General features: G+C 46.0%; 53 protein-coding genes and 1 pseudogene (2 of these 54 cut by a window edge). 12 read left to right on the forward strand and 42 right to left on the reverse strand.

Translation table 11 applies throughout. The annotated features are described in order from the left end of the window. From phoU to citZ, 11 genes are all read right to left on the reverse strand, one after another. Nucleotides 1–403 carry the 5' portion of a phosphate signaling complex protein PhoU gene (phoU, locus tag BN1546_RS03060; RefSeq protein WP_016819636.1) on the reverse strand. The gene continues 257 nt to the left of window position 1, outside the view, so only the first 403 of its 660 coding nucleotides appear in the window; its start codon is at nt 401–403; its stop codon lies beyond the left edge, outside the window. Nucleotides 404–442: 39 nt separating this feature from the next. Next, on the reverse strand, nt 443–1201 hold the full coding sequence (pstB, locus tag BN1546_RS03065) for a phosphate ABC transporter ATP-binding protein PstB (protein WP_013370358.1): 759 nt from the start codon (nt 1199–1201) through the stop codon (nt 443–445). A gap of 127 nt (nt 1202–1328) precedes the next feature. Further along, complete coding sequence (locus tag BN1546_RS03070; protein WP_090735914.1) at nt 1329–2453, reverse strand: methyl-accepting chemotaxis protein; 1125 nt, start codon at nt 2451–2453, stop codon at nt 1329–1331. A gap of 157 nt (nt 2454–2610) precedes the next feature. Further along, nucleotides 2611–3342: a response regulator transcription factor gene (locus BN1546_RS03075; protein ID WP_013370356.1), complete on the reverse strand. Its 732-nt coding sequence runs from the start codon at nt 3340–3342 to the stop codon at nt 2611–2613. A 128-nt stretch (nt 3343–3470) separates the two neighbouring features. Next, nucleotides 3471–5273: a two-component system histidine kinase PnpS gene (gene pnpS, locus BN1546_RS03080; protein WP_013370355.1), complete on the reverse strand. Its 1803-nt coding sequence runs from the start codon at nt 5271–5273 to the stop codon at nt 3471–3473. Between the two features lie 144 nt (nt 5274–5417). Beyond that, a protein-coding gene (locus tag BN1546_RS03085) for an IS3 family transposase (RefSeq protein ID WP_090735917.1) occupies nt 5418–6562 on the reverse strand; the annotation gives its coding sequence in 2 pieces (ribosomal slippage) (nt 5418–6289 and nt 6289–6562; 1146 coding nt in all). Nucleotides 6563–6684: 122 nt separating this feature from the next. Continuing rightward, nucleotides 6685–7554 (reverse strand): SDR family oxidoreductase, encoded by an 870-nt coding sequence (locus BN1546_RS03090; RefSeq protein WP_176702318.1) that lies wholly within the window; start codon nt 7552–7554, stop codon nt 6685–6687. A gap of 213 nt (nt 7555–7767) precedes the next feature. Then, nucleotides 7768–8184, reverse strand: a complete 417-nt coding sequence (locus tag BN1546_RS03095; RefSeq protein ID WP_090735922.1) for a hypothetical protein — start codon at nt 8182–8184, stop codon at nt 7768–7770. A gap of 354 nt (nt 8185–8538) precedes the next feature. Further along, nucleotides 8539–9480 carry a malate dehydrogenase gene (gene mdh, locus BN1546_RS03100; RefSeq protein WP_025676256.1) on the reverse strand — a complete coding sequence of 314 codons (942 nt, stop codon included), beginning with the start codon at nt 9478–9480 and terminating at the stop codon, nt 8539–8541. 16 nt (nt 9481–9496) lie between these two features. Next, complete coding sequence (icd, locus tag BN1546_RS03105; RefSeq protein ID WP_016819629.1) at nt 9497–10792, reverse strand: NADP-dependent isocitrate dehydrogenase; 1296 nt, start codon at nt 10790–10792, stop codon at nt 9497–9499. A gap of 147 nt (nt 10793–10939) precedes the next feature. Continuing rightward, nucleotides 10940–12052, reverse strand: coding sequence for a citrate synthase (gene citZ / locus BN1546_RS03110; protein WP_013370349.1), 1113 nt, complete (start codon nt 12050–12052; stop codon nt 10940–10942). A gap of 331 nt (nt 12053–12383) precedes the next feature. On the opposite strand from citZ, the gene ytvI reads away from it, so the two are divergent. After that, nucleotides 12384–13502: a sporulation integral membrane protein YtvI gene (gene ytvI, locus BN1546_RS03115; protein WP_090735925.1), complete on the forward strand. Its 1119-nt coding sequence runs from the start codon at nt 12384–12386 to the stop codon at nt 13500–13502. Between the two features lie 28 nt (nt 13503–13530). Here the strand turns inward: ytvI and BN1546_RS03120 are convergent, their stop codons facing one another. From BN1546_RS03120 to BN1546_RS03155, 8 genes are all read right to left on the reverse strand, one after another. Next, on the reverse strand, nt 13531–13929 hold the full coding sequence (locus tag BN1546_RS03120) for an FxsA family protein (protein ID WP_013370347.1): 399 nt from the start codon (nt 13927–13929) through the stop codon (nt 13531–13533). Further along, entirely contained in the window at nt 13926–14444 is a 519-nt protein-coding gene (locus BN1546_RS03125; protein ID WP_044785433.1) for an acyl-CoA thioesterase, read from the reverse strand. The genes BN1546_RS03120 and BN1546_RS03125 overlap by 4 nt, the downstream gene beginning before the upstream one ends. Before the next feature lie 134 nt (nt 14445–14578). Then, complete coding sequence (gene pelA / locus BN1546_RS03130) at nt 14579–15787, reverse strand: pectate lyase (RefSeq protein ID WP_090735927.1); 1209 nt, start codon at nt 15785–15787, stop codon at nt 14579–14581. A 200-nt stretch (nt 15788–15987) separates the two neighbouring features. Next, nucleotides 15988–17132 (reverse strand): IS3 family transposase gene (locus tag BN1546_RS03135; protein WP_090735930.1). Its coding sequence is split into 2 segments (ribosomal slippage): nt 15988–16859 and nt 16859–17132, totalling 1146 coding nucleotides; the frame shifts between segments, so codons are not numbered across the junction. A gap of 155 nt (nt 17133–17287) precedes the next feature. Beyond that, nucleotides 17288–18130 carry a phosphate ABC transporter ATP-binding protein PstB gene (gene pstB / locus BN1546_RS03140; protein ID WP_016819624.1) on the reverse strand — a complete coding sequence of 281 codons (843 nt, stop codon included), beginning with the start codon at nt 18128–18130 and terminating at the stop codon, nt 17288–17290. Between the two features lie 16 nt (nt 18131–18146). Beyond that, the gene (gene pstA, locus BN1546_RS03145) at nt 18147–19043 is read right to left on the reverse strand and encodes a phosphate ABC transporter permease PstA (protein ID WP_013309592.1); all 897 of its coding nucleotides are present in this window, start codon (nt 19041–19043) and stop codon (nt 18147–18149) included. Next, nucleotides 19043–19975, reverse strand: coding sequence for a phosphate ABC transporter permease subunit PstC (gene pstC, locus BN1546_RS03150; RefSeq protein WP_013370343.1), 933 nt, complete (start codon nt 19973–19975; stop codon nt 19043–19045). The genes pstA and pstC overlap by 1 nt, the downstream gene beginning before the upstream one ends. Nucleotides 19976–20080: 105 nt before the next feature. Beyond that, nucleotides 20081–21004 (reverse strand): phosphate ABC transporter substrate-binding protein, encoded by a 924-nt coding sequence (locus BN1546_RS03155; protein WP_013370342.1) that lies wholly within the window; start codon nt 21002–21004, stop codon nt 20081–20083. A 206-nt stretch (nt 21005–21210) separates the two neighbouring features. On the opposite strand from BN1546_RS03155, the gene BN1546_RS03160 reads away from it, so the two are divergent. Beyond that, entirely contained in the window at nt 21211–22098 is an 888-nt protein-coding gene (locus BN1546_RS03160) for a LysR family transcriptional regulator (protein WP_090735932.1), read from the forward strand. 95 nt (nt 22099–22193) lie between these two features. Here the strand turns inward: BN1546_RS03160 and pyk are convergent, their stop codons facing one another. The 6 genes and pseudogenes from pyk to BN1546_RS03190 all read right to left on the reverse strand — a co-directional run bounded on the left by pyk (nt 22194) and on the right by BN1546_RS03190 (nt 30479). Further along, the gene (gene pyk / locus BN1546_RS03165; RefSeq protein WP_013370340.1) at nt 22194–23624 is read right to left on the reverse strand and encodes a pyruvate kinase; all 1431 of its coding nucleotides are present in this window, start codon (nt 23622–23624) and stop codon (nt 22194–22196) included. 125 nt (nt 23625–23749) lie between these two features. After that, nucleotides 23750–24732: pseudogene (locus tag BN1546_RS03170) on the reverse strand (acetyl-CoA carboxylase carboxyltransferase subunit alpha). Continuing rightward, nucleotides 24733–25626 carry an acetyl-CoA carboxylase, carboxyltransferase subunit beta gene (gene accD, locus BN1546_RS03175; protein WP_013370338.1) on the reverse strand — a complete coding sequence of 298 codons (894 nt, stop codon included), beginning with the start codon at nt 25624–25626 and terminating at the stop codon, nt 24733–24735. 180 nt (nt 25627–25806) lie between these two features. Continuing rightward, nucleotides 25807–25995: a hypothetical protein gene (locus BN1546_RS03180; RefSeq protein ID WP_007429680.1), complete on the reverse strand. Its 189-nt coding sequence runs from the start codon at nt 25993–25995 to the stop codon at nt 25807–25809. A gap of 153 nt (nt 25996–26148) precedes the next feature. Further along, a complete protein-coding gene (locus tag BN1546_RS03185) occupies nt 26149–26646 on the reverse strand; it encodes a phosphatidylglycerophosphatase A family protein (RefSeq protein ID WP_013370337.1) in 498 nt (165 codons plus the stop codon). 167 nt (nt 26647–26813) lie between these two features. Beyond that, nucleotides 26814–30479, reverse strand: a complete 3666-nt coding sequence (locus tag BN1546_RS03190; protein ID WP_090735935.1) for a DNA polymerase III subunit alpha — start codon at nt 30477–30479, stop codon at nt 26814–26816. A gap of 137 nt (nt 30480–30616) precedes the next feature. Here BN1546_RS03190 and BN1546_RS03195 point away from each other — a divergent pair, with 137 nt between their 5' ends. Together BN1546_RS03195 and BN1546_RS03200 are read left to right on the forward strand one after the other, a co-directional pair. Beyond that, nucleotides 30617–30946, forward strand: a complete 330-nt coding sequence (locus BN1546_RS03195) for a YtrH family sporulation protein (RefSeq protein WP_013309582.1) — start codon at nt 30617–30619, stop codon at nt 30944–30946. Nucleotides 30947–30958: 12 nt separating this feature from the next. Next, nucleotides 30959–31456 carry a sporulation membrane protein YtrI gene (locus BN1546_RS03200; protein ID WP_013370335.1) on the forward strand — a complete coding sequence of 166 codons (498 nt, stop codon included), beginning with the start codon at nt 30959–30961 and terminating at the stop codon, nt 31454–31456. A 43-nt stretch (nt 31457–31499) separates the two neighbouring features. Here BN1546_RS03200 and BN1546_RS03205 read toward each other — a convergent pair whose 3' ends face one another. From BN1546_RS03205 to BN1546_RS03215, 3 genes are all read right to left on the reverse strand, one after another. Further along, nucleotides 31500–32834 (reverse strand): DRTGG domain-containing protein, encoded by a 1335-nt coding sequence (locus BN1546_RS03205; RefSeq protein WP_058711216.1) that lies wholly within the window; start codon nt 32832–32834, stop codon nt 31500–31502. A 196-nt stretch (nt 32835–33030) separates the two neighbouring features. Continuing rightward, nucleotides 33031–33315: a hypothetical protein gene (locus tag BN1546_RS03210; protein WP_013370333.1), complete on the reverse strand. Its 285-nt coding sequence runs from the start codon at nt 33313–33315 to the stop codon at nt 33031–33033. Between the two features lie 72 nt (nt 33316–33387). Beyond that, entirely contained in the window at nt 33388–33732 is a 345-nt protein-coding gene (locus tag BN1546_RS03215; protein ID WP_013370332.1) for a YlbF/YmcA family competence regulator, read from the reverse strand. Nucleotides 33733–33894: 162 nt separating this feature from the next. Between BN1546_RS03215 and BN1546_RS03220 the strand changes: the two genes are divergently transcribed. The 6 genes from BN1546_RS03220 to BN1546_RS03245 are packed head-to-tail and all read left to right on the forward strand — an operon-like array spanning nt 33895 to nt 40652. After that, nucleotides 33895–35274 (forward strand): YheC/YheD family endospore coat-associated protein, encoded by a 1380-nt coding sequence (locus tag BN1546_RS03220; RefSeq protein WP_090735937.1) that lies wholly within the window; start codon nt 33895–33897, stop codon nt 35272–35274. A 43-nt stretch (nt 35275–35317) separates the two neighbouring features. Then, nucleotides 35318–36472: a YheC/YheD family endospore coat-associated protein gene (locus BN1546_RS03225; protein ID WP_013370329.1), complete on the forward strand. Its 1155-nt coding sequence runs from the start codon at nt 35318–35320 to the stop codon at nt 36470–36472. Nucleotides 36473–36484: 12 nt separating this feature from the next. Further along, nucleotides 36485–37855, forward strand: coding sequence for a YheC/YheD family endospore coat-associated protein (locus BN1546_RS03230; protein ID WP_090735940.1), 1371 nt, complete (start codon nt 36485–36487; stop codon nt 37853–37855). Next, entirely contained in the window at nt 37852–38958 is a 1107-nt protein-coding gene (locus tag BN1546_RS03235) for a YheC/YheD family endospore coat-associated protein (RefSeq protein ID WP_040101723.1), read from the forward strand. The genes BN1546_RS03230 and BN1546_RS03235 overlap by 4 nt, the downstream gene beginning before the upstream one ends. Before the next feature lie 18 nt (nt 38959–38976). Then, complete coding sequence (locus tag BN1546_RS03240; RefSeq protein WP_040101724.1) at nt 38977–39492, forward strand: GNAT family protein; 516 nt, start codon at nt 38977–38979, stop codon at nt 39490–39492. Beyond that, nucleotides 39474–40652: a YheC/YheD family endospore coat-associated protein gene (locus BN1546_RS03245; protein ID WP_013370325.1), complete on the forward strand. Its 1179-nt coding sequence runs from the start codon at nt 39474–39476 to the stop codon at nt 40650–40652. Before BN1546_RS03240 ends, BN1546_RS03245 begins: the two co-directional genes overlap by 19 nt. Nucleotides 40653–40752: 100 nt before the next feature. Here BN1546_RS03245 and BN1546_RS03250 read toward each other — a convergent pair whose 3' ends face one another. The 3 genes from BN1546_RS03250 to BN1546_RS03260 form a co-directional block, all read right to left on the reverse strand. Beyond that, a complete protein-coding gene (locus BN1546_RS03250) occupies nt 40753–41454 on the reverse strand; it encodes an HAD family hydrolase (RefSeq protein WP_090735942.1) in 702 nt (233 codons plus the stop codon). An 83-nt stretch (nt 41455–41537) separates the two neighbouring features. Continuing rightward, nucleotides 41538–42200 (reverse strand): class I SAM-dependent methyltransferase, encoded by a 663-nt coding sequence (locus tag BN1546_RS03255; RefSeq protein WP_025676031.1) that lies wholly within the window; start codon nt 42198–42200, stop codon nt 41538–41540. 27 nt (nt 42201–42227) lie between these two features. Further along, entirely contained in the window at nt 42228–45077 is a 2850-nt protein-coding gene (locus BN1546_RS03260; protein ID WP_090735945.1) for a methyltransferase domain-containing protein, read from the reverse strand. Between the two features lie 389 nt (nt 45078–45466). On the opposite strand from BN1546_RS03260, the gene BN1546_RS03265 reads away from it, so the two are divergent. Further along, the gene (locus tag BN1546_RS03265; RefSeq protein WP_058711211.1) at nt 45467–46543 is read left to right on the forward strand and encodes a glycosyltransferase family 2 protein; all 1077 of its coding nucleotides are present in this window, start codon (nt 45467–45469) and stop codon (nt 46541–46543) included. 149 nt (nt 46544–46692) lie between these two features. Here the strand turns inward: BN1546_RS03265 and BN1546_RS03270 are convergent, their stop codons facing one another. The 4 genes from BN1546_RS03270 to BN1546_RS03285 all read right to left on the reverse strand — a co-directional run bounded on the left by BN1546_RS03270 (nt 46693) and on the right by BN1546_RS03285 (nt 50868). Beyond that, on the reverse strand, nt 46693–47523 hold the full coding sequence (locus tag BN1546_RS03270) for a sugar phosphate isomerase/epimerase family protein (protein WP_058711210.1): 831 nt from the start codon (nt 47521–47523) through the stop codon (nt 46693–46695). Between the two features lie 30 nt (nt 47524–47553). Continuing rightward, nucleotides 47554–48870, reverse strand: coding sequence for an anaerobic C4-dicarboxylate transporter family protein (locus BN1546_RS03275; RefSeq protein WP_040101729.1), 1317 nt, complete (start codon nt 48868–48870; stop codon nt 47554–47556). A gap of 104 nt (nt 48871–48974) precedes the next feature. Further along, a complete protein-coding gene (locus tag BN1546_RS03280; protein ID WP_225683744.1) occupies nt 48975–49904 on the reverse strand; it encodes a fructoselysine 6-kinase in 930 nt (309 codons plus the stop codon). After that, a complete protein-coding gene (locus BN1546_RS03285) occupies nt 49894–50868 on the reverse strand; it encodes an SIS domain-containing protein (RefSeq protein WP_064963848.1) in 975 nt (324 codons plus the stop codon). Before BN1546_RS03285 ends, BN1546_RS03280 begins: the two co-directional genes overlap by 11 nt. A 284-nt stretch (nt 50869–51152) precedes the next feature. Here BN1546_RS03285 and BN1546_RS03290 point away from each other — a divergent pair, with 284 nt between their 5' ends. Then, on the forward strand, nt 51153–51863 hold the full coding sequence (locus BN1546_RS03290) for a GntR family transcriptional regulator (RefSeq protein ID WP_064963849.1): 711 nt from the start codon (nt 51153–51155) through the stop codon (nt 51861–51863). A gap of 87 nt (nt 51864–51950) precedes the next feature. Here the strand turns inward: BN1546_RS03290 and BN1546_RS03295 are convergent, their stop codons facing one another. The 7 genes from BN1546_RS03295 to BN1546_RS03325 all read right to left on the reverse strand — a co-directional run. Further along, nucleotides 51951–52520 carry a manganese catalase family protein gene (locus BN1546_RS03295; protein ID WP_013370315.1) on the reverse strand — a complete coding sequence of 190 codons (570 nt, stop codon included), beginning with the start codon at nt 52518–52520 and terminating at the stop codon, nt 51951–51953. 33 nt (nt 52521–52553) lie between these two features. Beyond that, nucleotides 52554–53003 (reverse strand): spore coat protein CotJB, encoded by a 450-nt coding sequence (locus BN1546_RS28390; protein WP_304364148.1) that lies wholly within the window; start codon nt 53001–53003, stop codon nt 52554–52556. Between the two features lies 1 nt (nt 53004). Further along, entirely contained in the window at nt 53005–53229 is a 225-nt protein-coding gene (locus BN1546_RS03305; protein ID WP_090735946.1) for a spore coat associated protein CotJA, read from the reverse strand. Between the two features lie 202 nt (nt 53230–53431). Beyond that, nucleotides 53432–54790: a hemolysin family protein gene (locus tag BN1546_RS03310; protein ID WP_013370311.1), complete on the reverse strand. Its 1359-nt coding sequence runs from the start codon at nt 54788–54790 to the stop codon at nt 53432–53434. Nucleotides 54791–54897: 107 nt separating this feature from the next. Beyond that, the gene (gene yfkAB / locus BN1546_RS03315; protein WP_013370310.1) at nt 54898–56028 is read right to left on the reverse strand and encodes a radical SAM/CxCxxxxC motif protein YfkAB; all 1131 of its coding nucleotides are present in this window, start codon (nt 56026–56028) and stop codon (nt 54898–54900) included. A 97-nt stretch (nt 56029–56125) separates the two neighbouring features. After that, complete coding sequence (locus tag BN1546_RS03320) at nt 56126–57286, reverse strand: HD-GYP domain-containing protein (protein ID WP_090735949.1); 1161 nt, start codon at nt 57284–57286, stop codon at nt 56126–56128. Beyond that, on the reverse strand, nt 57240–57671 hold the 3' portion of the coding sequence (locus tag BN1546_RS03325; RefSeq protein WP_090735951.1) for a bifunctional metallophosphatase/5'-nucleotidase. 1023 nt of this gene lie beyond the right edge of the window; the window shows 432 of its 1455 coding nt (coding positions 1024–1455); its start codon lies beyond the right edge, outside the window — the gene reads right to left on this strand; it ends in the stop codon at nt 57240–57242. The genes BN1546_RS03320 and BN1546_RS03325 overlap by 47 nt, the downstream gene beginning before the upstream one ends.

A 57671-nucleotide genomic window follows, 5' to 3' on the forward strand; every position in this document is an offset into this window, starting at 1 on the left:
CATTGTCGATCATTTCTTTAACAATGGAAGCCATGTGTGGGATATCTACCAACGGCTTCATCGCCTGTTGCCCTTCCAAGCGAAGTGTGACCTTGGCAATATCAAGTGCCAAATCGCCCATACGCTCCAAATCACTGGAAATTTTAAATGCAACAATGATCCGGCGTAAATCCTTCGCTACCGGCTGCTGGGTAATAATGAGCTTGGAGCCCATATCCAGAATATTTTCTTCCATTGTATTGAGGGATGCATCATTTTTGACTACCTGCTGGGCCATTTCTGTATTTTTGGTCTGCAAACATTCAATAGCCTGATCGAGCGCCTTCGAAACGTGTGCACCCATTTCGCGCAGTACGGCTCTCAGTTCTTCTAATCCTTCATCAAAACCTTTTCTACGTATCATTTCGAAGTCACCCCTTCTCGCATAATCATCAATTTGGCTTTAGCCAAAACGCCCGGAAATATAATCTTCCGTACGTGAATCCTGTGGCGTGGAAAACATCGTCTCAGTATCCGCTGCCTCCACTACAACCCCATTCAAAAAGAACGCAGTTCGACCAGACACACGCGCTGCCTGATGCATGTTATGCGTCACCATGACGATAGTATACGTGTCTCTTAATTCTTGAACCAGTTCTTCAATTTTCATCGTCGAGATCGGGTCCAGCGCAGATGTAGCCTCGTCCATGAGTAAAATATCTGGCTGTACAGCAAGCGCCCGGGCAATACATAGCCGTTGTTGTTGTCCACCAGACAAGCTCAGAGCAGAACGCTTCAGAAAATTTTTAACCTCTTCCCAAAGTGCTGCCTGCCGCAGACTTTGCTCCACCAGTTCATCTAACTTGTCCTTTTGCCGAATTCCATGCAAACGCGGGCCGTAGGCCACGTTATCATAAATGGACTTGGGAAACGGGTTAGGCTGTTGAAAAACCATTCCCACCTGTTTGCGCAGCATTTCTACTTCCATGGTATCGCCGTATATATCCTGACCTGCGATGCTCACGGTGCCCTCAATACGTGTTCCCGGTATCATGTCATTCATCCGGTTCAGCGTACGTAGCAAGGTTGATTTGCCGCAGCCGGAGGGTCCGATGAAGGCTGTTACCGTTTTTTCAGGAATATCCAGGTTTATATGTTTCAGCGCGTGGAATTTTTCATAATACAAATTCAGCTTATCAATCCGGATTACGGAATCATTCATGGATTTATGATCTCCTTCGTGTTGCAGTTATGGTCCTCAAGCATTGCACCTGATTTGCACAATATGAAGATTATATAAGCTGTGTGTAAATTCAGTGTGGTGGATTTGTTAACGGTATGTAAAATGATCAAGAACTCAGCATGAGTTCAAGCTCGTGTGCAATTCCGGCTGCATTCAAGGCCGCTTCTTCTGCGGAACGGGACATTTCACTGTTTTTAGCCTCTATTTCATCGACTGCCTGCAATAATTTGGCAAACGTTTGGGTTCCGGCAGATATAAATTTAGACCCTGTATGAATCTGCTGCATACTCGTATCCGTCAGTTCAGCGGTATCACGCAGCATTTGCTCGATATGAGTAAGTAAGCCGGTAATCTGTACAGAAAAAGCTTTGGTCTGGAGTGACATATTTCGAACCTCTTGAGACACAATCTGAAAACCACGCCCGTGTTCACCAGCATGAGCCGCTTCAATGGACGCATTGATTGCCAGCAATCCGCTGTGATCTGCCAGTGCACGAATGGATGAAGCCATGCCCGCAATATCATTGAGCGATTGGGTTAACGCCGTCATCTGCTCATGCTGGCGCTTCATTTGCTCCATCACTGCATGATAAGAAAGCAGAACATCCTCCAGTTCCACTTTGCCACGGCGGGATAATTCACTCATTGAGCGGGTTAACTGCACACTGTCATCGGCCTCTTTCGCTGCATCCAGAACAGTCATCCGAATACGCTGGACTCCGTCATAGCTATGTCGAATCACATCGCCCCGATCTTCGTCTGCTTCTCTTTGCATTCGCTGAACGACAGACAGGATATCACGAATTGTGAGTACACCGAGTAATCTTGTCCCTTCCTTTATCAGTAAACAATCGTAAAAACGCTGATCTTCACGCATCATCGCCTGTTCTACAATTTCCGCTGCTGGACTTTTCAGATCCACAATTAATGTATTGGGATCGGCAAATATAGAAGCCGGTTTGTCATAGAACAATGCCGCAGCAAACCTGCCCGTAAAATGACGATTGTACGCATCTCTCATGATGATGCCCAAAGGAAGATCATTTTTATCCACGACGATGACACAGGGAATATCTTCCTGTGTTTTCATGAGTGCTAACAGTTCTTTGCAAGACATATCCGTGCCAATGATCGGAACCTCCCGGCATGGCACATAGGTAGTAATCGGCTTGAACGTATCACGTTCAATCACGGCAGTGGAACTCGTCTGGGTCTTTGGTTCCGTTATCATCGTTCTGAAGTCCCCTTTTTTTAACTACTTGAAGTGACGGGAACATCATATCGGTCATTTGTTGATTTTAACGGCTATTTTTGTTAACGAAATGTAAAATCACAAAATGGACATAAAAGTCGCTGCTACTGCCTGGAAAGAGAAAAACGCTCCTCATTTATAACAAATGAGAAGCGCTTCTTTTTTTATTTACAACCAGCTTATACCCCACTCCACGGATTGAATCAATATGAACCGAGTCGGGATCAAGCTCCAGCTTTTTACGTAAGGAACTGACGTGTACATCCACTGTCCGTTGACCGCCGATGTAGTCAAAGCCCCACACGGCATTCATTAGATCATCCCGAGTCAGGACCACACCCGGCTTGCGGGACAAATAGAGGAGCACCTCAAATTCCTTCGGTCTTAAGCTGATGGACTGACCTCCAAGAATGACTTCATATTTCTCAGGGTAGATCTCCAGCTCGCCCAGTTGAATTTTGGAGCCATCTTTCTGTTCAGACAACACTCCTTCATCCCCTCCGGATGTTCTTCGCAGTACAGCCGTTACGCGGGCCAGTAGCTCAGAAACGCCAAAAGGCTTTGTGATGTAGTCATCAGCACCCGACTTCAGTCCTTGGACCACCTCAGCCTCCCCGTTTTTAGCGGTTAGAATAATGATAGGTGTTGTCAGCCCCTGATGGCGAAGTCTGCTGAGAATATCCAATCCATTCATCCCCGGCAGCATCAAATCCAGCAGGATCAAATCGTAGGATTCTCTGGAGGCTCTTTCAAACCCAGCACTGCCATGATCCTCCGTGTCCACTTCGAAACCTTCTTGTATCAAATTGTAGGATAGCAATCTGGCAAGCGTTGGTTCATCCTCAATAACCAGCAAACGTTGTCCCATTAATAACTTCATCTCCTGTTTACCTGTTAAAGGCGCATTGGTCAAAATCCTGAAATCTTTTCCGTACTCATGCGACACCCGTTTATTTTATCACGGCATTGTTAACACAATGTAAAAAATGTTATAGTTCATTCTTCCTGTTGCAATAACGGTAATTCAACGGTAAACGTGGTACCCAAACCAAGCTCGCTTTCCACTGAGAGTGTACCATGATGTAGATCGACCAAGTGCTTGACGATGGACAATCCCAGTCCCGTTCCGCCCGAGTTGCGCGAGCGTCCTTTGTCCACACGGTAAAAGCGCTCAAAGATACGTGGCAGGTCCTTCTTCGGTATCCCAATACCCGTATCACTGACTGTAAATACGACCTTTTCCGTGTCATTGTCCCGTTGTAACGTTATAACCTTGATCTTTACCTTGCCGCCATCAAGGGTATAGTTAATGCCATTAGACAAAAGGTTCAGGAAAATCTGCTGAAGCTTATCTTCATCTGCCTCCATAAACAGTTCATCTGGGATATCCATGTGCAGCGTAATTCTTTTTTTGGCAGCTACATTGTTCAGTTTCTCCAGCAATGATTCTATGAATGATGAGATATGAATCGGAGAGCAATCCAGAGGGGACCGTTTGGACTCGATTTTGGAAAGCTCCAGAATATCGCCGATCAGTCGATTCAGTCGTTCGCTTTCGTCATATATAATTTGCAAAAAGGAACGGGCCGTTTCCTCATCTTTAACCCCGCCACCAAGCAATGTCTCGGCAAAACCCTTGACTGCGGCAATCGGTGTTTTTAGCTCATGGGATACGTTTGCCACAAATTCGCTTCGCATATTTTCCAACCGTCGAATAGCTGTAATATCCTGCAACAAGAACAGCATCCCCCGGTATCCCCCTTCATCCTCATACATAGGGACACCATCCAGCAAAACGAGTCGTTCCTCAGGATTGTACAAATGCACCTCACCATGCAGCCTTTCTCGGCTTTGTATACTGCCCTCAATTAGCTTTGTGAGCTCATAGTGCTTCTTCAGCTCATGATACGGCTTGTCTGTCACCCGCTTACCCACGACACCGAGCATTCGCTCAGACTCACGGTTGACAAGCGCTATGCATTCACGAGCATCAATCATCAGAATCCCGCCTGTCATATTACTCATGACACTCTGGAGGAGATCCTCATTGTCACGTATCGTTTTCATTTGGTTTTGGAGACTGTCGGCCATACGATTAATGGCTTCACCCAGTTGTCCTACCTCATCCCGGCGCTGTACACCGACCCTAGCGTCATAATCTAGTCCTGAAATGCGGTTGGCTACCCCTGTAATATGTTCAATGGGCGAGGTGAGGCTGCGAGCAATACGATAGCTCATCAGTCCAGCAGCAATAAACAGCAACACAAGACCGATCCCGATGGCCGTCCAGCCTCGCTGCATTCCCTCTTCCACCGCTTTCAGACTCATGGACAAACGGATATATCCGTCAAAGCCCTTGTCCGATACAACAGGCTCAGCGACGTATAGCATGTTTCGTTGCAAAGTTTCACTGTAGCGTATCGTCCGTCCGATTCCCTCCGACGTAGCTTGCCGTATTTCTTCACGCGATGCATGGTTTTCCATCTTGCGTGGATCGCTTAACGAATCACCCACCACCGTTCCATCCTTACGAATGAAGGTCACTCGCGAATCGGTCAGATGGGCAATTTCCTTCGCCTTCTGAGAATAATAGGAGACGTAATCTGTGCTGGATAGGGCATCAGCATTAACAAATGGGAAAGTAGCGCGAAGCAGATCGATCTCGCGACCCATGTTCTCCTCTAGCACCTTCATATTCGAATTTTTGAAAATTTGCCCCATAGTGATCCCAGCAGCAAGGACAGATACGCCAATCAAAATCAGCATGATCAGGGTAAGCCTGAAACGAAACGATTTCATAGAAATTTGCCCATCCTTTTATGTAAGTTAATCTCATTCTACAGGCTACCTGCATTATGTTCCACTGTGAAAAGAAAAAAAGGCCGGAGCAAAAGACGGGACTGACCCCCGTTTGTGAGACAGGGATCAAAACACCTTCCAAGTTTAAGCAGCCAGTTGTCGGAAATGAACCGGCGACTGGTTGTTTAGTTTTGTTTGAATGCGAATTGAGTTATAGTAAAGGATGTACTCTCGAACGGTCTGCTCGACGATTGCCGTCGTCGTACAGGTTAAACCTTCGAGGTAGAACGTTTCAGACTTTAGTGTGGAATGAAACGATTCGATGGGGGCATTATCAGCAGGCGTTCCCTTACGGGACATGCTCATGGTAATGCCTTTTCCTTTTACAGCTTCCTGGTAGGCCAAGGATGTGTAGACGCTGCCTTGATCGCTATGAAGTATTGCACCTGGTAGAGATGGCAACTGACGAAGGGTATCGAGCACAAATGCGGTATCCTGCTTGTCAGCTATACTGTATGCCACAATCTCTCCGTTAAACAAGTCTAAAATACTCGACAGATACAACATTCTTCCTCCAAATGGCAAATACGTAATGTCCGTTACAAGTTTTTGCATAGGCGTATCTGCTTCAAACTGTCGCTTTAGCAGATGCTCCGCGATATGAATGGGTTGCCCAGTAGGTTTCCGTTTCTTCGCTTTGACACGACATTGCAGCCCTTCACGCTGCATAATCCGTTGCACGCGTTTGTGGTTTACCATATACTCCCTCCGAAGCAAGGCGGTGATTTTCCGGTATCCATAACGATATTTATGCTGGATACAGAGTTCGCGGATTTTCTCTACCAAGTGATCCTCAAGTTTGCTCGCATACTCCGCCTTCCAGCGATAGTACGTGGCGCGAGGGATTCCTATCCATGCACAAGCTTGCTTCACACTCACTTCCCCTCGGATCGACTCTATCCACTCCATTACGATCTTTGACGATACCTCCTCTCCAGTACGCTGTACTTTTTTAGCAACTCTAGTTGTTGTCTCAAAAACCTGTTCTCAGCCTGGACCTTCTCTAATTCCGAAGTGTATTCGGGCCCTTTACCGTAGCTGTATTGTTTACCTACAGGCTGCTCTAAACGGTTCTGCTCGCCATTACGGTACCATCTCATCCAAGTTTCCACTTGTGTCTTGTTTCGTATGTTTAATTGCTCCATGATTTCTTTGACCGGTATACCAGCAATTCTCATTTCAATCGCCTTCATTTTAACTTCTAATGGATAACTGACTCTTGTTGCCAACGAAAAAACACCTCCAAGGTTGTCTCCATATCTTACGACATGGTTGCATTCTCTTGAAGGTGTTTTGATTTGTCTCACGTTAAGGGGTCAGTCCCGACTGCCCCAACCTTTTCTTTATCCTCTTATCCGTTTACAACTTCACCGCCATTGATATGAATAACCTGCCCGCTTACATAAGACGAATCGTCTGAGGCAAGGTACACATAAGCTGGCGCTAATTCTTCCGGCTGACCTGGGCGCTTCATAGGCTGTGCTCCTCCAAATTCGCTCACTGTTTTTGCATCAAAGGTAGACGGGATTAACGGTGTCCAGATCGGTCCTGGGGCTACAGCGTTCACCCGAATACCTTGATCCGCCAAATTGAGCGAAAGGGAACGAGTGAATGATGTGATTGCCCCTTTGGTGGAGGAATAATCAATGAGTGTCTTATTCCCAGCATACGCGGTAATCGACGTTGTGTTGACGATCGCGCTCCCTTTCTTCAAATGCGGCAATGCCGCTTGTGTCAGGAAGAACATACCGAAGATATTCGTACGGAACGTGCGCTCCAACTGTTCTTTGGTGATATCCTCCAGCTTTTGCTGTGGATGCTGCTCGGCCGCATTGTTCACGACAATGTCGAGCTTGCCCAGTTCGTTCACCGTCTGTTGCACCGCTTTTTTGGCAAATTGGTCATCTCCGATATCGCCAGGAATCAACACGCATTTGCGTCCTTCCTGTTCGACTTGACGCTTGGTTTCTTCCGCATCCTTATGCTCATTCAAGTAGACGATAGCTACGTCCGCACCTTCTTTAGCATACGTGACAGCTACAGCCCGCCCAATTCCACTGTCTCCACCAGTAATCAGTGCAACTTTGCCTGTGAGCTTGCCAGCCGCTTTGTAAGTTGATTTTTCAAATTGAGGTGCAGGCGTCATTTTGGATTCAATCCCCGGTTGCTGGTCCTGATGCTGTGGGGGCAAGGTTTGCTGAGGTTGGTTGCTTTTAGCCATTATACATTCTCCCTTCAAAATCAGATATTTTTTAGGATGCAACATTTGCATCCACTCTACTCCTGATTTACCACACAAACTTATCGGTTAAACGAAAAAAGAAAAAACTAGCTATCTGAGCACACAAAAAAACGGCCTGTGCTTATTCTGCACAGACCGCTTTATTCAACGTTAGCCTTCGTCATTATTTAATTGGCCGATTAAAATGGTTCATTAAATAATATGGCTGTATACCATTAAAATCGTAATTAGAATCATGAAGACAGCCAGCAGCGTGCTGAACATCCGCATTTTACCAGCGTATTGCGTAATCGGCTGTTGGTTGCGAACCGCTTCCAATGACAAGCGTAATGGCTTACCCATAGCACCAGCGATACCGGAAATGGCAAGAAACAACACCAACACAACAACGATCCATGCTACCGAATAAGAATCCCAAACAAAGATCATATAGATGCCGCTAATAAGCACAAGAATCAGTGCAAATTGAGCCAGACGGTTCAATAGCTGTACAGCCGATATCGTCCCTTCCTGCGTGCTTGGAGCCAATTTGTCGATTTTGCCCACGACGAAGGGAAGCAATAAATAAAAGCCCATTGCCAGTGATCCAATAATGTGAATGAAAAACATTTTTTACAACCTCCCAGTTCTTTGTTTTCTTACAAACTGTTTTTTTTCCATAGAACGATCATATTCCAACGAATGACTAGCATCTTTGCAATGTTTTGGGACATGCTTTTCTATGTAACTATTAGTGCATATGAACTCTATTATACCGGGGAAGTGGATCAAAGCAAAGGAATAGGACGGGGAAAGTTTCAGCTTGGGGGGAGGGTACAAACCCAAACTGAAATTTTCAATATTAAATGAAAAGGAAGAAAAAGAATAGACTATTAAAAAATAAAAGAGGTGGCCAGCAGCCATAACGTTGGCTAGGGGACACCTCTTCAAGTAAAAGTATACTATTTTAGTAGAAAATCGGATCTATACGTTGACTATTTTAGTCACATTGCGAACCGCTTCAGCGGATTCATCGAGCGCTGCTTTTTCTTCGGCTGTCAATTCCAACTCGAACACTTTTTCGATGCCATTACCGCCAAGAAGTGTAGGCACACCGAGGAACAAGTCCTGATAGCCATACTCTCCTTCCAGGTAAGCAATGACTGGAATAATCCGTTTTTTATCTTTTACAATCGCTTCTGTCATTTGCGCAAGCGAAGCTGCCGGAGCATAATATGCGCTGCCATTACCCAATAGGTTAACGATCTCTCCGCCGCCCACTCGTGTACGTTGTACGATCGCCTTGATACGTTCCTGAGAAATCAGGTTTTCGATGGGTATACCTCCCACGCTGGAATAGCGTACGAGCGGCACCATATCATCACCGTGACCACCCATAACGAAGCCGCGCACGTCTTCAACCGAAACGTTCAGTTCCTGTGCAATAAAGGTACAATACCGGGCTGTATCCAGCACACCTGATTGACCAATAACCCGATTTTTCGGGAAATCAAGCGTTTGGTATGCAGTATAGGTCATAGCATCGACCGGATTACTCAGAATAATGACGATAGAATCGGGCGCATACTTCTTCACATTCTCACATACGGATTTTACAATTCCTGCGTTCGTATTGACCAAATCATCACGGCTCATACCCGGCTTGCGCGCGATCCCGGCTGTAATAATGACGATATCCGAGTTAGCTGCATCCTCGTAATTAGAAGTGCCCATGATCTGGGTGTCAAATCCCTGCACTGGACCAGCTTCCAAAATATCAAGCGCTTTGCCTTTGGTCGGATTCTCTAGTTGCGGAATATCGATGAGTACGATATCACCTAACTCCTTTTGAGCCAGCAGCAATGCGGTAGTGGCACCGGTAAAACCGGCGCCAACTATGGATATTTTTTTGCGTTGAATGGTCAAGTAGTATTCCCCTTCCTTACAGGTTACTAATAATGGTATCCGCAAACTCGGAGCATTTCACCTGTGTAGCACCATCCATCAGACGGGCAAAGTCATAAGTTACAATCTTCTTATTAATGGACGTCTCCAGCCCTTTGTAAATCAGGTCAGCTGCTTCTTTCCAACCCAAGTGTTCAAGCAGCATGACGCCGGACAGAATTACGGAACCTGGGTTCACTACGTCTTTGTCAGCATATTTGGGAGCTGTACCATGTGTAGCTTCAAAGATAGCATGCCCGGTTACATAGTTAATGTTTGCACCTGGCGCAATACCAATTCCACCAACTTGAGCAGCAAGAGCATCGGACAGATAGTCCCCGTTCAGGTTCAGCGTAGCAATGACATCAAATTCAGAAGGACGAGTCAGCACCTGCTGAAGTGCAATATCAGCAATCGCATCCTTGATAATGATTTTGCCTGCATCTTCAGCTGCTTTTTGAGCTGCATTTGCCGCATCCTCACCTTCTTTTTCCTTGATGACATCATATTGGGCCCATGTAAATACTTTATCTGCAAATTCTTGCTCGGCTACTTCATAGCCCCAGTTCTTGAAGGCACCTTCGGTAAATTTCATAATGTTACCTTTGTGTACGAGCGTTACACTCTTGCGTCCGTGGTCAACAGCATACTGAATAGCTGCCCGTACCAGACGCTTTGACCCCTCGGAAGACACTGGCTTGATCCCAATTCCTGAAGTTTCAGGGAAACGGATTTTATTCACGCCCAGCTCTTGCTGAAGGAACTGAATCACCTTTTTCACGTCTTCGGACCCTTCGGCATATTCGATCCCTGCGTAGATATCTTCTGTGTTCTCACGGAAAATGACCATGTCCACCAACTCAGGACGTTTTACTGGAGACGGGACACCGTTAAAGTAACGAACAGGACGCAGGCAAACGTATAAATCCAGTTCTTGGCGCAATGCCACATTCAATGAACGGATACCACCGCCAATAGGTGTCGTAAGTGGACCTTTAATGGCTACAATATACTCACGGATGGCTTCCAACGTATCGTTAGGGAGCCACTCGCCGTATGTATTGAAAGCTTTCTCACCAGCGAATACTTCATACCAGGCAATCTTTTTCGTGCCGTTATATGCCTTTTCTACAGCTGCGTCCAGTACGCGCTTGGAAGCTTTCCAGATGTCGCGACCTGTGCCGTCACCTTCGATAAACGGAATGACCGGATGGTTTGGAACCTGCAGTTGACCGTTATCAATCGTAATTTTTTCGCCTTCAGTTGGGAGCTCAAACTTTTCAAATTTCGCCATAAGTTCCTTTTCCTCCTCAGATATGAATGGGTACAGGACGAAAGACATGATCTTTATCATAGACAAAAAATTACATCTCTCGCCGACCCTTCTATTGTACCTTATTTTTTAAATTCAGGGTATACAACCTCAATCTTCCTCCAAAGGTTAGCGCAACTCTGGTGACACATATTTTTGATCCATTGGGCCTGTGTATTCGGCACGAGGACGAATCAAACGGTTATTTTCATACTGCTCTAAAATATGTGCAGTCCACCCCGATACACGGCTCATAGCAAAGATAGGAGTAAACAAATCCCTCTTAATACCCAGCTGGGTATATACGGAAGCAGAATAAAAATCCACATTCGGTTTCAAGCCTTTTTGCCCTGTTACAATACTTTCAATTCGAACTGACATATCAAACAACGTAGTGTCGCCATTCATTTCTCCCAGTTCGCGGGACATTTTGTGCAAATGCTTGGCACGCGGATCACCGTTTTTATAGACACGATGTCCGAAGCCCATAATTTTTTCGCGGTTATCCAGTTTGGCCTGAATATAGGAGTCCACCTGATCCAGACCGCCAATCTCCTCCAACGTTTTGGCAACAGCCTCATTGGCTCCACCATGCAACGGTCCTTTTAAGGCCCCGATGGCAGACGTGATCCCGGAATAAATATCTGATAAAGTGGCTACCGTTACACGCGCAGCAAAGGTCGAAGCATTCAATTCATGATCGGCATGCAGCACGAGAGCCTGATTGAACGCTTTAATAGCCGTCTCCTCCGGATCCCTGCCAGTCAGCTGATACAAAAAGTTTTCAGCAATAGAAACACCTTTTTTAGGCGCAATTGGTTCCAAGCCTTCGCGTATACGTGCTATGGCTGCCACAATTGTGGGCAATTGCGCCTGAAGCTTGACGGTTTTAGTCACATTGGACTCTCTTGACATATCATCCGCCTCTGGGTCATACAAAGCAAGAGACGATACAGCTGACCTCAAGGCAGCCATCGTGCTCAATTCTTTCGGGTATAACTTTAATTGAGTAATAATTTCATCCGGAATAGCAGCATAGTCGCTTAACTGGCTGCGAAGCTCTTGCAATTGTTCTTGGTCAGGTAATTTTCCAAACCACAACAAATAAGCTACCTCTTCAAAATCGGCGTTAACAGCCAAATCATCAATGTTATAACCCCGGTACGTGAGAACGCCATCTACGATAGAGCTTATGGAGGAAGTGGTCGCTACGATCCCTTCCAGACCTTTGGTCGCCGTCATCGTTACATCTCTCCTTTGTAAAAACATTGTGAACGGACTTGCAATGTAAACATTTTCAAAAGTAAGATATGTCTTTTAAATAGCTGAGTAATGTTAACGCCATATGTCAATATTTAAACCTTCTTTCACTATACTGGATTTTGTCGTTTATGTGAACATTGAGGGCTATTCCAACACATTCAAATGTTTTATCGCTTCTATAAAGAAATTTTTGAAACCCCTTACAAAAAATATGAGCTCATTTGCACTTTTTTACATAGGTCTTGTCTTACCCTCTCCCCGCATAAGTATAGTAGAGCACTGATTTTAAGGTGAAAGGAGTCGTGAGCGCTTGAGCCGGTTAATCCTGAATCGCATATTACGTGCTCTATGGGTCGTAATCGTGATTGTAGCTCTGTTGCTGGGCATATATGTGCTGTTCCCTCTCGTTTATCCTTTCCTATTCGCCTGGCTTGTGGCCTATGCTATGAACCCACTGGTCGTTTTTTTGCGTAACAAGGCTCGTATGCCGCGTTGGGCAGCTGTCACGGTCTCATTATTTGTATATTTAGGCGGAATCGCAATCATCCTGTCTGCTGCAATCACCCGCATGGTTCGAGAAGTGATTAAGCTGGCCATGACTTTTGACGGGCATATCGAGCGTTTTAAAAGCCTGTTTATTGATTGGACTCAAAGCGATTTGATCCAAAATATAATTATTGAAATCAACCATTTTATTCGGGATAATCCCGATTACCAACACACCATCAACAGCAATATTGATAAAACGACTCAAACCGTCAGTTCGGCTGTTACTACGCTAGTTGGTCAATTTTTTAATGGGGTTTTGAATTTGCTAACCTCTCTGCCTAATATGGGAGCTGTGCTTATGGTTATTGTATTATCGGCCTTTTTTATTAGTAAGGATTGGGATCGACATTATCGGATACTTTCGAATACGGTTCCAGATACGTTCCGCAAACCATTGTCAGATATTTGGCACGATCTGCGTAAAGCATTGTACGGCTATTTGCGTGCACAGTTTATTATCATTTCCATTACGGCATTAACGGTTATCATTGGGCTGTTCATCTTACGTGTAGAATCGGCCTTTACCATCGGTTTGATGATCGGGCTGGTGGATTTGTTACCTTATTTAGGGGTTGGCATTGTGATGATTCCGTGGATACTGTATGCGTATATGTCAGGGAATTTAGCACTAGGGGTTGGATTGTCGATCCTATATGCCATCCTGTTGATTGGACGGCAGATCGTGGAGCCTAAGGTGCTGGCCAGCAGCGTGGGATTGAACCCGCTTCCCACCCTCATCGGTATGTTCATCGGGCTCAAGCTGTTTGGCGTTTTAGGACTCATTATCGGACCTGTATCACTCATCGTCCTTGATGCACTAAATCGCGCAAATGTCATTCAGGACTTGCGCAACTATATTCTTGCTGGAAGAGTCCGTTAGTCATGGATAGGGGATAACGGCAGCTCAGTCAAAAGCGCCGAAATGTAATACTGCCGTTTTTCATTTTTTTCTCCAGCCACTTTAATAAAAAACGTCGGTACAATACTCGTGTTAAAGGAAATACCAACGTAAAACCAATAATATCCGTTATAAATCCAGGGATGAGCAGCAAGCTCCCACCGAAAAACACACATAATCCATCTAGCATTTTACGGCCGGGCATTTGGCCCCGATTCATTTCATTTTTGGCATCCGCAATCACCTTTCGGCCTTCAAATTGCATCATGGCAGCGCCAATCAAGGTCGTCAGAATAATGAGCAGAATAGTTTTCCCCGCTCCAATCCAGTGACTTACCCATATAAACCCGTACAGCTCCGCCAAAGGAATGAGCAGCAGCAACAGCCACAGACGTTTACGCATCATCATGACTTCTGTCCCTCCCCGCCTGCAAAAGCAGACCTTAACGCAGTGTACAACTCAGGTAGTGCCTGATCAAGCCGAACGGGCTTCCAGTCGGTATTCAGCCACACATGTCGTGTCGTTCCTGTGACCAGCAGTTCTCCCGGCAGCGTGTCAGCCTCTGTCCATACCTTTCCCACATTCTTTTGGTGCTCCTCCTCCGTTACCCGTCGAACCTCATAAGTATAGTTCAAACGTAGTCTGGAGAAGTCCGTAATAGCGGTATAAATAGTAACTAAATCATCATATCGAGCAGGACTCGCATATTTCGCATTGATTTCAATAACTGGCAGCAAAACTCCCCGATCTTCCATACTCCGGTAGTTAAAGCCTGCCTGCCGGATCATTTCCGTACGCCCGATCTCAAACCAGTTTAAATAATTCGCATGATACACGACCCCCATCTGGTCGCTTTCCTGATAACGGACACGTAGAGGTGCGCCATACCATCGTAGTTGCGTTTGTTTCTCCTCTTGAGTCATACAAGCTCTCCTATCTTTGTGCATCTTTATCTCTATTTTGCTCTCTCTCCATTAAACCATATTTACCGCCTGGGAACAAAAAGAGGGCCGAACCATACGGCCCCCCTCTCAAAGCATTTACAATGATGGCTTTATTATTGTGGCAACGGCTTGGACAGTTTATAATATCCACTTTCCGAAGCCAGTTTCAGTAAGCTTTTCGCCTGACTTCCGGCCCAGGCGTAACCGAGTCGTCTTTCTTCACTAATTTTCATGATGTCCGTATACTTTTTGCCATCTCGGTCTGAGAAGAAATACTTATTGTCCTCCACATTGTAGAAACGATACCACATCACGCTTGATGCATCCTTTTGGAAAAACTCCGGACCTTGACGGTTGTATTTCATACCGTCGATCCGATTCGCATCAAACCATTTCAAGGCACTCTGAGCAGCCTTTTTCACCTCAGCCGTCTGCGGTTGAGACATCAAGAAGGCCGTAATGCCTACCGATTCCGTAGTTGTTTTGGAAGCAAGCTCGAATGCTCGCGCAGGTACAGATTCATAAGTAACCGGATCATGCTGTGCTCCCCAGATTGTCGGTGTGCCATTGTTTACAATTTGAGCTTTAATTGTGTACTGTACGCCTTTATTCAGAGCCTGCTGAAGTCTGGAGCGATATGTATTGTCAAGAATATCGCTATCAAACGGCTGCCTTTTGTTTACAATGTCATCTGCCAGTACCATCACTCTAACCATTGCATCATCGTTGTAGGTTGCGGCATCGGAATAATTACCACGTTTAGGATATACCTGCGGCCAAGCACCGGAGGAATATTGAGAGGTTAATACAAAATCAATTGCTTTTTGTACACTGTTCTTAATGTCTTTGTTTTTGGTTTTTTTGTATACATCCGCTAAAAAGCGGATCTCGGTTGTCGTGGCCTCGTTATCAAACGTTCCGAGTTCAACACCATCCTTGCTCTTCCATGTAGAGCGAGCTGCCTTGCCATCCCATTTGGATTTATAATTTTTTTCCATCGCTTTGAAGAATCCGCCATGCGGCAATTGCCACGATACAATATTCAAGGCAAGCGTAGTGTCCTTGGATGTATTCCCTGTAGAAAATTTACTAAAATCACGATACTTGTCCAGCAAACTACTCACATTCACACTAGCCAATGGAACAACAGCATTTTTGTAAACGTTTGCATCATTGTACACGGCCTGGGTAACACTCGCACCTGCATCAGTCAAATTCTGCTCAGCTGCTGCCCATGAAGGGCTGACAAGTCCAGTTGTTAGGGTAATAGCCATTCCAGAAAAAGCAATCCATTTGACAGATTTTTTAACGTTAAACCTCATTGCAAACCTCTCCTTTAATTGGATTGTGGTATTACAAGAACTATTAAACACATGTATTATATGAAAATATAACCAAATAATCAATATATTTTATTATATACAAATGTAAGAGTTTACTAAACTAACATAAAAAAACATCTTACCAATACTAGAGGGACTGACCCCCGTTTGTGAGACAGGGATCAAAACACCTTCCAAGTTTAAGCAGCCAGTTGTCGGAAATGAACCGGCGACTGGTTGTTTAGTTTTGTTTGAATGCGAATTGAGTTATAGTAAAGGATGTACTCTCGAACGGTCTGCTCGACGATTGCCGTCGTCGTACAGGTTAAACCTTCGAGGTAGAACGTTTCAGACTTTAGTGTGGAATGAAACGATTCGATGGGGGCATTATCAGCAGGCGTTCCCTTACGGGACATGCTCATGGTAATGCCTTTTCCTTTTACAGCTTCCTGGTAGGCCAAGGATGTGTAGACGCTGCCTTGATCGCTATGAAGTATTGCACCTGGTAGAGATGGCAACTGACGAAGGGTATCGAGCACAAATGCGGTATCCTGCTTGTCAGCTATACTGTATGCCACAATCTCTCCGTTAAACAAGTCTAAAATACTCGACAGATACAACATTCTTCCTCCAAATGGCAAATACGTAATGTCCGTTACAAGTTTTTGCATAGGCGTATCTGCTTCAAACTGTCGCTTTAGCAGATGCTCCGCGATATGAATGGGTTGCCCAGTAGGTTTCCGTTTCTTCGCTTTGACACGACATTGCAGCCCTTCACGCTGCATAATCCGTTGCACGCGTTTGTGGTTTACCGTATACTCCCTCCGAAGCAAGGCGGTGATTTTCCGGTATCCATAACGATATTTATGCTGGATACAGAGTTCGCGGATTTTCTCTACCAAGTGATCCTCAAGTTTGCTCGCATACTCCGCCTTCCAGCGATAGTACGTGGCGCGAGGGATTCCTATCCATGCACAAGCTTGCTTCACACTCACTTCCCCTCGGATCGACTCTATCCACTCCATTACGATCTTTGACGATACCTCCTCTCCAGTACGCTGTACTTTTTTAGCAACTCTAGTTGTTGTCTCAAAAACCTGTTCTCAGCCTGGACCTTCTCTAATTCCGAAGTGTATTCGGGCCCTTTGCCGTAGCTGTATTGTTTACCTACAGGCTGCTCTAGACGGTTCTGCTCGCCATTACGGTACCATCTCATCCAAGTTTCCACTTGTGTCTTGTTTCGTATGTTTAATTGCTCCATGATTTCTTTGACCGGTATACCAGCCATTCTCATTTCAATCGCCTTCATTTTAACTTCTAATGGATAACTGACTCTTGTTGCCAACGAAAAAACACCTCCAAGGTTGTCTCCATATCTTACGACATGGTTGCATTCTCTTGAAGGTGTTTTGATTTGTCTCACGTTAAGGGGTCAGTCCCTAGATTAGTAAGATGTTTTTTTATGTTTCATATATATAACAAGTCGCCAAACTGCACAGCTTATCCAAAGCGACCCATGATGTATTCTTGAGTCAACTCGTTTTCAGGATTGGTGAAAATATCATTTGTTTTCCCATGTTCAACCAAACTTCCGACATAAAAATAAGCCGTATAATCGGAAATCCGTGCAGCCTGCTGCATATTGTGCGTCACAATAACGATGCGCAGTTCTTTTTTCAATTCGGTAATAAGCTCTTCCACCTTGCCTGTAGACACAGGGTCCAGCGCGGAAGCTGGCTCGTCAAGCAACAGAATTTTCGGTTGGACAGAAAGTGCACGTGCAATACAAAGCCGCTGCTGTTGCCCGCCAGACAGAGCAAGAGCGGAATCGTGAAGACGATCCTTGACCTCATCCCATAATGCCGCCTTACGCAGGCTGCTTTCGACGATTTCATCAAGCTGCTTCTTTTTACGCACTCCCCGGTATTTAGGACCGAAGGCAATGTTATTATAAATCGATTTGTAAAAAGGGTTAGGCCGCTGCCACACCATGCCAATTTGCTGACGCAGCTTGATCACGTCCGTCTCTGGCGCCGTCAAATCCTGTCCGTCCATCCAAATATGTCCCGTTGTCGATGAAGACGCAATCTCATCATTCATTCGGTTAAGGGAACGCAAAAAAGTCGATTTACCACAGCCGGAAGGCCCAATCAGGGCGGTCACGGTCTGCTCTGGAAAGGCTAAGTTTACTTTTTTCACGGCCTCAAAACTTCCGTAATAAATACTCAAATCCTCAGTACTGAACGGATGTGGCGCTTGCCCCGCAAGTTGTTCTGAACGCGTAGACTGAACGGATGTTGCTGGTGTGGCGGTTTTTGCCGTTCGTGTAATCACATGCTCCATTGTTCTCATCCCCTTTCTAATCCATTCGTTTGGCAGCTGTCAACCGACGGTAAACGACTCTTCCGAACCATCTTGCACTCAAGTTGAAGACCAGTACCAGCAGCACCAATACCGCAGAAGCGCCTGCGGCGATATCTTTGGAGTCAGGAGCAATGCCTTCACTGTTGACCTTCCAAATATGAACAGCCAATGTTTCAGCAGGTCGCATCGGATTAATAGGCGATCTGGCATGCAATGGATTCCAATCGGTAAAATCAAGCGGCGGCGTACTCATCCCTGCTGTAAACAGCAATGCGGCGGCTTCCCCGAAAATGCGGCCTGCGGCCAAGATGGTACCCGTAATCAAGCTTGGCAGCGCAGCTGGCAACAAAATGGAGGTAATGATTTTCCACTTGGACAATCCAAGCGCAAGTCCGGCTTCCTTTTGCTCCTTCGGTACAGCGCGGAAAGCCTGCTCCGTTGTGCGAACCATCAGCGGCAGATTGAATACGGCTAAAGCCAGGGCCCCTGACAAGAGGGAAAAGCCAAAATCAAACGTATTGACGATGAGTAATAGTCCAAACAATCCAATGACGATCGACGGGAACGAGGACAATACTTCAACGACAAGTCGTATGAAGTCCGTAATTTTCCCCGGCTTTGCATATTGCGCCATGTAAATGCCGGCGCCCCAGCCAATTGGAATGGTAATAATCAAAGTTAAGATTAGCAAAAATACAGAATTAAATAGTTGCGGACCAATGCCGCCACCTGCACGTAACGTTTGCGGAGCACTGGTTAGAAAATCAAAAGAAATATGGCTAACTCCGCGGGCCAAAATGAAGCCCAGTAATCCCACCAAAAGTGCAACAATGAACAAGGCGAAGAAACAGATTACAAATGTAGCGATCTTGTCGGTCGTTTTAGCTTTCATCAAACCCGGTTTCTCCTTTCAAGCAGCCTAACCAGCAGCACGAAAATGAATGTCATGAGCAGAAGAACAAGCGCCATACTCCAGAGTGCATTGTTATGAACAGAGCCCATCGCTGTGTTGCCCATGCTAAGTGTAATGACGCTGGTCAAGGTCGAAGCGGATTCCAGCAAGGAATGCGGTATGTGCGGAGCATTCCCGATAACCATCTGTACAGCCAATGCTTCTCCGAAGGCACGAGCCATACCGAGAATAATTCCTGTTAAAAGAGCAGGCAGCAACGTCGGAATAATAACACGGGCAATCGTCTGCCAGCGGGTAGCACCCAACGCATAAGAGGATTCACGCAGCCCTCCCGGCAAAGAAGACAACGCATCCGCCATAATACTCGTAATTGTCGGTAAAATCATAACTGACAACACAAGGCAACCTGCGAGAATACCGATGCCTTGTCCCCCGAACACGTTTCGCAGCAGTGGGACGATTACGGTCAAGCCGACAAAGCCATAGACAACCGACGGAATGCCGGATAATAATTCAATGGCAGGCTGAAGGATACGTTTACCCGATTTTGGCACGATTTCCGTCATAAACAAAGCTGCACACAAGCTAAGCGGACTGGCAATTAAGGCCGCTAATATGGTTACGGCAAAAGAACCCGTAATGAACGGAAGCGCGCCGAAGGACTTGGGCTCGCCATCCGGGCTCCATTTGGTTCCAAAGAAAAATTCCCGCAGACTGACTCCATTCACCGCAAATGTAGCTACACCTTTGGAGGCAACAAAATATACGATGGAGACAATGACTGCAACTAAAAAAACGACACAAACCGACGTATAGATGCGGCCGGTCCATTCTTCCCAGTAATGTCTTTCTTTCATAACTCGGGATCGTTTATTCTGTTCCATGTATGCCTTCCCTTCAATTGGTTCCATACTGTGACTCCTTTAACCGAAGAATAGAGGCCGGACGCTAGTCCGCCTCTTCTTCGTGAATATACTCGCGTTAGCTGCGTTCATCCGAACAGGAGATCGCTCTCCTTATTTCGTGATATTACCGTCAGCATCACGTTTCACTTGCATACCTGATACCGGAATGTATCCCAAGTCTACAACGTCTGTTTTTTGGATTTCATCAGACAGAATGTAGTCCAAGAATGCTTTTACATGTTCTTTTGGCTCACCCTTGGTGTACATATGCTCATATGCCCACACTGGATATTTACCTTGTTCTACATTTTCAACGTTAGCTTCCACACCGTCATACTTCAAAGCAGTAACTGTGTTGTCGATGTAGGACAGAGCCAGGTAACCAATCGCACCAGGTGTTTCAGCAATCAACTTTTTCACAGTACCAGAGGAATCTTCCTGGATGGAGCCTGGCAGATCTTCCGTTTTTTGTCCCAGTGCATATTTTTCAAAGGTTGCACGAGTACCGGAGCTGCTTGGACGGTTCACGATCACGATTTTTTGATCTGCACCACCAACTTCTTTCCAGTTCGTAATTTTACCTGTGAAGATTTGTACCAGTTGATCTTTTTTCAGGTCTGTTACGCCTACTTTGGGATTCGCTACCGCTGACATGGCTACAACAGCTACTTGGTGATCGACCAACTCTTCTGCGCCACTCTCCAGTTTTTCCTTTGCAAACACGTCAGAGTTACCGATATCCGCTTGTCCACCGGATACTTGAGTCAAGCCAGTACCGCTACCGCCACCCTGCACTTGAACTGCAATGCCTTTATATTTATCGACAGCCATAAATTTTTGTCCCGCTTGCTCTACCAATGGTTGAAGTGCAGTGGAGCCAACAGCCAGAATATTACCTGTCAGTTCAGCAGCTGCTTTATTGTCTGTTCCTGCAGCAGCGTCTCCTTGTGGTGCAGCATTGTTACCTGATCCGCAAGCTGCAAGTGCAAATACCATGGTGAGAGTCATCAGAATGAACGGCCATTTTTTCAACATTTTTTATTGTCCTCCCCTTAGTTAAGTGACGGTTTTTTATTTATGACCATCAACACTTTTACATTGTAGGCCTGGAATGTTAGACGAACGACTAGGTTTTGTAAAACAAATATAAAATATTGATAGATAAATTGTTTTTCAGTATATAATTAATCTATAGTATGAATTCACGCATAAATATCAAGTAAGGAGAATTGTTCGATTCCATGAATATTTTAAAATTGCGCATCTTAGTGCTGATCGACAAATTCCATAAAGCGACGGAGGTAGCTGAAACTTTGCACATCAAACAGCCCACCGTCAGCTTCCATATGAAAAGTCTGGAAAAGGAAATGGGTGCAACTTTATTTTCTCTCCAACAAGGGAGGATTATGCTCACTGAGGCTGGTAAAAAAATGCTCCCTTACGCAAAACAGATTCTCTCTCTCGAGCAAGAAGCCAGACAAACTGTAAATGAACTGACAGAACAATCACAGGGTCAACTACGTCTAGGTGCAGAGTCGATTTCGGGCATGTATCTTCTCCCGACTATCATGGCTGATTTTGCTCAGCAATATCCAGAATGTCGTATTCAGTTAGAAATTCAATCTCCGAATGTAATCAAGCAGCTACTGAAAGACGGAGAAGTTGATTTTGCTTTTCTCGACGATGGAGAATCTCTTCTGGAGAATACTGTGGCAGAACCAGTGGCTTCAGATCAGGTGGGAATTATCCGCTCTGCATCGGCAGAGACATCCAAATCACTGGACATCAATGGGGCCGATACGCTGGATAAACACATATGGGTAAAATATAGCGGGGCATCCGTTGTAGATTCCTATTCCTCGCTAGTTAAATCCCATCTGGAAATCAACTCTTGGGAAGCAGTAAAGCAAGTCGTTAGTGGCGGAGAAGCGCTTGCCTTCTTTCCTGCCTGCGGAGTTCGTAGCGAGGATCATACTATCCCCTCGGTGGAATGGCTTCCTTATCCCGAAACTGACAGCACAAAGAGCCATTATCAAATAAACATCGTGTATCAACAAGATGCACATAAGAACATGATGCAACAGGCATTCCTTGATTTTATACGACGAGAAGGAATAAGAACTAGCTAACAAAAAAAGAGCATTCAGGTCTTATTGACCTAAATGCTCTTTTGCTTACTGTAACGAGTAGATGCCGTCCCAGTATTACTTCGTGGAGACTACAATTACGCTTGTGCTGGAACGCAGCTAATTTTGATCAGGTTCGTGGAACCGGAATCACCAAGAGGTACGCCCGCTGTAATCACAACCAAATCGCCCTCTTTAACGAGGCCAGATTTGCGACCACCTTCCAGCGCATTGTCAAACAGACTATCTGTTGTGTCGACGATTGGTCTGCCTTGTACTGCATGTACGCCCCAGATCAGAGCCAAACGGCGAACTGTTCTTTCCTGTGTTGTCACAGCGATAATCGGAGCTTCTGGACGGTATTTAGAGATCATACGCGCCGTTGTTCCGCTTTGTGTGGACGTCAGGATTGCTTTGGCATGCAGGTCAAGAGCAGAAATAGAAACGGATTGGCTGATTGCCTCTGTAATACTAATTTCTTGCGCCGTTCTTTGTTTTTTGAACAAATCGCGGTAGTTCAGAGAAGACTCAGCTTTTTCGGCAATACGTGACATTGTCAATACAGACTCTACCGGATATTTCCCAGCAGCGGTTTCGCCGGATAGCATAATTGCATCTGTTCCGTCAAAAATAGCATTGGCTACGTCACTTGCTTCCGCACGAGTCGGACGCGGGTTACGTTGCATGGAATCCAGCATTTGTGTTGCTGTAATAACAGGCTTGCCAGCTACATTACATTTGTTAATCATCAATTTTTGCGCCAGTGGCACTTCTTCAGCAGGAATTTCCACACCGAGGTCACCACGGGCAACCATCAGACCATCCGAAGCTTCCAAAATTTCATCCAGGTTGTCAACACCTTGCTGGTTTTCTATTTTGGAAATGATTTGAATGTGGCTTGCATTGTGCTTCGCCAACAATTCACGGATTTCCAGTACATCACTTGCTTTACGAACAAAAGAAGCCGCGATGAAATCAATGTCCTGCTCAATACCAAAAATGATATCATTAGCATCTTTCTCCGTAATACCAGGCAATGAGATAGCAACGCCTGGAACGTTAACGCCTTTCTTGCTTTTGATCGTTCCGCCATTGACAATGCGGCATTTGATTTCAGTGCCTGATACTTCAATAACGGTGAGTCCGATCAGACCATCGTCGATCAGAATGGTGGAGCCGGGCTCCACGTCCGAGGGAAGATCCTTGTACGTAATGGAGATACGATCTTGCGTACCGAGAATTTCTTCCGTTGTCAGCGTAATGAACTCGTCCTGAACAAGCTCAATAGGTTCAACTTCGAGCTTTCCTGTCCGGATTTCCGGCCCCTTCGTATCGAGCAAAATAGCAACATTTTTGTTAAGCTCCTTACAAGCTTGACGGATGTTTTTAATCCGGTTGCCATGCTCCTCGAAATCACCGTGAGAGAAATTCAGGCGGGCTACGTTCATACCAGCCATAATCAGTTTCTTCACATTTTCCAATGATTCACTGGAAGGACCGATGGTACATACAATCTTAGTTTTGCGCATTTGGGTTTTTCCTCCGTTTTCAAAGGTGCTACTCTTTATATCTTTTTCCAACAATTAAATCTACTACACTTTTTCCTATTTGTATAGGAAGTTCGTCATATTTATTGTTACCCGTTTCTAGCGTATTACAACATAGGTTCAGATTCCGAAGGTTTTAAGAAAGTATATTGACCTATTTTCCGGAATTTTTGATACCTGTCTTCTCTCAATTCATCGCAGCTCATATTCGTAAGGTCTGCCAAATGGCGTTCTAATAACTCCTTGATTGCAGCAGCAGTCACTTCATAGTTACGATGTGCGCCCCCTTTCGGCTCTGGCACAATACCCTCGATAATCTCCATGCGCAGGAGGTCATTAGCGGTGATCTTCATCGCTTCAGCTGCCTGATCTGCCTTAGAAGCATCTTTCCATAGAATCGAGGCTGCGCCGTTTGGAGAAATGGCCGAATAAATAGCATGTTCCAGCATCAGCACACGGTTACCCACTGCAAACGCAAGCGCACCGCCGCTTCCCCCTCGCCGATGACCACACAAATAACAGGCACCGAAAGCTTTGCCATCTCCCGCAAATTGCGGGCAATCGCTTCCGATTGACCTCTCTCCTCTGCTGTATTACCCGGATAAGCGCCCTTCGTATCAATAAATGTAATAATAGGACGCTTAAATTTGTCAGCCTGCTGCATCAGCCGCAAGCCTTTACGGAATCCTTCCGGATGGGCACTACCAAAAAAGCGTGCAATGTTATCTTTCGTATCCTTACCACGTTGCTGGCCAATGACGGTCACCGGAATACCATTTAGCTTGGCAATCCCGCCCACAACCGCCAGATCGTCTCCGAACAAGCGGTCGCCATGCAATTCAATAAAGTCCGTAAACACCTGCTCGATCAAATCAAGGGACGTTGGCCTTTGATGATGGCGGGCCAGATGCATTTTTTGCGATGCTGTAATGTTAGAATATATTTCTTCTTCCATCTGGAGATAACGTTCTTCCAGGCGGTTAATTTCATCTGTAAAATCAATTTGCTTATCCTGTCCGAATTGCTTAAGTTCTTCGATCTTCTGTCGCATCTCGACCAGGGGCTTTTCATAAGGCAATTCGCCAGCCATTTATTCCTCCCCTTTCACACTGTGCAGATCAAGCAATTGCCCAAGGGTATCACGCAGTTCCTTGCGATGTACAACCATATCCAATTGTCCGTGCTGCAAATTAAATTCGGAAGTTTGGAAATCATCCGGCAGCTTCTGTCTGATCGTTTGCTCAATTACAATACGACCTGCAAAACCGAACACAGCACCTGGCTCTGCAATAATAATATCTCCAAGCATAGCAAAGCTGGCGGAGACTCCACCTGTAGTCGGATCAGTGATCACAGAAATATAAAGCAATCCCTGCTCGTCCAGACGAGCGAGAGCAGCGCTTGTTTTGGCCATCTGCATCAGACTCAGAATACTTTCCTGCATACGTGCCCCACCGGATGTGGAGAAGATGATAAGCGGCAAGCGCTTGTCTATCGCCTGCTCAATGGCGCGCGTAATTTTCTCTCCTACGACTGAGCCCATACTGCCTGTAAAAAAGTCAAAGCTCATCACCGCTACGACAACAGGAAGCCCATGAATAAGGCCGTCGCCCGTAACGACAGCCTCGCGCAGGCCAGCTTTCAGGGTCTGTTGCTCCAACTTACTTGCATATCCCGGAAAGTCCAGCGGATCAACCGAAATCATATCGGCATCATATTCCGTAAACGTGTCTTCGTCGAGCACCATGCGAATGCGATCCATCGCATTCAAACGCATATGGTATCCGCACACCGGACACACTTTCAAATTTTTCTCCAACTCTTTGCTGTATTGAATACTTCCGCACTTGCCACATTTGGTCATAAGACCTTCGGGAATTTCCCGTTTGGGACGATCCGGCATGTCCGCTTGATCGCCGCTCAGCGCCCGTTCCGAAGGGATGGTCGCGTATTTACGCTTCTTTTGGAATAAATCTTTAAACACAACTACACCTCTCCAGCCGTTTATTTGTCAGCCGTAACCGATACAAGGTCCTCTGCCGTCGATGCGGCACCTCTAAGCATTATGTTCATACACACGTCAACGCCAGTTAATACAACATTACCGCCGATCGTGCATCCTTTGTTCCATTCATGCTGCTGTATCACTTCCGCCGTTCCGGACTCAAGGGCGCAAAATCGAATTCAGCACTTCCTGTATTTCTTCGACTTCACCCGAAGGCACAAGTATCTCAAACTGTTGCTTGGATGCACTGATGGCCCGGGTCTGCACCATAAAACCTTCTTCAGACAGTTTGAGCTTAATCATGTCAGCCAGTCTGGCCGTCGGTGCAATATATATCACCGTCCACATGCCTTGTTTCTACCCCCTAAGCCTCAAGTTTTGAGCCCATATAATAGACTCATGATAACATACCTTACTTTTTTCCCGCAACAAAAGCCCTCCTGATCATTCAAGTTCCGTCGGAGGGCCTAGAAAATCATTAATTCTGTTTATTCAGGCCAATTAAACATCCAATGATGCAGGATAATGCTTGGCATGAAGGCTCCGATGGGCAATACGCGAAGAAGCGGCGGCAGCCAATCCGGCGACAAGATCATCTAAAAACACATGAATACCACTGCCTTTTTGGTTCAGCTTTTCGATAATTCCAATCTTTTCTTTATCCAGATAGCCAAAACTGGTCAAGCCGATCATGCCGTACACGCTCGTAATGCCAAGAGCCATTGTCTCGTCCACTCCATACAGCGGTTCGTCTGCCTCCATAATGGCTTGAAGTGGCTGGGGAAGAAGTTTTTTTTCGGCCAGCTCATCGAGCGCAATGCCTGTCAGCAGTGTATATTGTACCTCTCGCTTTTGCAAAACCGCTTTGACACTTTCTACACATTCTTCCATAGTCAAATGAGGATAATATTTTAGCTGAAGCTGAAAAACAATGTCCGCAATGGACTCGATCTGAATGCCTCTGCGATTTAACAAGGTTTCTGCATATTCATAGGACATAATTTCCCTCCCGCTTTCACCATGCAGTTCTATTCTTCCACCGTGCGGGACTTTATGGTGCAGGATACGTGTTGAACCTCCTGTTCCGCCAGTTTTCCAAGTGTATGCGAAAGGGAAGGAAAATGTTCATTAAACCGTTACAATAAAGACGAGTTGCTGCGTGCCTGTCATTTGACTTTCACGGTGCCTTCACCCAGCATCGATTCCATTCGATCAAAAAGCTGAGGAGAAGGCTTAATGCTGTAAGCATCACTCAACGCCAGCAGACGCTGGTTACTCTCGTAAAAAAGTACGGTAGGTACAGCACCGGGATGCTCCTGTAGCAATGCCTTTAGGCTGACTAGCAAGCTAGCGTCCTCCTCGGCCTGGCGGGTGATTTTGACAAACACCCGCTGACGGGCGGGCGATTCCGAGCCGCGCGGGGAAGGCACCTGCTCACTGTGAGCCGCTTCGCCTCTGCGTTGTGAAGAAGCCGCCACGGGACGAGCCTCTTTCTGCTGGGGCGACGCTGATGGAGCTGCTGCCGAAAGCGAGGTCGACACACGTGGCGCTCTCCCGCCTGTATTGCCAACAGCTGGCACGGATGTTCCAGCTGCTGCGGACGAACGTGCTCCGGTACGCCGGCGCTGAAGAAGCCGTGACAGCGCGTCTTCCGCCAACGGAACTGCCTCATCCGCTAGGAGCTTGAAGTGTTCGTCCTGCTGCTGCATCTTGGCGCGAAGTGCAAGCAAGGCACCTTTTTCAATCCACTGCTGGCTTCGCTTCCAAACTTCAGGAAACAGCACAACCTCACAGCGCTCAATCTGATCCTCCAGCTCAATGAAGGCCATGGCCTTTCCCTGCTTGGTCGTAATCGTCTTGAGTGACACCACCATGCCTGCGGTCACAATAACCGTTTCATCTGGCACATCGCTCAGCTCCATCAGACGATCCGCTTGGCTGCTTTCCAGCAGCGACTCAAAATCATCTAGCGGATGCCCAGACAAATACAGTCCCAGCAGTTCGCGTTCCAGCTCTAATTGCTGGCTAGTACTAAATGGGGGTACATTGGGATATTCGATATCCCAATTAGGCATTTCCACAAACCCAAACATATCAATTTGCAAATCGTCACGTTCCTTGCGCCATTTGGCAGCTGCATCCACCGTTTCATCAAGCATGGCAAGCAACTGTGCCCGATGGCCTGTCAATGAATCAAATGCTCCTGCCTGAATGAGCGATTCAATCACTCTCTTATTACACACCCTCAAATCAACACGTCGACAAAAATCGAGCAGACTGTCGAAAGGACGTTCCTTACGAACAGCAAGAATGCTTTCCATTGCTTGTGTGCCGACATTTTTAATTGCAGCCAGTCCAAAGCGGATATCACCGTGCTGTAATGGGGTAAACAGCACCCCACTCTCATTCACATCAGGCGGCAACACTGCGATATCCATACGACGACATTCGACGACATATTCAGCCACTTTTCGATGACTTCCCATTACGGCCGTCAGCATGGAAGCCATGAATTGCACTGGATAATGTGCCTTAAGATAGGCCGTCTGGAATGCTAGCACACCATAAGCAGCTGCATGGGCACGCGGAAAACCGTAGTCAGCAAAACGGACGATCATATCGTAAACCCTTCCAGCTTCCTCCTCCGTGTAGCCCTGTTTAATACTGCCATCGACAAAATGGCCACGCTCCAGATCCAGCACCTCGCGCTTTTTCTTGGACACCGCGCGGCGCAGCAGATCAGCCTCCCCCAAAGAAAAGCCAGCCATGCGCGAAGCAATCTGCATGATTTGTTCCTGGTACACAATAATACCGTACGTATCTTTTAAGATCGGTTCAAGATCAGGATGCGGATAAGAAATCTCAATCTGTCCGTGCTTAGCCTGTATAAAGTTAGGAATAAAGCCCATCGGACCCGGACGATACAAAGCCACGACAGAAATGATATCCTCAAAAACACTCGGCTTCAAATCCTTGAGCACCCGGCGTACACCAGCCGACTCCAGCTGGAACACGCCTCCTGTATCTCCTTTGCCCAGCAAGTCATAGGTATGCGGGTCATCATCGGGAACACGGCTAAAGTCAGGTGTTTCTCCATCCTGCTCCGCAATCCAGCGCATGCAACGTTCAATAATGGAGAGCGTACGCAGTCCGAGGAAATCCATTTTTAGCAAACCAATGCGCTCCAGATTTTCCATCGAGTACTGCGTTAAAGGAACCCCTTCACTCCCCTCTTGCAGCGGAACCGCATCGGTCAGTGGAGTCCGCGAGATGACAACACCTGCCGCATGTGTCGAAGCATGACGAGGCATTCCTTCTACTTTGATCGCCATATCCAGCAGTTCACGTGTCTTGGGCTTCGTTTCATACAGAGCCTTCAGCTCGGGGGTAATCTCCAGCGCATGCCGGATATTAATACCGAGCTGCGCCGGGATCAACTTGGCCGCCTTGTCCACCTCGCCATATGGCACGTTCAATACACGGCCGACGTCACGGACTGCGGCTCTTGCCGCTAATGTCCCAAAGGTAATAATTTGCGCTACATGCTCATTTCCGTACTTCTGTACTACATAGTCGATAACCTCATCGCGGCGTTCATCGCTAAAATCAATATCTATATCCGGCATGCTGATCCGTTCAGGGTTCAGAAACCGTTCAAAGAGCAAGTTGTATTTTATCGGATCGACATTCGTGATATTAAGCACATAGGCGACCAAACTACCTGCGGAGGAACCCCGTCCCGGACCGGTTGCAATCTTATGCTTATGAGCAAAAGCGATAAAATCCCATACGATCAGGAAATAATCGCTGAAACCCATACTATCGATCGTATTTAATTCGTAGTTCAGCCGCTGGTCCAGTCTTTCCCGCTCCTCTGGCTGCTCCCACACAGGATCGCCTCCGTAGCGACGCTCCAGCCCTTGCACGCACAGACTGCGCAAATAGGACGAAGACGTCATGTTCTCCGGCAGCGGGCGATATTCAGGCAAAATAGATTGGCCGAATTCCAGTTCCAGCTCGCACTTCTCAGCAATACGCACCGTATTGGCGATGGCTTCTGCTACATGTGGAAATAAACGAGCCATTTCCTCCTGACTTTTCAGATACAACTGACGTGTTGGTATCCGCAAGCGCTCCTCATCGTCAACTGTCTTCCCTGTCCCGATACAGATCAGGACGTCCTGGACATCAGCATCCGGCTCGGTTAAGTAATGCACGTCATTCGTCGCCACTAGCGGAATATCCAGTTCCTTTGCCAGTGCGATCAATTGAGGATTTACGCGTTTTTGCTCCGACAGACCATGATCCTGAAGCTCCAGATAAAAATCATCGCCAAAAATGCTACGGTATCGTTCCGCTGCACGTCGTGCTTCGGTTTCTCTGCCATGCAGCAAATGCTGCGGCACTTCACCGCCCAAGCAAGCGCTCAAGCATATGATGCCTTCATGATGGGCAGCCAAAGCATCCATATCGATGCGCGGCTTATAGTGAAAACCCTCCAAATGGCCAATGGAGCACAGCTTCATCAAATTTTGATAGCCTGTTTTATTTTTGGCGAGCAAAATTAAATGATATATAGGCTGATCCTTCCGGCTGCCACGCTCCTTGCGCGAGCCTGCCGTCATATAAGCCTCACACCCGATAATCGGCTTAATGCCGTTCTCTACACATGCTCTATAAAAAGGAATGGCACCGTACATGACCCCATGATCTGTAAGAGCCAGCGCCTTCATTCCGTAAGCTGATGCCTGTTTGACCAATTCCGCGGTACGAGCCGCGCCGTCCAGCAGGCTGTACTCGCTGTGAACATGCAAATGCACAAATGAACTCATGCGCTTCTCTTCCCTTCACCGCTTGATTTTCTTCAAACTATTTTATCATATCCGCGTTAGTAGCGCCCATAGAATAAAAGTACAGACCCGGGCGGACAAGCGCGGTCCTGATTCATATACCCAAGGAGGAAAAGGGCATGAGCACTTTTATATCCAAAGCGATTCTCGACTTCTTCATTGCCTTCGGCATCGTGCTCGGAGGAGCCATGCTCGGCGGAATGGGAGCTGTAGTATCGCTTCAGCCACCTACCCAGACGATGCTGGAGGTTGCAGGAAGGATTAAAATATGGGCGCTTGCCGCCGCTGTGGGGGGAACGATGGACCCGATCCGGGTCATTGAGAGCAATATGTTGGATGGTAATTTGTCACCTGCCATTAAGCAGATATTGTATTTGATTTTCGCCTTTCTAGGCGCTCATATGGGTGCAGAGCTGGTCAAGTGGGTATGCGGCAACGGACGGCCGTGAGGTGAAACGACTATGAGAGTTCCCCCCTTTGAGCGCCTGCGCCCTTTTATGCAATTATCCTCCGTTTTTGTACTCGGTATGATTACGGGAGGAATGATCTATAATGCCATCTGGCATGCGAGCTTCAATCAGCTGTGGGTGAACAACCAGGACCTTCAATTCCAGCTCCAGCAAGCCGAAGAGGACAACAAAACATTACGTAAATACAGCAAGCGCCAAACCGTCATCAAAGAAATCAAGCTGATCGCGGAGGAAGCTTCGGCTGAAAAAATTGACTCTATTAATCTGAAAGAGCTTCTTCGCCGCGTCAGTCGTGATCTGGAGGTGCTGCGCGGCAGAGATATGTTTGAGATTGATTCTGATAGCAAGCTGGTACGTATGTTGCTGCACCAAAAAAAATACACCGTTCGTGACAAGGAGTATACAATCCAGGTCAAAACGATGCTTGTAATGGAAGGTGTGCTGCAAATTTGGCTGGAGGCCAAAGAAAGACTGCCTCAAAGCCACTAATCGATCTATTTAACCCCACCTTTTGCTCCAATCCAGAGGTAGATCAACCATGTTCAATAGATTGGAGCGTCATTACTGCTTTGCACACCAAATGATTTTCCCGAGAAATCGCAATTTCTAGCTTACATGTGCGGCGACTCATCTCAAGCAGCAACGGACGAAGAACGACAGCATCCTCAATCTGTACCGGTCGAATAAAATAAGTCGTCAAATTATCCAGCACATAATCCTTGCCGCTCATATCTCTAGCTGCTCGGTAGCCCGCTTGTGTCATCACGTTGACCAGTACGCCTTCCGAGATCGTCCCTAAATTGGTGGCCATCTGTGGAATGATAAAACCGCGAAAAAATAAGGATCCGTCCTCATTACGCTCCTCAGCAAAACCGTTCCAAATCAGCTGGTCGAACGTCTCGCCCAGTTGTGGCTGCTTTTGGGCGTTACGCAGTGCTTCCAGCACCTCACGCCGTGTAACGGACCCAAGCAGCTTACGGTTGCGGTCCACGACCGGCAAGTAATCTACCCCTTCCCATGCCATCATTTGAGCAGCAGAAGCCAGCGAGGTCTGGTAGGTGACCGTAATTGGGTTACGGATCATACATTTATCCATCGTATGCTCAGGTTGAAGTCCTTCCACATCTTTACGGCTGACGATACCAATTAAACGATTCCATTCATCCACTATGGCAAAATGATGATATCCCGTGGTCGCTGATAGCTGTTCAAATTCGGTAAGCGTGCTGTTGATTTTCAAGGTCAGCGTCTTCGGTTTGCTTGCCGCAATGTCTTCAATCAACATAATTTTCTTTTTGATCAGGCGGTCAAATATTGCTCTATTAATCATAGATGCCACCGTAAATGTATCATGGCGCGAGGAAATAATCGGCAGACTAATCTGGTCTGCAAGCTGCTTAACCTCCCGACTCGTACCGAACCCCCCTGTAATCAGCACACCTGCCCCTTGCTCTAATGCAAGCGAATGCGCATCCTCCCGGTTACCTACGATCAGCAAACTGCCTGCGTCAATATAACGAGCCATCGCTTCCTCACGCATCGCCCCGATCACATACTTGTGCAACGGCTTCTCTAGCCCCTCGCTTCCGCCCAGCACATGTCCCTCTACAATGTTCACGACATCCGCAAAGGTCAGCTGCTCAGACAAGCCGCGTGGGCGCTTCTCCACTCGTACTGTTCCGATCCGTTCCTTGGTAATGACAATTCCCAAATTCTCTGCTTCTTTCACGGCCCGATAAGCCGTGCCTTCGCTAACGCTCATTTCTTTAGCCAACCTGCGTACAGAAATTTTGGAGCCTATTTTCAACTGCTCGATATGACGCAATAGCTGCTCATGCTTCGTAACTGTTTCATCTAGCCCGTCCAACCTGTTACACCCCCAACGTTCAATCTGTATCATTCTGTATCTATTATACCACAAAACCCCTTTGTTTTAGACCATTGTTATTAGGATATCTTTCCTTTGGAAATAACAAAAAAGCGGTCCCTTGTTACAAGAGACCGCTTCGTACTAGGATTGATTTGTAATTTAGGAGCAAGCTTAGGACAATCCGGAGGAAAACTTACAGCATATTGCCTTTGTCAGCTTTATTATCCCATTTCATCTGCCACTGCTGCATTTTGGCCCGTCGCACACGCTCCAGCGTTTTGCGTTTTTCCTCATCTACACCCAGCAAAAAATGCAGGTTCGCTCCGATGACAAGCAACGCAAAAAGTACCCATACCATCCCAAAGCCGTTGACCCAGTTCAAACCACCTGCCAGCGAGATGCGTGGTAACGCGACCAATACCATAGCCAATGCGATCAGTGTGTACATACCGTGTTTCCATTTTTTAAAAGAACCCAATCGTATCCCTTCCTCTCCCTGTGACTCTATGTATCTAGTCTATGAGAGGACAGGAAGGAATATGAGACAAACTTACAGAGACGAACCGTACAAATGTTGAAGACTGTCTGCAATAATCTTATTTACGTCCTCAATAATCACTGCCAGGCGACGTTCAGCGTCGAACAGACGACGGATGTTAAGGTTCAAGCTGAGTACCTCGAACATTTTTTCCATCTTTTCCATCTCTTCCTGTGCTGGCATATCGCCGCTCATCATCCGCTGTTGCACTTCCATTTGGCGTTCACGGAAATCGTCGAGCATTTTCTTGGCTTCCGGATCAGTCTCAATCAGCTTCATCGCTGACGTAATTTCCTCTACCTCTTTGCTTTCCTTCAATGCTTTCGCTAAATCATGGGCTTTGTCATAGATATTCATGATTGTTCATTCCTCCATTACAAGTTTTGTGTCAACATTTCACATTGTCCGTCAATCACCAAGGTATATATGTCCTCATATGATGAATCAGTGCTATTACAGCCCATTCACGTTTCCCGTTACTTTCAAGACATCAAGTTGCTGCCCGGAAGGAGATCCACGATGTCCATCAAAAAAACAACGATTCAAATCATCGGATCGGGCATCTTGCAGGATGACGTACTCATGGTCGGCGAGTCCCTGCTTCGCAAATGGAAAATATCCGCAGGCCACCCCGTTCAGCTCGCCTTCGGTTCGTTCCGCCAAGAGGTTACCGTCATATCGGTACCCCGATACAGCGGTCTACGCGTGGGAAGCGTGCTGGCCCGAAAAATGGGGCTTCATGCCAGTCATGACAGTTGTAATCTGCGAGTAACCTACAGCCGAGGCCGCCGGACACTTCGAGTGGGCCCACTTATTAGCGTGCTGGTTAGTCGGGACTATCCCGAACAGCCCGACAAGCCTTTCGGGTCGATCACCCTGTTCTGCCGTGAACTAGTCGGGGAATGCCGCAGACAAGGAGCATATGTGTATTTCTTCACCCCGGAGCATATCGGAAGTCAGCCCGGGCGAGTTCAGGGATGGGTGTATGACGGAGGCTGGAAAAAGACGGTCATGCCTGCCGGCGATGTCGTCAATAACCGGCTTACCTCCCGTAAACTCGAGAACAGAACTAGCGTACAGCATTTCATGAAAGAAGTAAAATCGCAGTACGGCACGGCCTTTTTTAATGAAAAGTTTTTGGATAAGAACGAAGTGTTTGATGCACTCAAATCGAATTCTTCCCTGCGCAAGTATTTACCCGAGTCCCACTTGCTGCAAACCTTTGCCGTTTTCAAAAAAATGTGCAACCAGTATCCCTCTGTTTTTCTCAAACCCGTGCGCGGAAGCCTTGGTAAAGGCATTATGCGCATTAACAAGCAAACCGATGGGACCTTTTCGGTCCTATCCACGACAGCGGGCACACCCCGAAGGCAAACGTACGCCAACGTCGATAAACTGTACAAAAGCTTAGCGGGAAAAATGAAATCAACACGTTTTCAGCTGCAACAGGGTCTTACCTTGATTGATCACGATAAGCGTCCGGTCGATTTTCGCGCGCTTGTACAAAAAAATGCGTCTGGAACCTGGACCGTAACATCCATTGTCGCTCGGATCGCAGGAGGCAGCCACTTTGTATCCAATCTGGCAAGAGGCGGTACGCTCAGTACAGTCAAGGAAGCACTGGCCAAAACCACGCTGCCCGCAACTGTTAAATCGAATGGTCTTACCTCTCTCAAAACAGCAGCACTGGATATCGCAAGCGGAGTAGAAAAGGCAATTCCCGCCCATTTCGCGGAATTTGGTATTGATTTGGCGATTGACAGCACGGGGCGTATCTGGTTGCTGGAGGTCAATTCCAAACCATCAAAAAATGACAATACACCGTTGAACGATCAGAAAACCCGCCCGTCCGTAAAAAAAATGATTGAATACTGCTGTTATTCAGCCGGATTCAAATGAATCTATCTCTTCCAGAGTCCGGCTGCCAAAGGAGCTGTTGTCGGTGTCTCTTGTTATGCCAGGCATGCTGGGCGTGCTTGTTAGCCGAAAGCAGGACGCTACTCCCCCTATTACCGAAGCCGATTTCTGCCGTAGGCTAAGTTTGTTGGGCAGGCGCTCTGGTATTAGCGTAATGGCGTTTACCGCCGAAGGAGTTTCACCTGAAGATCATTCCATACGGGGTTATGTTTATCGTGCTGGAGTATGGACATTCGGCCGCTTTCCCTTGCCGGATATTGTTTATAACCGCTGTCTCCATGTCCATGAGAGCCAGAATGTCAAGCGCACACTGGGAGACATAGCGGAGCAAAAATCGTGCAAGCTCATCTACTGGTCGCGTAACTTGCCTGGCAAATGGCAGGTATATCGCGCTCTGCATACGGTAGATAAAGTGCGGCCCTTTGTACCGCCTACGGCCCCATACCGGGATACGCTCCAGCTTGTGGAGTGGCTGCAACGCCATTCGGAGCTATTTATGAAACCACAGTCCGGAACACATGGCAAGGGCACGCTGTATCTCCGGCTGGCGGAAGGAGGTCAGGGACTGTACGTACAAGGCAGGAACTCCCAAAACCGCCCGTTCCGTCGCTTGTTTTCTGAATTGGATGCAGGATTGTCATGGATCGACGGTATTGCACACAAACGCGCCTATATCGTGCAGCCTTATTTGAAATTAACAAGCCAAAGCAATCATCCCTTTGATGTTCGCGCGCTCATGCAAAAGGACGGCAACGGCTGTTGGCGCCTGACGGGCTTTGCCGTGAGAGAAGGCAGAAAAGGAACTCTGACTTCCAATCTGCACGGTGGGGGCGAAGCCCATCCGGCAGAGCCTTACCTTCGTGAACAATTTGGCGTGGACAGCACACGTCTCATCATCGGGCAGATGATGGAGCTGTCCTTGACCATTGCCGGGGCGTTGGAGGAACGCTATGGTCGCCTTGGCGAGTTGGGAATTGATTATGGTATTGACCGGAGCGGGAATATCTGGCTGTTGGAGGTTAATTCCCGTCCTGGTCGGGCCTCCTTTTTTCAGACTCGTCAGCCAGAGTGCGCTTTTCGGTCGGTCAACCGCCCGCTCGAATATGCTCGATATTTAATGACCCATTCCAAAGCGACAGGGCCAAAGGGCGCGGGCGCCTCCCTTGAACATACGGTATAGGAGGATAAACAGATGAGTTTAACGCATTGCAATGTGCATTTCTCACAGCAGCCCGACAAGGTGGCGTATATATCCACTGCCTTGTTGAAAAGCCTTAAGTTATCTGGAGCCAAGTCCATTCGTTTGCGACTTGGCAAGGATCAGATTCCCGCAACAGTAAAACCCATTCAGAAGGCGGGACGTCATCTATACTTGACCTCCGGCTTACGCAATGCAATCCGTGTTCCCAAAAGCGGGTCTATCTATTTGCGGAATCTGGACGGAGATGTTCAGCTTGGACCGTTGATTGGAGTATTGTCTGATGCTACTAGCTCCACCACCCGCCCTTTCGGATCACGCACAGGCTTTATTAAGCAACTGTTGAAGGAAGGCAGCAAAAAGTCTTATATTTTTGCCTTCACTCCACGCGATATCAACTGGCAAAATGATACGATTAACGGCTATTTTCTGTCATCCAGCGGGGAGTTTATCCGTAAACTCGTACCTCTGCCGGACGTAATTTATAATCGTTTGCCGAGCCGTCGCTCTGATTTTTCCCCAGCAATCAATCAACTACGCGAACGCTTTTCCCGCAAACGAATTCCTTTCTTTAACTGGAGCTTTTTCAATAAATCCGATATCTATCATTTGCTAGAAAATAATCCAGAGGTTAACCGTTATGTCCCTGAATCCTATATGAATCCTAGCTCTGAACGTATTCGAGGTATGCTGGAGCGGCATCAATTTGCTTATTACAAGCCAAGTAGCGGCAGTCTCGGCAAAGGAATCTATCGTCTGTCCTATGTCCCCAAGCAAGGATACTATGTAAGGTACCGGAAAAAAAATAGCAATGTATTGCTGCGGTTCGCCTCTTTTAATTCCATGCTGAGGATGCTTCACTCCAATAAGGGGCAGACGCTAAAAGGCTACGTCATTCAGCAGGGCATTCAGCTGATCGAAATTGATAATTGCCCGATTGATTTTCGGTTTCATATGCACAAAGACGGTAATAACCAATGGGTCGTCGTTGGCATTGGAGCCAAAAAAGCCGGACGTGGCAGTGTCACGACCCATATCAAAAACGGCGGTTCCCTGATGACACCCGAGCAAGCGCTCGGTCGTGTATTCGGAGACCGGGCGGGTGAAGTGCTGCAACGTGCCAAGAATGTAGCAGTTACACTAGCAGAAGCCATTGAATATCACCACCAGCATCTACTGGGTGAAATCGGATTCGACCTGGGCATTGATCAGGATGAAAAGGTATGGATGTTTGAAGCCAATTCTAAGCCAGGTCGATCCATTTTTCAGCATCCATCGTTGCGTGCGGAGGGTAAAGCATCCGTGGAGCATATTTTGGACCACTGTCTTTACCTCAGTAAATTCCGCAGAAAAGAGGAACTATGAATACCCGGGCGGAGCAAAAACCAGTTGTTGCTGTATTGACAGTGCACGACGATGAACAATTTTTCAAGGGAAATCAGCGAAACTTCAGGGATATTCTTGAAACGGGAACGCGCATGGGTTATCAGGTATACATTGTTACTGTCAGGGACTTGAAACTGGCAGATGAAACAGTGAAGGGCTACATCTACAACAAAAACTCACAGATATGGGAGGAACAAAACTTCCCATCTCCACAGGTCATTTATAATCGTATCCCCAACCGTAATTATGAACTTAAAACATCTGTGCGCACAAAGCTGGATGAAATTGCACATGCCTCAGGCGTTGAGCTGTACAATCCAGGCTTTTTTAACAAATGGGAACTGTTCAAATGGCTCCGCACCTCGGAATCCACTCGTCAACTTGTTCCGATTACCAAACGGTTAAGCAACCTGTCATCCTTAGGAAAAATGCTGTCTGCATATCCATACCTGTATCTCAAACCGGAAAACGGTAAAGCCGGAAAGGGAATTATGATCCTCAGATTCAACCCAGAGCATCTGATGGCATACAGGTTGACCATTCAACATGACAAAAAAAGTATAACCTATCGATCTGTATCCTTGTCTCGGTTATGGGGACGTATTCGCCGAGAAGCAGGCAACTCCCCTTATATCATTCAGCAGGGTATCGATCTGGCAACCTATCAGAAAAAGCCCTTCGATTTGCGCATTCTAGTGCAAAAAAATGCCCGTGGCGCATGGAGCATTACCGGAGTAGGTGCCAGACTAGCGGGTAAGGGAAGTATTACAACACATGTTCCGCGCGGGGGAAGTGTGGAGGACCCGTTTATGCTGCTGTCCTCACTCTTTGGACCTGAGGATAGCACAGATTTACTGAATAAGGTTAAAAGTACGGCCATTCAGATTGCACGTCAAATTGAACGCGCATCCGGTCTTTCTCATGGTGAAATGTCCATGGATCTGGGCGTAGACACACTCGGAACCCTCTGGTTTTTTGAAGCCAATGCCAAACCGATGAAATTCGACGAGCCGGACATCCGTCAAAAATCACTTAGACGTATATTTCAGTACAGCTCCTTTTTGGCCGAACGAATGAAATAATCTCAAGGAAGTGGAATCATGCCGCAAATTAGCGATGTTCAACATTTGCCTGCCCGGAGTTGGGTACTGAGACGACGACAGTTGCTGTTTCTGGCTCGTAGCTCGGGCGGCATGCGCATTACTCGCAATGCTCTGCGGCAGTTGGCTGTTTTAACGCCGGAGCAATTGAACACCCCTGGCTCCTCCCTCCTGTGCGCATATGTGCGCACAGAGAAGGGGCTGCGGATTGCGGGATTTTCCCTCGCTCTGAATTATGGGAAGGATGCTTGCATCGTGATTGTTCGTCCGCTTTACCGGGGCCGCAGACTGGGCGCTAGACTGCTGTCCGCCCAGCTCCAACAGCTGCGCCGTCTGACGTGCAGCGTAGCCACCGACAATATGGCCAGTCTCAAAACCTGTTTTCGTGCTGGACTTATTGCACATGAAATGACAACTGGACCGACGGGGAAGCCCACGCTAATATTTTGTGGGGAGTTATCCGAAGATGAGCAGACGGCAGAGGAAGGTGGAATGCTGTGCCAAAACCTGTCCTAGGCATCATGACTTTGTATTTGAACAGTAAGAAACAACTGGAGGAACGTGACATATATGAACGCATGATTGCAGAAGGAAAAAGGCTGGGACTGGATATGTATGTATTCACTCCTGCGGATGTCCATAAGGATCGCAGACTGCTCCTTGCCCAAATCTATGATCCACACAGCGATAAATGGACTCGAAAATGGCGAGAATTTCCGGATATGATTTTCGACCGCTGCCGAGTGCAGCGCAGTGAGCGGTATCGTCAATTAAAGAAATTCCGATTGCAGTATACAGACCTTGTTTATTTAAACCGACCGCTGAGTAATAAATGGGCCATTCATCAGCAGCTTGCGAGAAAGGCTGCCTTTCGTCCCCATCTGCCTGCAACAGAGCCGTTCGATGGATTTCATAGTGTAAAGCGAATGCTCAAACAGAATTCACTAGTATACCTCAAGCCAATTAACGGCACGGGAGGCCGCGGCATTTTACGCATTGAGCCTGTTAACAAGCAGAGCGGCCTGTATCTGATTGAGGGACGCAATCGCAAACGCCATATTATTCCTCAGCAGCGGGTACGTCTGGATCGTCTGGAGCCGCGTCTGAGCAGCTGGAACATGGATAACTACATTGTTCAGGAAGGCATTCCTGTGCAGTTGCCGAATGGCAGGGTCCATGATTACCGTATGCTGGTACAGAAAAATAGCCAGGGAGTATGGGAGCTAACGGGATGTGCCGGACGCATCGGGGCACATCGGAGTGTCACTTCCAACCTACATGGCGGAGGCAAGGCAGTGCCGATGAAGCAATTGCTGACGCAATGGATTCGTGATGAAGACCAGAGAGAGAAAATCATCAAGCAAGGGGAAAAGCTCGGCCTGGACATTGCTGCGTATCTGGAAGAAAGCTATGGGGCATTATGTGAACTTGCGCTCGATTTGGCAATCAATAAGGACGGTCATATCTACGTGCTCGAGGTCAACCCGAAGCCGGCTCGCGAGGTATTTTCACGCATTGGCGAAAAAGAAACCTATCGTCGTGCCATCACCAAGCCCATGGAATACGCCCTGTGGGTCTACCACACTCAGATTAATCCGAAGCCGCAGACGGAACAAAAAACAGAAGAACAAACAGAAGATAAGACAGAGAGTAAAGCAAAGGAAGGCTCCGCCTAAGTGGCTGCCTTCCTTTGTTTTGTTATCGCCCAACATCGTTTACATGTATTATTTATATGATACGCCACAGCATTTATAACTCTTATCTGTGCTTTCACAGTTACTCGGCGTTTTTATAAAGTGTAAGCAGCTGGGTAAAGTCCGTAATAATCGCATCGGACCCTTCCAACTCATCATTCACACCAAATCCAGCGTAAGCACAGCCGATCACGGTCTGTCCGTTCTTTTTGCCAGCTTCCACATCGGAGGAACGATCTCCGACCATCCATACATTCGAAATATCGTGCTTGCTCAACAGAATTTCTAGCAAATTCACTTTGGAAAGCGTACTGTATTCCCCAGCGCTGTACAGTCCTTCAAAAATAGGAACCATTTCATACGCATCAGCAATCCCCTTTACGTAAGCCTCCAGCCCGTTACTGGCTACGAATAATCGGACACCTTGCTCATGAAGTGCCTGGAGTGTTTCTTTTACATGTGGATACAGAGCATGACTTCCATTCTTCAACCCCTCCAGCTCCAGCTGAAGCAACAACTCGTCCGCTCTTCTGTGAGCTGCTTCACTGGCTTCTGGCATTACTCTTCTCCAGATTTCATCCAGCAGCATACCCAAACTATTCAAAATAAGCTCCTCCGGAGGAGTCTCTCCTTCATAAAGCCCTTCGGCGCGCAGCGTATCAAACAGCTTGTGATACGCAGGAAGCAGCAACGTCTCCGTCTGAAAAAGTGTACCGTCCATATCAAATACCATAGCCTCAGGTTTCTTCAACACAGGTGCATTGTTCATGTAGTTATCAGTCATTCCTTTCCTATGTAAGTTTACACTCCGACCCCTCTCATGATAAGCAATAAGAGAGGTCCGTGTAAACCTCATTGCGCATACCGTTAACTCTTATATTTTTTTAGAACGGTCCTAAAACAATGTAATCCGCCCCACATATCTGTGTGTAGAGCTCCCCGCGGAAGCTTGAGATCCACACCACTCCAATACGAAAATCCCGCTTGTTCTATCCATTGTTCCATCGCTGAAAGATCTACTGTAGGGTAATCAAACGTCAACAGAAGCATTCCGTCATCTCGTAAAGTTCGATGAAATTCACGCAAGGCTGCCAAAGATTCATCGGGCGTTAAATGCTCCAACACTGAGATACATACAATTTTGTCAAAACTGGCATCCTCATAGGGCAGGGCGGTCAGATTGGCATGGGCGGAGTGGAGCCGAACCGGTAAAATCTCCTGAATGCGCTCAGCGGCCTCCTCTCCAATATCCCGCCGCACCTCGGCCAAGATAGCATCTACAGAAACGATTCGTATATCCAGATCGCAGGCATAGACCTGAGCGCAACGGCGGGCCAGCTCAAATTTGAATGGATGAGGGATACCACATGCCGCATCCAATACTGTATCTTGCCCAGACATAAATTGGAGACACCATTCATACTCATAGGGACGACTCCACCAGCTTTGAGGGAGTCTGTAAATCATGTTGGACGAGTTGGGATCAGAATATACAAAAAAGCGAGACAGATACGGGTCAGCCATATTCATGAATGTAGCCTCCTCCTTTGGAGATGTTTAGATTACTCTTGCTACACAGCATAATTCATGACCCCGTTTCTCGCCTTGAAGTTTAGCCAACAATCCCATTTGTTCCGTAAAGGCAAGCTCACCGTACAATGGATGTGCTTGCAGCAAGGCATCCAAACCAGCAGGAAGCTGGCGGGTGAACAAAGCCACCGGACGCAAGCCGGACTTTTCCAGCAAGAGCGTCAGCGTATGATCTGAATAATGGTACAAATGATCTTCCTCCGTAAATAAAGGTGAATGAACGCCGTAAGCCTCGTTGGTAAACGAGTTCTTATTGGGCACCGTAATATATAACGTTCCGTCAGGTTGAAGCTGATCGCACAAATCCGTCAAAAATGCGACTGGGTCCGCGATATGCTCCAGCACATGCCAGCATGCGATGGCTTCGTATTGGTGCTCCAAAGATAAGTCCAGTTCTTCCTCTAAACTTTCGGCCTCAATCCCTTCCTGAGCTTCATGAGCTTGGTGAATTTCCACTTCCACAGATTGTTGTGTTTGAGCATCTAATTCTGTTTCACCGTTCCAATAGCCGGGTAATAAATCTACCTCATATTTGCTTTTGGCGTAGGCACGCGAGTCACTGGACGGCTCAATGCCCACTGCATTCCAGCCAGCTTGAAGGGCAGCATGGATAAATTCTCCGGTGCCTGAGCCAATCTCTAGCAATTTTCCTTTTCTGGGACTGAACATATCGAGCAACATAAGTCCAAAAAGAGCATGATCCCCATAGGTGGACGCCGCTGCACTATCCCGCATAGCAACCCAATTGGCATTATAAATCTCTGCTATCATTTCCTCAGACTGAATATGATCCACATCCTTACGAAAAACCAATCCACAGGAGCCGCATCCCATCAAGGTAAAGCGTTGATAATCATGAAATACTACCGTGTCAGATGAGCCACACAGTTTGCATTTTACACTCTGCTCTGCTCCTTTCCCCTTCTCCGCAGCATAAAAGGTGTCCTTGGTTTCACTTTTTATTTGTGGTTCGGGTTTGTTCATAACCTGTACACTGGCCACCTTGGCGACATCCGAGGCGTCCACCTGATGGGCAGGTTCATATTCTGGTGTAGGTTCTTTTTCTGTATTTTTGTTGTCCTGATCCACCCAGAGCGTGAGTTGTGGGTTCGGGTCCAGAATTGATTCATATTGCTCTTTCCATCCATAACGAGCACTTGGGTCAAGCAGCTGGTACCGCTCAAATTTAGCCATGCGAATAGCAGGTGTATACCAACCCCAATGCTGAATACGGTAGTTGCTGATCTCTGTGGGAAGATCAAGTACATTTTCGGGTAATCTCCCACAGTGCAAGGACTGCTCCTTCCATTTATAAGGGAATCCCTCTTTATATCGAATTAAAAAAGGACGGTAATACCGATGAGCCTGCCAATATTCATCATCACGGTAATGCGTGGAAGACCACATATCAAACAACCTGAAACAAATCGTATCCGCTTTCGTTCCCGCTAACAAAGAATGTACCCCTTGGGCAAAGCGGGATTCGAACATTTCGTCAGCATCCATGCTTAATATCCATTCGGGAGAGGCAGCCAATGTCTCTCTCCACTGCTGCTTTCGCAGTTCGACTTCATTGGTAAAAGAGGGTGTTTCATTACGGATCAGACGCAGTGGAATTCCTTGTAAGATTTCCCGGCACAACTCTCCGCTATCGTCATGACTACCATCATCAATAATGACTGCTTCATCAATGTATTCCCGGTGACTCAGCAGCACGTCTGTAAGCTTGTGATCTGCCTCATTGTATACCGTCATGGTCAGCGTCAATTTAGGATTAGAGACAGGCGGTGTATAAAGCTCACTTTGTCGTGGACCAGTGAACGTTGGTGGTACAACAAACGAATCCGCTGTGTACTTGGCAAAGACAGCAGTTTCGTGGAGATGATCGGGTATAACTGGAGGTTCAGGGAACTTAGGGGTTCTTGAAGATGCTGAACGATTGAAGGTTGGAGAGCTTGGAGAAGTATCAGAGTATTCCGCATGTGTTACATGCTCTGGATGGTTCGATGTAAAATATTTTAGGGTGAATAATAGCTGTTCTGCCTTCATTCGATCGGCTTCCCGATATAGATGCATTGCCGGATAGTGTGTGTCTACAAAAAGTGGAAATCCATATGCAGCCGCCCGAATACAAAAATGTCGATCTTCTCCCCAATAAGAAACGTTTTTGATTTTGCCAAAATGAATTCCTGCTTCCAGCGCCCGTCTGCGGATTAAGGTGCAAGCGCCTAGACCACCCACCTCATACAAACCAGGAACATGCAACTGGTGTATAAAATGCAACTCACGTTGCGCTCGCTCCTCTGCCGACAACACTTCGCCATCTTCACGGTGAAACAAGTTATATTCATCACTGACCCACACTTGAGGCAATAACGGTCCTTCCGGTTGCCAACGTGTCCAGAAAATCTCTGATACGATATCCTTCTCTGTCTCCACCAGCCTGCACAAGGTACGAGAATGGAGAACCAGGTCTGAATCGACCAGAAACAACGCGTCATAATTGTGCTGAAGGGCATATTCAATAAGACGATTTTTAAAGCCAGCCACTTTCCATACGAGAGCAGGCGGCCAATAATGAGTGTGCTCATCACTACGGTTCTCCACTTGCTGCGAGCCTGTTAACAAGGGCAAAACCCGACCCGGTAGCCGATTGGAAAAGTCAACTAGCCACTGGCTTGAAATCGGATTGTCATTATCATCGACAAACAAATAATCCGGTAGCACGTCAGGTGTCTCCAGGCGCTCCAAGGCTTGAAGAAACAAAGACAAAATTTCCGGCTTCTGGTGCACCGGGCTGCCGATTAATATACGCATGTGTCAACGCCTCCATCAGGCGGAAGCCTCATAACCGTTCCCCTCCATGTCCTAACGCATACCATAATTGCGACCAAGCGATTGGGAGTGAGCGTGGTATGAATGGACTTACACCTGGAAATATCATTGAAAACGACAACAATACAAAATACAATCTCCCCATTCAACGATAAAACCCATCCTGTTGCACGTCCTAACCCGGAATGTCACGCACATCGCTCAATCCATTCTCTCCCCCCAAACATCCAACTTGATTTTCTAATTTATTAGAACAGAACTGAATTTATGATCATCATCTCCTCTACACGTTCCATCCGAATTCTACATAATGAGCAAGCTATCCTAATAAAATGGAAATTAAACCAAGTTATTTTGGGGGGACAAAGAGCATGGTAACTGTCAGCTTATGTATGATTGTTAAAAACGAAGAAGAAGCCCTTCATACCTGTCTGAAATCAGTCCATGACCTGGTGGATGAAATCATTATCGTTGATACTGGATCTACCGATAGAACCCAAGAGGTCGCTGCAGCATTCAACGCTCGGATATACAACTTTGAGTGGTGCGATGATTTCTCCGCTGCTCGCAATTATGCGTTTGATCAGGCCACGCAAGAATATCAATTTTGGCTGGATGCCGATGACATACTGGAAGAAAAAGATCGACTATCCTTTCTCACCTGGAAAAAACAAGCCACCCTCTCTTATGACAGCATTACAATGGATTATGTGCTTTCCGTAGATGAACAAGGACAGCCGTTGTATAAGCTCAAAAGAAACCGAATTGTACGGCGTGATCGCAGATTCAGATGGACCGGATTTGTTCACGAGTTCCTGAATGTAACAGGCAGCATCTTTCACAGTAATATGGCGGTGACTCATAACAAGACACGCGCTTATACTGACCGTAATTTGCACATATATCTCAAACATCGGGAGCAGGGTACCGTATTTTCTGAACGAGATCACTACTACTTCGCCAATGAATTATATGATAACGGGCGCACGCTAGAAGCCATTCAGCAGTACGAACATTATCTAGGGCTAAATCAAGGATGGATAGAAGATCGGATTGCTGCTTGCTTTAAGCTTGCGGATTGCTACAATCGTCAAGGACAAAAACAGGAGCAACGTATGGCTTTGCTCCGCACACTTACCCTCGATGTACCACGCGCTCAGTTCTGCTGTGTTTTCGGCAATTTGTTCATTGAAGATGAACAATATGCTCAAGCCATTTATTGGTTTCGTCAAGCGACGCTGATCGAGCCCCTACAAGATGTAATGGCCTTAACCAATTCGTCGTACTATACCTGGTTTCCACACTTGCAATTATGCCTGTGTTATGACCGAATCGGTGACATCGAAAAGGCAAAATCGCATCATCGCATAGCTCAGTTGCACCATCCTACTCATCCAAGTGTTTTATATAACGAACAGTATTTTGCACAACTAGAGCAGCAGAAATAAGGAAGACGAACAATGGCTAAAGGCAGGGACCTGCCAGTTCACGTTCGGGTTTTCCTGCTCCAGAGTTAATACCCATGCTAGGCGCACTTAAAAAAGTCGATTCCTTCTGGGAATCGACTTTCTTGGTTTGAAAGTCGCTCGTTTTTATATCATTCCAGGTGTTTTTCGAACCACGTGAGCGAATCCTTCAGGGCTTTTTCCGGATTCATAACATACCTTCTATCCAATAATTCCAGACCTAGATATCCCTTATAATCTATACTGTTAAGTTCCTTTAACACTTCCACCATTGCTAATTTTCCTTCTCCGGGCACCAGATGTCCTCCAGGATTACCATCCACAAAATGTACATGCATTAAATTATTTCCCAGTTCCCTTATAAAATCATGAATGGTATCCTTTCCTGTAGTTTCCATCACATCTGTATCCGCTAAACCTTTTAAATAAGGACTCCCAACTTCTTTTATCATCTTGGAAATGTGCTCGACTCTATTAAACACCTGTGTGGTAAAAGAGGTAAAAGCCTCCATAGGAAGGTAAATCCCCTCTTTTTCTGCTGTTTTACATATTTCGCCTAAAGATTCTCTGCACCATTTCCACATTTCTGTCTCATCAACATCCAAGTATGCGATGCCTGTGGTCACCAACACTTTGTCACATTCCAGCAAAGATGCAGCTTCGATATGCCGGCAAAAAAACTCTACACTTCTCTTTCTATACTCCGGATCAGGATGGCTGATGCTTACCGGGTAGACATACTGCTCAGGGGTAAGGCAGATCGTCTTTAACCCTCTTTCTTTTACTTTTTTATTTAATTTTTTTATATCCTGATACGTAAAATAGTCTAAATGGAAATGTGGACCTGAAGCCCACAATTCAATATTATGGAATCCCAGCCTTGCAACAGAATCTAAAAAATACTCCATAGAATATCTTTTATAATGATAGTTTGCAGCCGCAATTTGTGAGATCTGTATCATAATAATTAGATACCTCCTTTTTACACAACGCTATATTAAAACGCTTCCAAGTAAAGTAGCTAATATTACAGATAAAATAATATTAATCATTCCAGGTATCATAAAACTGTGGTTCAATACATATTTACCAATTTTAGTCGTACCCGCTGTATCAAAAGATATGGCAGCAAGACACTGAGCAGATACTGGTAAAAAGAAGTTTGCATTTACAGCCATCCAGGCTCCAATTATGATGTAGGTAGGCAAATCAAGTGCAATGGCAATAGGTATCATAATTAACGTCGTGACACCTTGACTTGTAGTTAAAGCAGCAACGATAAACATGATAACGGCAAGCATCCACGGATGGCTATTTACAATCGTAGCAACATGATCTTGAATAAAAGCGCTTTGTCCGTTAATAAAGGTACTGCTCATCCAGGCTAACCCAAAGGCACAGACCATAGCCAGCGCCCCTGCCCTAAATATGGGTCCGTTAAGAATCGTTTCAATCGCCGGACGGCATACGATAATAATCATAGTAGCGCAGACTAGCATAATCATTTCAATGGTATGCGGCATTGATAGACTAGTAACCTCGCCATTCAGCACCCAGGATGGACGCAGCTGAGTAAACATGCCCATAATAACAATGGCTAAAACCCCCATCAAAAAGAGAACAACTGCGGCTTTCGCTCCTTTTGAAGTTTCTTTTTTCTCAGCCTTCTTTTCTGATTTTTCAATTAAGCCTTCTGCCAATCTATGCAAATATTCCGAATCTTCAGATAATTCTTTCCCTTTACGCAACGTGCACACCGCACTTGTAATGACACCTAAGAGTGTAGCAGGTATGGAAATGGCCAAGATAGTTCCCAAACTTACTCCAAGGGGTGACATAAATCCAATCATAGCAGCAGTAGCTGCTGAAACCGGTGAGCAAGTTACTGCCTGCTGGGAAGCAATGATACTATTTGAAATGGGTCTTTCCGGCCTGATATCATTATCAATGGCAAGCTTATTGATAATAGGCAATAAACTATATACGACATGCCCGGTTCCTGATAAGAAGGTAAATAACCAGGATATGATTGGAGCTATTATTGTAATATTCTTAGGTGACTTACTAAGCATTTTCTCTGCAATCTGGACGAGTAAGTTAAGTCCGCCTGAAGACTGCAGCGCAGAGGCAGCCAATACAACCGCTAAAATGATCAGCATCACATCAATGGGAGGAGCCGCTGGTTGGACATGAAAGATAAATACAAAAATCGCTACGCCCACTCCACCGAGCAAGCCCATAAAAACATCGCCAACTCTAGCGCCGAAGAAAATGAGTAAAAAGATGATCAATAGCTCAAACCAAAACATAAGAATTCTCCCTTTTTTTGATTTTACGAACTTTACCGATCTTTCATTATCTACAAGGGCGTAGCCGCCCTTTACTGAATACGCTTACAAAATTCTTATCATGCTTATTCTTCCGAGTCCAAACAACGAATTGGTGTGCCGTAGCCAAAAGCTCCGTTTATCTGGCATATTTTAGCCGCAAAAACCGCTCCTTTTTCCATGCTTGCTTTGATACTCCGAAGCATATCCTCATCTTCACCGTAGAAAATCTTTCCGGCATTAGAACTTCTAATCATCTCTACAATAAAAGCGGTTATATAAGAGTCACCCGCTCCCATCGTATCCACGGTATCCGTCAATACTGCCGGCTGGTGCATCCATTGATCTTTATAGAGAGCAACTGATCCATTTTCTCCCACAGTTCCAATCACTATTTTAGAACCGAATTTCTGTGCTTTTAGCATTTCTCTTTTTCTTTCACTTTCCGTTAAATGACTGCATGAAAGGAATGAAATGTCCGCATATCGGCATATTTGTTCTAAATATTCATCATTCCAGCGTACCGAGAAATCATAGGAGATAGGCACATTCGTTTTTTTTAATGTTGCGAGATCCTGCTCTATATAGCTATTTAAACTGGTATGAATTACGGAGAAATTTTTAATGTAGTTCAAGTCATTTTCCGTAAAGTCCCATGCCTTTTCCTTTGCAATACCGCCTTTATTGGAGCCCAGAAATACACGATCACCGTCTTCCAATGTAACCCGCGCATACCCATTTTCCCCTTCAAAAATCCGGCAATGGTTACGTTCTATCCCTAAATCGTCTATAACCTTTTGAATATACTGAGCTATATGATCATTACCAAACTTACCTAAATAAGATGCCTCCATACCACACATTCTGGCATACGCACAAAAGTTCAAGGCATTTCCACCAGGGTACATCATACCCTGGTGGACATATTTATCTACTACATTGTCACCAATGCCAATAACCTTATATTGTTCCATAAGAATATCCCCTCTAAAGGTTGCTAAAAGATTAATATTCAACCTTCCACATATATCTACGAGTTGTAAGCGGATGCGCTCTTTCAATGGCCAAAGCTTGGTTATAAACGGGGTAAACATTATTAAATAGAGAATGATTGAAGTAATCAACCACAGAGCTGTCAATGGTAGACAGTCCCAAATCCTTTGCGTCTAAAACCTCTACTCTCTTGGTATAACGGTTAAGGAACTTTAACGCTCTTTCATCTAAAGGTCGGGTACTTCCTTCAGAGACCTGAATGACAAATGGTATTTCAGCATCAGTAATCTCAAATGGTCCATGGAAATATTCACCTGAATGTATGCTGGAAGAGTTAATCCATTGCATCTCCATAAAAATGCAGATGCTTTGCATATAGGCAGCCCCGTAGCCAGCTCCGCTTGCCATGGTGTAGATTACGGAATCATCTTTATGATTTTTCGCAAAAGCCAGAGCACGCTTTTCCACGTGTTTGCATGCATTTTTAACAATTCGATCTATTTTTCCTACTCCGTCCAGGAATTTTTCATAATGCTCATATCCCTCAGTCTGATTTAATACCTCTACCGCCGTCATTAGTGCTTTCATGGTTTTCTCGCGGGCAATATCTTTGCCATCCCCAAATGTGTACTTCACCACATAGTCTGCTTGTTCTGTAATAGGAGAATCTTCAACCCATGTTAATGCAATAACTGGAACTCCTGCTGTTTTACCTAATTCTGCGGCCTTCACAGTCTCTGGTGTATTACCTTTATGTGATGCCACTACCAGTACTGAATTTTCTCCAAATGCTCTAGGTGTGTTATGCACAAACTCATTACTGGTATAAAGACCTACCTTAACTTCCTTTGCTTCTTTTTCAAGAAATGTTTTTGCAGGATAAAAAGCACCATAAGAACCACCGCAAGCTACATAATATACCTGCTTTATACCGCCAGCCTCTTGTTTATTTGCTACAATTTCTTCAATAATTTTTTTGATTTCCATTATCATTTCCTCCTTGTATGATACATTTTCTTGTTTTCCATTCCACACCGGTGTATGTATTGGAATGTTATAAAGAAACAATAACACAAAACAATACATGAGGCAATAACACTTTGCTATTTTTTCTAGAGTACTGTTTCAATTCTCCCGATTTTTAAAGGAAAGACCCCTTATTGCAAGGGCTTACAAGCTATTCATAAATTGTATATACTGTTATAATATAAGCATGCCGATATAAAACAATACAATACATTTATAAAAACTTGATTTGGAGGTTGAACCGCATGATTGATCATTCAGAATCTTCACCGTTATATAGACAGCTGCAAGAAAGAATTTTAGATTCCATCCACAACGGTACTCTAAAACCAGGAGACAAACTCCCTACAGAATTAGAATTAAGTGAAACCAATAATGTGAGTCGTGTAACTGTCCGTGCGGCACTTGATTCACTTACCTCTGAAGGTTACTTGGTACGGATTCCGGGAAAAGGAACATTTATTACAAAAGATAAAATCAAAAAAAATGTCGTAGAGACCATTGGATTTAGCGATACTTGTAAATTACAAAATAAAGTGCCTGGTGCAAAAGTAATAAAATGCGTGATTGAAGATGCTACAGCATCAGATCAGGAACATTTAGGTTTAATGCCAGGGGATAAAGTAATCAATATAGAAAGAATCAGGTATGCTGACAATGTGCCGGTATCTGTAGAGTATTCACGTTTCCCTTCTTCTTTTTCTTTTTTGTTACAAGAGGATTTAAATAATATATCTCTTTATGATATTTTAAAAAATAAACACAAGATTACATTTGGAATATCAAGAAAATATATAGTTATGGAATTTGCCTCTTTTGATGTAGCCACCTATTTAAATATTGAGGAAGGCTATCCTCTGCTGTGTATTAAAAGTACCGTTTGTAATCCAGACGGCCAAAAAATCCATCGTTCCAAGCAGTTGATATTAGGGGATAGGTTCGAGTTGATTGTTTAAGATTATGAACAGATGCTTTTATGTAGATTTAATCCTAAAAAAGAAAGGCCACCTGCATTTGCAGATGGCCCTCCCTACTAAATTCCCTTAAAATACTTTCTTCCGGTCTCTTTCCCCTTTCAAAATTTCTACTGACTCACGGAAACGCAGCGAATGAATCACCTCACGTTCACGCAGAAACTTTAAACTATCCTGCAAATCCACATCATCTGTCAAATCAATCAGCCACTGGTATGTAGCTCGCGCCTTTTCCTCTGCCGCAATATCCTCATATAAATCCGCAATGGGATCGCCTTTGGCTTGAATATAGGTCGCGGTAAAAGGAACCCCCGCCGCATTTTCATAAAATAACGCACGATCATGTGCCGCATAATGTTCGCCCAGACCAGCCGCTTTTAATTGCTCCACACTCGCATCCTTCGTCAGCTTGTAAATCATCGTTGCAATCATCTCGAGGTGGGCAAATTCTTCCGTCCCGATGTCATTCAGTACACCAATCACTTTATCCGGAATGGTATACCGCTGATTCAGGTAACGCAAAGCTGCTGCGAGCTCTCCATCCGCTCCCCCGTACTGCTCCATAAGCAACTTGGCCATGTGAGGGTCGCATTTGCTGACACGTACAGGATATTGCAGCTTTTTCTCATATACCCACATTCATGTTCCTCCTTTATTAAAGGTTGTACCTGCTTATACCTGCCACGGCCAAGGCGCTTGACTCCACTCCCAAGGATACTTGGAATAAGCGCGACCAAAATTTTGCAAAGGCCCATATAGGAGCTGGTACTCGTTGGCAATCGCCGTTCTTTCCTGTGTTAGCTTGTTGAACTGTTCGATGGCCTGCAAATCATCCGGGTGTGTATCCAAATACAAATTCAGCTCTACCAAGACAAAATCCACCGCTTGGAGCTTCTCCAATAGCGCATAAAACTGGGCATCAACTGGCTTGGTTTGAGATGTATAGCCCAGAGCCGGGGGGATAGCTTGACTATAACCCTGGGCTTGGTTTTGGTACTGGTTCTGAGATGGATACGAATTTGAAAAAGGGTTTTGAGACTGATTCGGCGGTTGTTGACCACTCTCATACTGAACTTGCTGCTGAAATTGATTTGGGGACTGACCCTGATTTGGATTCTCCATATTATTCGCCTCCCCCCTGGTTTCTCCTAGGCTCATAAGGACTGAAAAGCAATGGCCATAGCGTTCCTTTCGTCAGCGCCTCTTCTGGACTGAATTGCGGCAGACCAGGGGGCTGAAATTTTATAAACAAGTTTGGCGGAAGCACATAAGTCTTGCATAGAATGGGCGGACACGGATCGAACGGGCCGACAAACGGGGCATACTGACCTTGCTGTGGAAATTTCACGGGCCGGGACCTCCTTTAATTGATCCATCTGCTTTACTATTCAACATATGCCGCATCGCCCAAGTCTCGAACAAAAAAATGGGTTCAAAGAAATAAAATTCAAAAAGAGCCTTTAAAACCACGATAATGTGGATTTAAAGGCTCTTTCTTCAGCACTCTATATAACTTACATATCTGAACTAATTATACCTATCTCTGTGGATCAGGACTCCTCATCGCTAGAAAGATTATCTTCATTGACCAGATCAGGTTTGCGGTGAATTTTCACTCTCATGATGCGAAGCCTTGTTGCTTCCTCCACTTCAAAGGTCAGATTATAAAACTCTATTTTCTTCCCTTTCACCGGACTGCCTTCTAATTCCTTGAACAGCCAGCCTCCGATGGAGTCCACCTCGTCGTCTTCAATGTTCACTCCAGTCAAATCATTCACATCCTCAATGAGCATACGACCGTCCACAGAGATGAAGTCTTCCTTCATTTCCACGCTTGGACGTTCATCTTCAAACTCATCATAGAGATCCCCGACGATTTCCTCCAGAATTTCCTCCGCTGTCAGCAGACCGGCGGTTCCGCCGTATTCATCCACCACGAGAGTCATTTGGGAGTGCTTTTTCTGCATAAGGCGCAGCACATGACTTACTTCCATAGACTCAGGCACATTCAGAATTGGACGCACCACTGAGGCCAGATCCAGTTGTTCGCCCTGCTCGGCTAACAGAAGATCTGTAATATGAACAAAACCGATAATCTGATCTTTATCCTCAACCGCTACCGGGTAACGGGAATGCTTGGTTTCACTGATAATCTTCAGATTTTCCTTAAACGACAAATTCGTGTACAAACAATCCATATCCGTACGCGGCAACATGATTTCACGAGCAAGCAAGTCGGAAAAATCAAAGATATTATCCATCAGTTTGATTTCATCCTTATCGATTACACCGCTTTTGGCGCTCTGATTCATCAATATACGGATCTCTTCCTCCGAATGTGCCGCTTCGGCTTCACTGGCCGGCTGAATGCCGAATGCCCGTAACAGCATGTTTGCGGCAGCATTCAACACCCAGATTACAGGGAGAAAAACCTTATAAAAAAGCAGCAAGGGCGCCGATAAAAACAACGCTACTCCTTCGGTCTTTTGAATCGCCAAAGACTTGGGAGCTAGTTCGCCCAATACAATATGCAAAAAAGTAATTACGCAAAATCCGACGACAACGGATACCGTTGTAATGAGTGTACCGTCAGTTACACCGAGTTTGTGCATGAGTGGCTCTATCAGGTAGCCGGATATTGCTGGCTCACCAATCCAACCTAGCCCCAATGAAGCCAGCGTAATGCCCAATTGGGTGGCAGACAGATAAGCATCCAACTTTTGATTCACCTTTAGCGCATAGCCTGCCAGGCGATGACCCTCACTTTGAAGCTGCGTCAATCGGGATTGGCGCATTTTGACCAGCGAAAACTCTGCGGCCACAAAGACACCATTTAGAAAGACAAGCAGCAGTACCAAGAAGAGATTCACCCCTAGCAATCCCCAATGAAACTCGGTATGACCATCCAATACGAACTCCCCATTTCTTTAGTTAGCATTTTACACCATTCGACTTGCAAGCTATTCAATTCAGTATTTATGATTGGAAACCTGGAATTGGAATCATGTAAAAATGCTTATAATTGCAATGCTTTTCTTGATTTAAAGTCTACACCCTTGTAATACATATCCGCTACGAGTAGATTCGGTCCGCAACACGCAGCCGCATCACAATGACAGTTCACGGTCTGATTCAGCGGATGCTCATTCAGCCATTCACCGAAAATATTGTCCAGACTGTTTTCCTGAATATTTCCGAAAGCTGGAATGTCTGCAAAATCCGTCACATATACGCTACCCGTGAACATATTCACATTTACACGGTTTCTTCCGTCTGGATCATTACGCACCGTAATATTCGGTTCTTGGCGCAAGCGACGAAGCAATTTACGGTCTTCCTCCCGCTCAGAACAAGCAAAGAACGGTAGTGTACCAAATAACATCCACATGTCCTGATTTCGCACATCCAGCAGCTTATCAATAGAGTTCCGCATATCGTCAAGGGACAGTACAGGCAAGGCAGAAGCAAAATTCGATGCGTACATCGGATGAACCTCATGTCGGCGGCATCCCATTTCGTTGATCAACTGATGAATACCTTCTAGCTTCGTATGTGTCCGATAATTAATCATGGACTCAGCTGAAATGAACATCCCCATTTCGCTCAATCTGCGTGCATTCTCTATCATTTTTTCATACAGACGCACAGCACCCGCGCGTGGAGTCGGACGTCCGGTATTTGCAAATCCCACTTCATAAAAATCGTCTGCATTTAAATAATTAAACGATATATGCATGACATCCAGATACGGAAGCATCTTCTCATATCTTCTGATATCCAATGTCAGGTTGGAGTTAATTTGCGAACGAATACCGCGCTCTTTAGCATACTTCAACAGCGGAACGATCACATCGTCCACTGTTTTATCAAGCAATGCAGGTTCTCCGCCTGTAATACTTATTGTCTCCAGATGCTCAACTTCATCCAGCCGCTTCAGCATCAAATCTAAAGGAAGGAAAGGGGCCTCCTTCATAACCAGCATATCGCCGACAGCGCAATGCTCACAACGCATATTACATAAATGTGTTACGGTCATTTCCACACTTGTAAGCAAATGACGACCATGTGTACGCAGTGAGACAATCGGGTCCCACGGATCATACGTTGGCGATATTTGGGGTAGCGTGTTATTTTGTAGAACTGTCATTATGTTTTCACCTTATTTCTGTTATTAACCTCAAAAGACGTATAATTATCATATCATGATGTGTAAAGTGCCTGCATGCTTTCTTCCACATCCTCTGCTAATCTACGCGTACTCCTCCGAAAGGGCCGGTAGCAGCGCCTAATGTATTTGTAATCATGATCGAAAGGGATACGGACAAATCCACATCATAAGGCACCTTCAGTTCCTGCCCATCCCGGTCTCTTACAATACGAATGACAGGCCTTTGCGGGATTTTGGGATGTATACGCACTACGACTCCCTCTTCCCCTGTGTTGAGCATTACAGAAAGCCCCAGAGGGTAAATAGCTACACAGTCACGAAAGGCTTCCAGCATCCGCTGCTCATACAGCGTTCCTGCCCCGGCGTATAGCACCTCCATCGCTTCATAAGGCAACAAAGCCTGCTTGTATATTCGACTTGCCGTCATCGCGTCATACGAGTCCGCCAGACCGATCCATTTCGCATATTCGTGGATTTGGTCCTTTTTCCAACCGTGTGGGTATCCACTACCGTCAATACGCTCATGATGCTGTAATGCACAATGAGCTGACAACAAGGGAATCCCGGGTTCGTCTTTAAGTAGCTTATAGCCGATCACTGTATGTGTCTTCATATGCTCATATTCCTCGTCCGTCAATTTACCCGGCTTATAGAGCACTTGAGGTGAAATCTTCATTTTACCGATATCGTGCAGTAATGAACCTATCCCTAGCTCCATGAGCTGATTATTATCGTAGCCATTGGATATCCCCAGGACTAGTGAATACAAGCATACATTCAAAGAATGATGATACAAATCCTGATCCGCGGCCCCGATATCCATCAACATAATGATGGCATCCTGGCGGCCTCCAATATCGTCCAGAATGGATTCCATGACCTTATAAAATGACTTGCCAAAATATTTGTGCTTATGATCTACGGAATAGGATGACAAACCCTGAAACTGCTTTTTGATTTCCTGTAGCGCCGCCGCCCTTGTCTGTTCATGGATCATCTCGGGTATGACGATATCTTCTGTCACAGCATCCTCAATGTATACATATCCAATTCCGACTTGGCCTAGACGTTCAATCAATCGCGAAGTAAGCTCAACACCTTCCGAGAGCAGCACCATTCCATTTTCATTGTATATTTTTTTGCCCAGCTTCATGCCGGCTCTCAATAATGTAACAGGTACCAGTCGCAGCTTAATCCTCTCCCGATTGTTTTGATACCTGAAGCCACCTAGCTGCAAAACATTCTTCCATCGCGCCCGGACGCTTCAACTCCATTTCAATCAAATCCCGTAAAAATTCTGGAAGCATAAATCGGAGATCTGTTCCGTTCGCAAGCACCTTATAGCCTGCTTTGAAAGTGAACATATCCAACGTGCCCACTGTGTATTCCTCATCTTCTTCCAAAGGTTGACCCGCTACACGAATGTCCGTCACTTTTTCATAAGGAGCACGGTCCGCATCATACTGAATGGTCAACCCTTCCACACACATCGTGCCCAGCACTTTGCCTCTGAAGCCAAAGCCCGTCATGGGCTTGTCTGTAAATTCAGGCAGCAAAGATTGCTCCAGGGCCAACCGAATGTCTCTTCCCCGCAACTTCATAACACAGGGATTAATCGGCGA

Source organism: Paenibacillus sp. Mc5Re-14 (assembly GCF_001049835.1).
Taxonomy (GTDB): domain Bacteria; phylum Bacillota; class Bacilli; order Paenibacillales; family Paenibacillaceae; genus Paenibacillus; species Paenibacillus polymyxa_C.

Bases quoted from the DNA above. Each gene is read 5' to 3' on its own strand.
- pstB (WP_013370358.1), bottom strand. From the start codon at position 1,201: ATGAATGATTCCGTAATCCGGATTGATAAGCTGAATTTGTATTATGAA.
- BN1546_RS03070 (WP_090735914.1), bottom strand. From the start codon at position 2,453: ATGATAACGGAACCAAAGACCCAGACGAGTTCCACTGCCGTGATTGAA.
- BN1546_RS03075 (WP_013370356.1), bottom strand. From the start codon at position 3,342: ATGGGACAACGTTTGCTGGTTATTGAGGATGAACCAACGCTTGCCAGA.
- pnpS (WP_013370355.1), bottom strand. From the start codon at position 5,273: ATGAAATCGTTTCGTTTCAGGCTTACCCTGATCATGCTGATTTTGATT.
- BN1546_RS03090 (WP_176702318.1), bottom strand. From the start codon at position 7,554: ATGGCTAAAAGCAACCAACCTCAGCAAACCTTGCCCCCACAGCATCAG.
- BN1546_RS03095 (WP_090735922.1), bottom strand. From the start codon at position 8,184: ATGTTTTTCATTCACATTATTGGATCACTGGCAATGGGCTTTTATTTA.
- icd (WP_016819629.1), bottom strand. From the start codon at position 10,792: ATGGCGAAATTTGAAAAGTTTGAGCTCCCAACTGAAGGCGAAAAAATT.
- citZ (WP_013370349.1), bottom strand. From the start codon at position 12,052: ATGACGGCGACCAAAGGTCTGGAAGGGATCGTAGCGACCACTTCCTCC.
- BN1546_RS03120 (WP_013370347.1), bottom strand. From the start codon at position 13,929: ATGATGATGCGTAAACGTCTGTGGCTGTTGCTGCTGCTCATTCCTTTG.
- BN1546_RS03125 (WP_044785433.1), bottom strand. From the start codon at position 14,444: ATGACTCAAGAGGAGAAACAAACGCAACTACGATGGTATGGCGCACCT.
- pelA (WP_090735927.1), bottom strand. From the start codon at position 15,787: ATGAGGTTTAACGTTAAAAAATCTGTCAAATGGATTGCTTTTTCTGGA.
- pstB (WP_016819624.1), bottom strand. From the start codon at position 18,130: ATGGAGCATGTGATTACACGAACGGCAAAAACCGCCACACCAGCAACA.
- pstA (WP_013309592.1), bottom strand. From the start codon at position 19,043: ATGAAAGCTAAAACGACCGACAAGATCGCTACATTTGTAATCTGTTTC.
- pstC (WP_013370343.1), bottom strand. From the start codon at position 19,975: ATGGAACCAATTGAAGGGAAGGCATACATGGAACAGAATAAACGATCC.
- BN1546_RS03155 (WP_013370342.1), bottom strand. From the start codon at position 21,004: ATGTTGAAAAAATGGCCGTTCATTCTGATGACTCTCACCATGGTATTT.
- BN1546_RS03160 (WP_090735932.1), top strand. From the start codon at position 21,211: ATGAATATTTTAAAATTGCGCATCTTAGTGCTGATCGACAAATTCCAT.
- pyk (WP_013370340.1), bottom strand. From the start codon at position 23,624: ATGCGCAAAACTAAGATTGTATGTACCATCGGTCCTTCCAGTGAATCA.
- BN1546_RS03180 (WP_007429680.1), bottom strand. From the start codon at position 25,995: ATGTGGACGGTGATATATATTGCACCGACGGCCAGACTGGCTGACATG.
- BN1546_RS03185 (WP_013370337.1), bottom strand. From the start codon at position 26,646: ATGTCCTATGAATATGCAGAAACCTTGTTAAATCGCAGAGGCATTCAG.
- BN1546_RS03190 (WP_090735935.1), bottom strand. From the start codon at position 30,479: ATGAGTTCATTTGTGCATTTGCATGTTCACAGCGAGTACAGCCTGCTG.
- BN1546_RS03195 (WP_013309582.1), top strand. From the start codon at position 30,617: ATGAGCACTTTTATATCCAAAGCGATTCTCGACTTCTTCATTGCCTTC.
- BN1546_RS03200 (WP_013370335.1), top strand. From the start codon at position 30,959: ATGAGAGTTCCCCCCTTTGAGCGCCTGCGCCCTTTTATGCAATTATCC.
- BN1546_RS03215 (WP_013370332.1), bottom strand. From the start codon at position 33,732: ATGAATATCTATGACAAAGCCCATGATTTAGCGAAAGCATTGAAGGAA.
- BN1546_RS03220 (WP_090735937.1), top strand. From the start codon at position 33,895: ATGTCCATCAAAAAAACAACGATTCAAATCATCGGATCGGGCATCTTG.
- BN1546_RS03230 (WP_090735940.1), top strand. From the start codon at position 36,485: ATGAGTTTAACGCATTGCAATGTGCATTTCTCACAGCAGCCCGACAAG.
- BN1546_RS03235 (WP_040101723.1), top strand. From the start codon at position 37,852: ATGAATACCCGGGCGGAGCAAAAACCAGTTGTTGCTGTATTGACAGTG.
- BN1546_RS03240 (WP_040101724.1), top strand. From the start codon at position 38,977: ATGCCGCAAATTAGCGATGTTCAACATTTGCCTGCCCGGAGTTGGGTA.
- BN1546_RS03250 (WP_090735942.1), bottom strand. From the start codon at position 41,454: ATGACTGATAACTACATGAACAATGCACCTGTGTTGAAGAAACCTGAG.
- BN1546_RS03255 (WP_025676031.1), bottom strand. From the start codon at position 42,200: ATGAATATGGCTGACCCGTATCTGTCTCGCTTTTTTGTATATTCTGAT.
- BN1546_RS03260 (WP_090735945.1), bottom strand. From the start codon at position 45,077: ATGCGTATATTAATCGGCAGCCCGGTGCACCAGAAGCCGGAAATTTTG.
- BN1546_RS03265 (WP_058711211.1), top strand. From the start codon at position 45,467: ATGGTAACTGTCAGCTTATGTATGATTGTTAAAAACGAAGAAGAAGCC.
- BN1546_RS03270 (WP_058711210.1), bottom strand. From the start codon at position 47,523: ATGATACAGATCTCACAAATTGCGGCTGCAAACTATCATTATAAAAGA.
- BN1546_RS03275 (WP_040101729.1), bottom strand. From the start codon at position 48,870: ATGTTTTGGTTTGAGCTATTGATCATCTTTTTACTCATTTTCTTCGGC.
- BN1546_RS03285 (WP_064963848.1), bottom strand. From the start codon at position 50,868: ATGGAAATCAAAAAAATTATTGAAGAAATTGTAGCAAATAAACAAGAG.
- BN1546_RS03290 (WP_064963849.1), top strand. From the start codon at position 51,153: ATGATTGATCATTCAGAATCTTCACCGTTATATAGACAGCTGCAAGAA.
- BN1546_RS03295 (WP_013370315.1), bottom strand. From the start codon at position 52,520: ATGTGGGTATATGAGAAAAAGCTGCAATATCCTGTACGTGTCAGCAAA.
- BN1546_RS28390 (WP_304364148.1), bottom strand. From the start codon at position 53,003: ATGGAGAATCCAAATCAGGGTCAGTCCCCAAATCAATTTCAGCAGCAA.
- yfkAB (WP_013370310.1), bottom strand. From the start codon at position 56,028: ATGACAGTTCTACAAAATAACACGCTACCCCAAATATCGCCAACGTAT.